Consider the following 57,204-nt stretch of genomic DNA (forward strand, 5'->3'; position numbering starts at 1 on the left):
GGCAGTACATCGAGCAGCAGCGGCGACCGCCCCGTGCTCCCGGTAGGCCGAAGTCGATGCGCTAACCCGGCCCTGAAGGACCGGGCTTGCGCGCTGCGCTCCGCGGTCAGACGGCGGCGAACTCGCCGTGCTGGCCTATCGGGGGCCCGAGCCCTCGCCGACGACGTTCGCCCCGGGAAGGGGTTCGCAACCCGGGTATGCCGCCGCCAGCGGGTCGGTGATCGTGTGCGCCGATCGGGTCCACGAGACCCGGTTCTCCACGGCCGGGATGACCGGGCGCGGGCTGCACAGCGGGGTGTGCGTTCCGATCGGCTCCGAAGCGGTGTGGGGAGTATTGACCGCGCACAGTCGTCGTTCCCGCGAATACGCCGACCGTGACCTGACCTTTCTGCGCTCGGTGACGGCGGTGCTGTCCGCGGCGATCCGCCGCATCGAGGCCGAAGCCGCGCTGGTGCACCAGAGCTTGCACGACCCGCTGACCGGGTTACCGAACCGCGCATTGGCCCGCCGCCGGCTCGACGAGGCCCTGGACGCCGCGCCGCGCGGCGGCACGCGCCTTGCGCTGTTGCTGGTCGATCTCGACGACTTCAAGGTCGTCAACGACAGCCTCGGCCATGCCGGCGGCGACGACGCGCTGATCGTTCTCGCCAGGCATCTGCGGTCGGCGGTGCGCCCGGGCGATACCGTTGCCCGCCTGGGCGGTGACGAGTTCGTGGTGGTGTGTGAGCACGTCGCGGGCGCAGCGGAAGCGCTGGCGATTGCGGCCCGGATTACCGGGAGCCTCGCCGACCTCAACCGGGCAGAATCGCTCGACTGGCCGATCAGTGCCAGTATCGGTGTTGCACTCTCCGATGCGGAGTGCACCCGCGAAGAGCTCGTCCGCCGGGCAGACTCGGCGATGTATCGGGCGAAGGCTGCGGGGGCGGGTGGTTACGCGCTCTACGACGGCACCTTCTAGGACGGCAGCAGACCCGATCGGTGCACTGCGGCCGGCGTGACATGAAGTCGCGGCTGCCGATAGGCACCCTAGGGAGGGGAAATTGTCATCTTGACGCGGATCCCGTCCCGTCGAATACTTTTTGGACAGGGCGGATCCCGTCGACACACGACGGAAAGACGCCGCGCTTCGCCCTTGTGACAGAAAGATATTCGCGTCGTCGACTGCTGGTGAAACGCATCGGCTGTCTGGTCGACCTGCATCAGAGGTGAATGCGATGAACACGTGTGTGCACGCCGGCACGAAGTCTGCCCTGCTCAGCGGGCATCGCCGCGACGCCGTCGTGGATGTCGGACGGAACTGAGGCACCCGATGGCCGATTTCGACCCAGATGCGACCCAGGCGGCGTCGGTCCGTGCAGTCGGCCACGGGATCATGGCCGAGTTGGACGCTGCCGGGTTCGCCGGTGCCGAGGAGGTCGGCCGGGGCGGGTTCGGTGTCGTGTACCGCTGCCTGCAGCGTTCGCTGGGTCGAATCGTTGCGATCAAGGTCCTGACATCGGACCTGGACCCCGAGAACCGCGAGCGCTTCCTGCGGGAGGGTTACGCGATGGGTGGGCTCTCCGGTCACCCGAACATCGTCAACATACTGCAGGTCGGCGTGACCGACGCCGGTCGCCCGTACATCGTCATGCACTATCACCCGCGCGATTCACTGGCGGTCCAGATACGCCGAGAAGGTCCGCTGCCCTGGCCGGAGGCGATCAGCATCGGGGTGAAGTTGGCGGGAGCCTTGGAGACGGCGCACCGGACCGGCACGCTGCATCGCGACATCAAACCCGCGAACATCCTTCTCACCGACTACGGCGAGCCGCAACTCACCGATTTCGGCATCGCACACATCGCCGGCGGGTACGAAACGGCCACCGGTGGATTCACCGGGTCACTGGCGTTCACCGCGCCGGAGGTGCTCAACGGTGAATCGCCGACCGCGAGATCCGACGTCTACGGACTGGGCGCGACGATCTATTCACTGATCGCGGGGAGGGCGGCGTTCGAGCGGAAGACCGGTGAGGAACTCGTTGCGCAATTCGTGAGGATCAGCAGCCAGCCGGTGCCGGACCTGCGCGCCCAAGGCATCCCGGACGGCGTGTGCGCCGTGATCGAGAGGGCGATGGCGACGAATCCCGCTGCCCGGCCGGCGACCGCCGAGGAGTTCGGACACGAACTCCAAGCCGCACAGCGACACATCGGTCTGCGCTCGGACGCAATGGCGCTGGCACCCCTGGAGACCGCGCCGACGACTGAGGCGCCCCGGCCGGAGTCAGGTACCGATGGATACCGTCGAATCCGGTACGAAGATCCGGACATCGGTCCGCGCCAGTGGGTCGAACCGACCCAGCAACTCCAGGCGGATTCTCATCCCTCGGGACCGCCGTTCTGGCCGCCGGCAGGCCCGCCGCCCTGGCCGCCGACCGGAGGTCCGGGCAGCATCGCAGAGTCCCGCAAAGGTCGGCGCGCCGTCCTGACCGCGCTCGCACTGGTCGTCGCGCTGATACTGGCGGGCGGCGGGTACCTCGTGCTCCGAGAAACCACCGGACCCGGTACCGCAGGACCGACCGCCCAGGACGCCGAGGCGACTCCTGCCGTCGACCCGACTGCGGCGTGGCGACCGGTCGAGGATGCCCGTGTTGCCCGCCAGCAGACGGCAACGACAGTCGCGGACGGGACGATCTGGGTGTTCGGAGGGTTGGACGACAACGGCGTCTCGGTTCGGCAGGAGGGCTTCGACCCTGCCATCGACACCTGGAAGGCCGGCCCCGACCTTCCGGTCCCGCTCAACCATGCGATGGCGGTCACCTTCAACGACGAACCCGTGCTGATCGGCGGCTGGAAAGCGGAAGGTCAGAACCTGACCGCGGTCGCCTCCGATCGGGTGATGGCGATGCGCGACGGTCGGTGGGTGGACCTGCCCCCGCTGAACGAGCCGAGGGCTGCTGGTGCCGCAGCCGTGGTGGGCGACAGGATCGTGGTCGCCGGGGGACAGGCGAACGGCGCACTGGTGTCGACGACCGAAGTGTTCGACGGCACGAAGTGGACGACCGTCTCGCCTGTCCCCACCCCACGGGAGCATCTGGCCGGGGTGTCGGACGGGACGTACTTCTATGCGATCGGTGGGCGGGACCTGGCGTCGGACCAGAACACCGCCGCGGTCGAACGGTTCGACCCCGTCGCGGGAACGTGGACTACGTTGCCTGCGATGCCCACTCCGCGCGGCGGGCTCGGTGCGGCGTTCATCGACGGCCGCATCGTCGCGGTCGGTGGTGAAGAACCGACCAAGGTGTTGTCGACGGTCGAGGCTTACGACTTGGTCGCGGGGACATGGTCGCAATTGCCGGCTCTGCGGACACCGCGGCACGGGATGGCGGTCGGCGCGGTCGGCAACACGGTGTATGCCGTCGGTGGCGGCATCAAACCGACACACGCCGAATCGACTGCTGTGTCCGAGGCCCTGCAGATCGCGCCACGCAAGACCCAGTGGGCGCCGGCGTGGCGTCCGCTGAGGGATGCGCCCATCGCCCGTCAACAGACGGCGACGGCCGTCGCGGACGGCACGATCTGGGTGTTCGGCGGACTCGACAATGCGGGGTCGACCCCGAAGGTCGAGGGGAACGACCCCGCCATCGACACCTGGAAGGCAGGTCCCGACCTTCCGGTTCCGCTCAACCATGCGATGGCGGTCGAATACGGGGGCGAGTTGGTGGTCCTCGGAGGCTGGGTGCCCGAAGGTCCGAATCTCACCGGCAAGACGTCGGACCGGGTGCTCGCGCTTCGGAATGGCAAGTGGGTGGACCTTGCACCGCTGAACGAGCCGCGGGCGGCTGGTGCCGCGTCTGTGGTGGGCGACAGGATCGTGGTCGCGGGGGGACAGGCGGACGGCGCACTGGTGCCGACGACCGAAGTGTTCGACGGCTCGAAGTGGACGACCGTCTCGGACATCCCCACTTCACGGGAGCATCTGGCCGGGGTGTCGGACGGGACGTACTTCTATGCCATCGGCGGGCGCGACCTGGCGTCGGACCAGAACACCGGCGCGGTCGAACGCTACGACCCCGCCGCGGGAACGTGGACTACGTTGCCTGCGATGCCCACTCCGCGCGGCGGGCTCGGTGCGGCGTTCATCGACGGCCGCATCGTCGCGGTCGGTGGTGAACAGCCGACCAAGGTGCTGTCGACGGTCGAGGCTTACGACGTCGCCTCTGGGACCTGGTCATCATTGCCGCCCATGCCCACCGGGGCGCACGGGATGTCCGTTGCGACGGTCGGCCACACCGTCTACGCCATCGGCGGTGCACTACGGCCCACGCACGCGGAGTCCACCGCGACTGCACAGGCACTGGATTTCTGGTGAGAGTGCCGGTGTCGACGGGTCGATCGTCCGGCGGTCAGTCAGGCCAAATGTCTTTTGTCCGTGTAGTTGTGCTCAGTAGAGGGGGACTAGACTTGGCGTTGGAGGGGCGAGTTTCGCAAGAGATGCGGGCCGGGTAGGAAGTGGTTCGTGATGAAGGTGACGGCGACGGCCACCCGTTGTGGCGGCTGGTGGGTGGTGGAGATTCCGGGAGTCGAGATGGCTCTCACCCAGGCGCGGCGGCTCGATCAGGTTTCTGCCATGGTGGCGGATGCCGTGCATCTGGTCGAGGATGTGCCGGCCGAGGACATCGAGGTGGTCCTCGACTACGAGATTGGGGATTCGGCGGCGCTCATGGAGGCCCGAGCGGCCCACTTGCAGGTCGAGTCCGCCGCCCACGCGCAGGAATGTGCGGCGCGGGCCTCGCGGGCCGCGGTGGCGCATCTGCGCCGATCGGGTCTCTCGGTGCGTGATATCGGTGTCATCCTCGAGCTGAGCCCGCAACGGGTCTCTCAACTCGACCGAGCCGGCGTTCGTGCCTGACACCATCACGATGTTCCTCGCCGGCGACGTGATGACCGGCAGGGGAGTCGACCAGATCCTCCCCTTTCCCGGCGACCCGGAGTTGAGGGAGCGTTGCGTCCGCGATGCCCGCGAGTACGTGGCGTTGGCGGAGAAGCGAAACGGCCCGATCCCCGGCCCCGTCGGGTTCGGGTGGCCGTGGGGTGAGGCGTTGCGCGTCCTCGACGCGGCGGAGCCCCACGCCCGGGTGATCAACCTGGAAACGACCGTCACCACCTGTGCGCGCTTCGCGTCCAAGGGAATCAACTACCGAATGCATCCGTCGAACCTGGGAGTGCTCACCGCTGCGCAGATCGACGTCTGCGTTCTGGCGAACAATCACCTTCTCGACTTCGGTGCCGATGGGCTCGTGGAGACCGTCGACGCGCTGGCCCGCAACGGCGTGCGGACCGTCGGTGCGGGGCGCACCGTGGCGCAGGCGTGGTGTCCCGTGGTCATGAAAGCCGGGACGAGTCGGCTGTTGATCTGGGCGGCAGGTATGTCGTCGAGCGGGGTTTCGCCGCACGGGGCGGCCCGTCGGGGGCGGCCTGGTGTCGCCCACCTTTCGGAACCCACCGGCGCCGAGGCGGACCGTGTGCTCGACCGGACGCGGCTGATACGGCGGGACACGGACGTGGTGGTGGTCTCTCTGCACTGGGGTTCGAACTGGGGATACGACGTGCCGGATGCGCATATCGAGTTCGCGCATCGGCTCGTCGACGGTGGCGTCGACGTGGTCTTCGGGCACTCGTCCCCATCACCCGCGGCCGGTCGAAATCTATCGTGGCCATCCGATCTTGTACGGCTGCGGCGACCTGATCAACGACTACGAGGGCATCCGGGGGCACGAACGCTACCGCGACGATCTGCGGCTGCTCTACCTGGTGACCCTCGACGCGCGCACGCACGAACTGCTCGAGCTACGAATGGTGCCGATGAGATCCCGGCGGATGCAACTGCAACGCGCGTCGACAAGTGACACCGAATGGCTGCGGCAGGTTCTCGACGGGATCAGCCGCGACTTCGGCACCCGCATCGATACGGGTGCCGACGACGTCCTCGTCGCACGGGCGGACCACGCGAACTGGTAACTGGCGGGTGTGTACGGAGCGGACGCGCTGTGCACACACCGCTGAGCGGATCCCACCAAGGTTTTGTTCGAAGGGAACTGCTCCTAGATTGGACGTATGGAGGGCACGGCACAGTCCTCGATACTGCTCGGAGACGTCCTGAATTCGAGGCGCAGGCGGACCTTCGTCGGACGCCGGGTCGAGCGCGAATTGGTTCGGGCCGGACTGGAGTCGGGCGATTCGCAGTTGTCCGTGCTGTTCCTGCACGGCCCCGGAGGGATCGGGAAGACCACGTTGCTCGACGAGTTCGCGGAGATCGCGGCGGAAACGGGCGCGTCGGTCGTCCGGCTCGACGGGCGCGATATTCCGCCGTCTCCGTCGGCTGTCCTGGCTGCGTTGGGCGAGGCCGTCGATGTGCCTGACACGGGCGTGATCGCGCGGGAGGAGGAACGACTTTGCGTCCTCATCGACACATACGAGGTTCTGGCGCCGATCGACGAGTGGGTGCGCACGCAATTGCTGCCGCGACTACCGGCAACGGCGCTCACCGTGATCGCGGCCCGGACACCGCCCAGCTCCGAATGGCGGTCCGACGCGGCGTGGTCCGAGTTGTTGCGGGTCGTGTCCCTGCGGAATCTCACCCCGCAGGAGAGCAGAGAGTTTCTCCGGGCAGTGGGGGTGCCGCCGCCGCTGCACGAACGGATCTGCCGGGCCACGCACGGCCATCCGCTGGCGCTGGCGCTGTTGGCCGACGTGGCATCCCGCGGCGGCGAGGTGGCGGCCGATCCGTTGACCCCCGACCTCATGGGGGAGCTGATGCAGCGGTTCATCGCGGTGGTGCCGAGCCCCGCGCATCGGCGGGCGCTCGAGGTGTGCGCCCTCGCCCGAGTGACTACCGAGCCACTGTTGCGTGACGCCCTCGGGCTCGAGGACACGCATGAGATGTTCGGGTGGCTGCGACAGCTGTCGTTCGTCGACGCAGGCCCGGATGGCCTGGCCCCACACGAAATGGCCCGCGAAGTCATCGACGCGGACCTGCGGTGGCGCGACCTCGACGCCTACACCGACGTCTTCCACCGCGTGTGCCGGCACATTCGCCACTCGCTTCTGTCGTGTACCGGGCGCGAACAGCAGCGCGTGATCTTCGACCTGAAGTTCGTGTTTCGCAATCTGCCCGGGATCCTGTCCCCGGTGGATTGGGAATCGTGGGGCCGGCACTATCCGGAACCCGCTTCACCGGCGGATCGCGAGACGATCGTCGAGTTCACCCGACTACACGAGGGTGCGGAGGCGGCGGCCATAGCGGCCGCCTGGTACGAATGCCAGCCCGACGGCTTCTACATCGTGCGCCGTCCCGACGGTGCGCCTCGTGGATTCTTCGGTCTCATCGATCTGAGCCTCGCGTCCGCGGACGATCTGGCATCGGATCCGGGTGCCGCGGCGGCCTGGCAGTTCGCCCGCGGGCACTCGCCTCCGCGAACGGGGGAGACCGTCACCCAGACCCGGTTCGTCGTCGACCGGGACACCTATCAGGACCCATCGCCCACGATGAACGCCATTCCGATCATCACCATGCAGCGGTACCTGTGCACACCGAGCCTGTCCTGGGATTTCCTCACACTTGCAGAGCCTGACCGGTGGAACGAGTACTTCGCGGTCGCCGACCTTCCGCGCGCCGAGGGTGCCGATTTCGAGGTGGGCGCCCGAACGTACGGGCTGTTCGCGCACGACTTCCGTCGTGTCCCGGTCGACGAGTGGCTCGAGCGGGTAACCGAAGCCGCATTGTCCGAGAGCCCTTCCGCACCTCTGCGACCGGCGCCGGACCTGCTGGTACTGTCGCAACCCGAGTTCGAGCAGGCGGTCCGGCAGGCTTTGCACGACTGGCACCGCCCCGACCTGCTCCGGCGAAACCCGTTGATGCGCACCCGGGTCGTGTGCGATCGCAGCGATGGGGAGCCGGACGTCGCCGAACTCGACAGCGTGCTCCGCGACGCGGTGGACTCGCTGGCCGACAACCCACGCGACGACAAACTGCTGCGGGCGGTCGACCGGACGTACCTGCGCCCGGCCGGAACCCAGGAGGCCGCCGCCCGGGTGCTCGGAGTGCCGTTCAGCACATATCGGCGCCACCTCACACAAGGTGTCGCGCGGATCGTCTCGTGGTTATGGGACCTGGACGTCTACGGACACCCGCAGTGAACACGAATGAGCAGTATTCGGACTGGTGATCGAGCACCGAATGCTTGCATTCTCCTCGTATCCAATCGAGGAGGCTCCCATGACAACTCAGATCGGAAACCGAGCGGTCGTGCTCGGAGCCGGCATGGCCGGCTTGCTTGCGGCCCGCGTACTGTCCGAAGCGTATTCGCAGGTGATTGTGGTCGATCACGACCACCTCCCGGGCACAGCCGAGCCGCGCCGGTGTGTTCCTCAGGGCCGCCACACCCACGTGCTGATCGAACGCGGCCAGCAAATCTTGGAGGAGCTGTTCCCGAGCTTCACCGACGACCTGGTCGGGCTGGGGGTGCCGACCCTGGACAACCTGCGCGACGTGCGGTGGTGCCTGAGTGGGCACCGATTTCCGCAGCCGGAGAGCGGAATGACCGTCGTGAGCGCCAGCCGGCCATTCTTGGAGGGCTACGTGCGTGCCCGGGTGAGCGAACTGGCCGGGGTCACCATCGTGGACCGCTGCGATGCCGCGGGCATCACCACGACGCCCGACCGCCTGCGCGTCACCGGGGTCCGTGTTCTCCGGCGGGCCGACGGCAGTACCGAGGAGATCCTCGACGCCGACCTGGTGGTGGACGCGACCGGACGGGGCTCGCGCGCCCCGATGTGGTTGGTGGATCTCGGCTTCGGACGCCCGGACGAGGAGAAGGTGCACGTCGGTCTCGGCTACGCCACCCGCATCTACCGAGCCCCGGCGCCGGGGTTGGGCGACGACCGAGGGATCGTGATCGGTCCGACACCCGATTCTCCGCGCGGGGGTGCGCTACAGCTGCTCGAGGGAAACCGTTTCCTGGTGACGTTGATGGGGATGCTCGGCGACTATCCGCCGACCGATCCGGACGGCTTCCTCGACTTTGCCTCGTCCCTGCGGATCCCCGACCTCTCCGAGGTGATCCGGGACGCCGAGCCGCTCGAGCAAGCCCGGACATTCCGGTTTCCGGCGAGCGTCCGCAGACGGTATGAACGACTGTCGCTCTTCCCTGCCGGCTTCCTCGTAACGGGGGACAGTCTGTGCAGCTTCAACCCGATCTATGCACAGGGGATGACCGTGGCAGCGCTCGAGGCACTCACGCTGCACCGTCACCTGCAGGGAGGGACCGAGCCACACGCACGCGGCTTCTTCCGCGATGTCGCGAAGGTGATCGACGTTCCATGGGACATGTCGGTCGGCGGGGACCTGGCTTTCCCGGAAGTGATGGGACACCGCAGCCCGAAGATGCGGATCGGAAACGTCTACATCCAGCGCCTGCACAAAGCCGCCGTGCACGATCCCGTGCTCGCTACTGCCTTCATCCGCGTCGCCGCCCTGATCGATCGTCCCGAGCGGCTGATGAGCCCCGGGACCCTGCTGCGGGTCCTGCGTCAGAACGTGTGGCACCCCGCCCGATCCGTGCACCCTGACGCCGCTGGCGAGCGGAATCAGGTCACCGATCAGTGTTGACGCCGACGCGAATCCAGTGCTGGATCCGCCAGATCACGTTGTACCCTGAGTCGGGGCGGCCCCGGGCCGGGGCTGGACATGATGCGTTCTGCGCATACGAGCACACGACCCGGCACTCCCGACAACACTCGATCGTCACGGCGCCGTCCGCGATAATCCACCGGCGGTGAGTCCGGTTTCGGCGCGTTCGACGTGCGTTGATCGTCTCCAACGAGAACCGACGGCCGTCACCGCCTAGAATTTCGGGTGCACAGTCCCGCAGACGCGGCCGATTCGAGCGCGGAGAGTGGCAATGCAAGTTGGAGCGCTATTCGGCAAATACCGGCTGGACCGTCCGCTGACGGTGGATGTGAGCGGCGAGGTCTGGGCGGCGTTCGACACTGTCACGTTCCGGCACGTCGTGGTGCGGGTGCTGCCGCCGGATGCTACCGAGGACGACGAATTCTGCGACCGGTTCGAACGGGAAGTAGGCATCGCGGCGCAGATCCGAAACCCGCATGTAGTCCCGATCCACGACTTCGGGCAGATCGGAAACCGACTCTTTCTCGCAACGCCGCCGACCCAGGGCACGAATCTGCGGACGATCCTCGAGTCCACCGGACCGATGGAGGTATCGCGGGCGGTCGGCGTCGTCGAGCAACTGGCGTCGGCGCTGGAGGCCGCGCGCGCGGCCGGGCTGGTCGAGCAGGAAGTGTCATCGGCGAACGTCGTCGTGCATGACGGGGGACTGATCCAGCTCACCGATGTCGGGCTCCCCACGATTTTCGGGGCCGCCTCGGGCGTCTACGGCCTGACCAGCGTGTTGTACGAGTGCCTCACCGGCGAGGTGTTCCCGACATCGGCGATCCCGACGCCGCCCGTCGGCATGGCCGCCGTGATCGCACGCGGAACGGCGGTCGACCCCGCGCGGCGCTATCGATCGGTTGGCGAACTCGCCGCCGCCGCTCGCGTCGCGGCGCCACCGCAACAGCCTGCCGCCGAGCCCAGTCCCGCGACCCCTCCGATCGACCGGAACCGCCGTCTCGTGGTCGCCGGACTTGCGTTCGCCGCGATCATCGCTGTCGCGATTGTCGGCGGCGTGATCATCGGGTCGGGAACGTCGTCACCCGACGTCGCCGTGCCGACGCCGTCGTCGGGCGCGGCCGGGCCGGCATCGCCGTCGTCGTCACCGACCGCCAAGGGGAACCCGACCGCTGCCGAGCAGGTGCCGCCGGTGCAAGCACCACCACCGACGCAAACGCCGGTCGCGGAGGCACCCGTTCCAGAGGAAGTCGTCCCGACACCCACTCCGGCACCGCAAGCACCACCGATAGTGCCGACGCCCGCACCGCCCCCGGTAGCGTCCGTTCCGCAGGTGCTGCCGTGCTACCCGGGGTACGAGCACACCCCGCCCCCGGACGGTCCGTGTCTCTCGCCCGGCTCGCCACCGGCGAATGCACCGGCCCCCGTACCGGCCCCGGCCCCTGCCCCTGCCCCTGCCCCCGCGCCTGCGCCTGCGCCGCAGGTGCTGCCGTGCTATCCCGGTTACGTGCACACCCCGCCTCCGGACGGGCCGTGCTGGGCTCCCGCGGGCCCGTGAAGTCTCAACGATTGTCGGTGGCGATCCAGGAGTCGTAGACCTCGCTGACAGCCGCGGCGATCGCTCGGCCGTGCAGCGTCCGCGCGGATCGCGGTTGTTCGATTTGGATTCCGCCGGCAGCGTCGATGGTCAGGCGGTTGACCAGGTTGGACGCGGATTCACCGCTATGCCGTTCTCCGGGTTCGGCCACGCGCACACAGACACCGCTTCCGTCGAGGGCCTTCGCGATCGCGTTCCGGACGTCCGACTTGAGCCGCGCGGGAGCGAGGCCGCCGATGAGGACTTCGTTTCCTCGGTAGCCGTGAAACGACAGCGCCCACTGGAATCGTCTCGCTGACAGGGAGCGTAGAAGCGGAAAGCTGTGCACGCTGAGATCGCCCGAGGAAATGTGCCATGCCCGATAAGCGTTACCTCCCGGTCGCCACCCTTTACACGTCCACAGGGTCGAATGGCGTGATCCGAGCGAATCGACGACCTGTTCAGCCTGCTGATCCGTTCGGGTTTCGATGGCGCCACCGTGCGGTGCCAGAACCACGAGACGGTGATGTCGCCCGTCGTCTTCGAGTCGCTCGATGAACTCGCCCTCGGTTTCGGCCTCTTCCTCGGTCATCGCGGGGGCGGTGCACCGACGGTCGAGAATCACCGTCTGTCCCGGCGCCGCGCCGAGCCGCCGACAGCCCCCCTCTGTTATCCGGATGGTGTCGATCTCTTCCACATCGGTGTCCGGGATTAGCGTGAACAGTGCGGTCGTTTCCCCGTGGCTCACGCGAGCCTGCTGACGCGGCGCCGCTCCCAGTCGAGCCAACATCCGCGGGTGAATCCCGATACGTTCGCCGGCCGATGCATTGGTGGAGCGATCGTGACGGACTGCGAGGCGCAACGGCATCGAAAACTGCTGAAACGGACGCTGTTCGAACACCTCTTCAGGTTAGGCGCGAATCCGTTGCGGGTGCGGTCGAAACGAGCAACCGCCACCGATCTCGTCGCGTGCGAATGCCGTGATTCGATGAGGCCCCTTGTCGGCAGTCCTCGCGCGGCGAAGACTCGAATCCATGAGTAATAAAGCAGTGGTCAGTCTCACCACCGGTCTCGAGGACGCCGAGAAGGTGACGGTTGCGTTTCTGGTCGCGGTCGGCGCGGCAGAGCAACAGCGCGAGACGCTGATGTTTCTCACGAAAGAAGCGGTACGGCTCGCGCTCGACGGCACGATTCAGGGCGTGGCCTGCGAAGGTTGTCCGCCGCTTCCCGATCTGGCGGCACGATTCGCGACCGCGGGCGGCATCTACATGGTGTGTCCGATCTGCTTCGAGGCCAAGCACCTGGACAAGGACGCGCTGGTATCGAATGCCGAACTTGCCGGGACAGTGCCGATGTGGAAATGGATCGGCGACGAAGGGGCGGTCACCTTCAGCTACTGACCGGCGGAGCGAGCGAGGCGCCGGGTCCAGTTACACTGCGCGCGTGAGTAATCGAGTCGATTCGATCTGGGATCACGGGGAACAGGGCCGGCAGTGACCGATCGCTACGTACTCGTCGACACCGACATCGGCGTCGACGACGCCCTTGCTCTGCTCACCGTTGCACACCACCCCGGAACCGAGATCGTCGGTGTCGGAACCGTATTCGGGAACTGCCCCGAACGGCAGGCCGCGCGGAACGCCCTCACCGTTCTGGCCGTCGCCGGCCTATGCGACGTTCCGGTGTGCATCGGACAACCACGTCCCGGCACGCCCCCTGCCACCCGCTCCCCGCACGGACTCGACGGACTCGGCGACCGCGGTTATCGGCCACCACCGGGCGTGGGTCCGGCGCCCGAGTCCGCCGTCGATCAATTGCTCCGCGTCGCCGAGGAGCGGCCCGGCGCGGTGGACCTGCTGTGCCTGGGTCAGCTCGCCAACATCGCCGCTGCCGTCACACGCGACCCACGGGTCCTGACCCGGTCCCGTTCGGTCACCATCATGGGCGGCATGGGACCCGCCTCCCGTAGAGACGTCGAGGCCGCAGCACAACCACAATTCCTCGGGAAAGGTGACACCAACGCCAACCACGATCCAGCCGCGGCCATGGTGGTCGCTGCAGCGCCTGGGAAGATTACGTGGGTGGGAATGAATGTCACCGGCCGACTCCGATTGGCCTGGGCCGATGTCGACGCTCGTTCCGCGGTGGGAAAGACTGCGACCTTCGTCCGCGACATCACCGAGGACTATCACCGGTACTGCACCAGCACATACCGCGCCGAGGACCCGATCTACACCGCGCACGATTCCGTCGCGGCCGCCGTGATGCTCGACCCCGCGGTCGTGCTGACCGCCACCGACGCCCAACCTCGGGTGCATCACGAGGACGGCCGGGCCGCCGTGTGGGGCGTCAATCCAGTACGGGGGCCGGCACATCGATTCGTGACCGACCTCGATTACCGTTCGATCGGAGCGCGGATCACCGCCACACTCGACGCAGATTCTCCCGGATCGGTCTCGACCGGCTAGCAGCGCCGATACGTCACCTGCCGGTGTTCGACACGGCGTCGACGGACCTCATACGACGGCGTCGAGCAGATGCAGTTCCTCCGCCACGATCAGATCGACCTCTTCACTGGTCAGACCGGACAACAGATGTGCCGTCAACATCGCTCTCACCTCCTCATGTGCTCCTACTTATTCGTCGAATCGGCGATCGCGATATCGACAAAACCGGGCACATTTTCGGGAGGTAAATTTCGGCGTCGACCGCAGGATCCCGAGATCGTCCGAAGTGATGTGGCAACGTCCGCCGACGCGACTACTTGCCGTCGACCGGAACTGCATCCGCACCCGGTGCGGAGGGATCGAACGGTGGCGGGTCGGCTGGATCGAATCCACCTCGCACCGTCGAGCAGGTTGCCCCCGGTTCCGGGTAGGTGTTCGGGTTCTGACGTAACGCCGTGAGGAAGTCGGAGATCCGGGGATCGGTTACGTCGTCGAGTTTCAGTTGGTGACCCCACGACTGAAGGGACACCGCCGAATCGAGACCGGGGTACGGCGACATCAGGGTGTACGGTTCGCCGTCGACCTTCGCTGCCAATGTCGAGACCTCGTCGGCGCTCAGTCGGTCCGGGTCGTAGGTCACCCACACGGCGCCGTGCTCGAGAGAGTGCACGGCGTTCTCGCTGCGGATCGCTTCGGGATAGACAATTCCCGTGCACGTAGCCCAGTACTGGTCGTGTGCACCGCCGAACGGGGGAGTCTGGTCGTACGCCACCCGTTGCGGTGCCTGCACATGGGCGGCGGGCGGATAGTCGATGGTGACGATCCCTTCGATTCCCAGTGACGGGTCCGGATTGTCCGCGCTCCGCGAGAAGTCGCGGCCGTCGTCAGTTCCGGAGGTCAGCGCGTAGGCAACGACGGCGACCGCTCCCACGACGACCACGACAGCGGCGAGCAGCAGCCAGGGGAGGCGCCGCATTCCGCCCGGTGACGGTCGAGAGTTCGGGCCTTCGCCGCGGTCGTTCGTCATAGCCGATCCTTCGTCTCACCGGGGGCCTGACCGCGCATCCCCATCTACGAAGCATGGTAGTAGACGGTGGAACAGCGCCCGGCTGGACTACGGTGCGGCGATCTACCGTCTGGCCATCGCTGCGATTCGCAGATCGCGGGTACGAGCCTGGTGCGCAATCATCAGGATCCGCGCCTTTTCGGCGTCGCCGCTCTGCACGGCGGTCAGGATCTCGCGGTGTTCCGTTTCGATCTGCTGCAGATTGGAGGAGGCCTGGGCTTCCTCCGCGTCGTAGACCCGCAACTGGGCGTCGAGTCGGTCCATCAGCTGTGCGATGGTCTGATTGTGAGCGGCGCTGCGAAGCGCGCTGTGCCACTCGTTGTGTAGCGCCAGGCTTGTCGAGGGATCGGGTGATTCGATCGCCTGCTCGAACAACCGGCTCAACCGCGCCAGGTCCAGTTCGGTGTGGCGGGTCGCGGCGGAGTAGGCGATCGCGGACTCGAGTGCGATTCGTGCCTCGCAGATCTCGAGCACCTCCTCGGGAGTTCGCTCGCGCACCCGGTACCCACGCGGCGCCTGGACCACCAGGCCCTCGTTTTCGAGTCGCTGCAACGCTTCCCGTACCGGTGTACGGGACAGTCCCAGTTCCGCACCGATGGTCGCCGGTATCAACATCGTCCCGGGCCGGTCGGCGCCGCCGGTGATCCGCTCACGCAGCTGTTTGTACGCCGATGATTCTCTCTCCACCGAGTTCCCCTGTCCGGGCACGAACGCCATGCCACGGAGCAAGCGTTACCAGAGGCGAGTAACCGAAGTAAAGGGTTTGAATCCATGTGTATACAGATGCAGACAGAGATGTGCAGTCGTTCGTAGGCTCCTCCGCGTCAGCACAAGGAGAAGCCATGAATACCCACTCAGCACGGCAAGTCCGTAGCAGAGAATCAGCACCCGTCGGATCGGACGTCGTCGGGAATGTCTGAGACGCAACTTGCCGCACCGCGCCCGACCCGGGCCGAGCCGACGGGGGAGGATCGCCGTCGGCCGCGACGCGCCGCCACGCGCCGCCGACTTCAACCGTCGGTGTTACTGCCATGGGTGGTGCCCATCCTCGTGATCCTCGGCTGGCAGTGGGCGTCCTCGACCGGGGCGATCTCGCCCTCCATCCTGCCTCCGCCCAGCAAGGTCCTGGCCACGGCAGAGCAGTTGTGGACCGCCGGAGAGCTGCAGAGACACCTCACGGTCAGCGTGCGCCGAATTCTGATCGGGTTCACCCTCGGAGCCTCGATCGGACTCGTGCTCGGCTTCGTAGTCGGGCTCTCGCGAATCGCCGAGGGACTCGTGGATCGCACCCTGCAGATGTTGCGCGCGCTCCCACACCTCGCCCTGGTCCCGCTGCTGATCGCGGCGTTCGGTATCGGTGAACTCCCGAAGGTCGTGCTCGTCACGCTGGGTGTGATCTTTCCGGTGTACCTCAACACGGTCGCGGGAATCCGCACCGTCGATCCGAAACTCGTTCAGCTCGGCGAGTCCTACGGGCTGGGTCGAGGCGCCCGAATTCGGGACATCATCGTTCCCGGAGCCATGCCGATGATTCTGACCGGCATCCGCTATGCACTCGGCGTCGCCTGGTTGACGCTGGTGATCGCCGAGACGATTGCCACCAGTGAGGGCATCGGATTCCTCGCTCAGAACGGCCGGGACATGCTGCGCAACGACCGCATCGTTCTCGCGATCCTGCTGTACGCCGTCGCCGGACTGCTCGCCGACCAGATCACCCGGCTGATCGAGGCCCGTGTCCTGCGCTGGAATCCCCACTACCAGGGAGGAAATCGCTGATGCCTGCCACCAACCTCGTCGGCCTCGATCTGGTCGGCATCGGCAACCGATACCGTGACACGACTGTTCTCCACGATATCGACCTGACCGTCGAGCCCGGTGAGTTCGTCTCGTTCCTCGGCCCCAGCGGGGTCGGCAAGTCCACGCTTCTGAGGATCGTCGCCGGGCTCGAACAACCGACGCACGGTGTCGTCGAATCCACCGGCGGCACGTCGGGCGGCACGATGTCGCGGATGATGTTCCAGGAGGACCGTCTGCTTCCATGGCGGAACGTCCTGGACAACGTGCAGCTCGGAACTCGGCACCAACGCGAACGCGCACTCGAGCTGCTGAACGACGTAGGTCTGTCGGGGCGTGAGAAAGACTGGCCGTCAGAGCTTTCCGGAGGGCAGCGTCAACGGGTGGCGCTGGCCCGGGCGTTGCTGCATCGGCCTCACGTCCTCTTGCTCGACGAGCCGTTCGGTGCCCTGGACGCGATCACCCGCGTGGCGATGCAGCAACTTCTCGAACGCGTCCTCGCCGAGCAGCCGAGGACGGTACTGCTCGTGACCCACGACGTGGAAGAGGCACTGGTGCTCTCCGACCGCGTTCTGCTCTTGACCGAACAGGGCATCACCCGCGATCTGAGGATCCCGCACGCCCGACCACGACACCGCGGAGACGCCCAACTCGCGGCCTGGAAGGAGGAGCTGCTCGACGGACTCCTCCAGGCAGACAACGCACTCTCGTATCCCTAGTCCACTTCTGTGGTTTTCTCGGAAAGGCCCTCATTCTCATGTCACCCCGCGTCACTTCACAACTCCGCGCCCTCGATCGGCGGGGATTCCTCAGGGCCGCCGGCGCCGGAGTCCTGGGCCTCTCCGCCCTCTCGCTGACCGGCTGCGCTGCGTCGGCATCCGGCGCAGCGGACGGCCCGCTGACCGAGGTGCGATACGCATTGATCGGCGACGGGAAGGCCGAGCCCGGCACGATCCTGCGCAACAACCTGGGCGGATTCGACCTCGCCAAGGATCTGGGGGTTCCCGTCCAGTGGCCGTCAGGTTTCCCGGCGTCGCTCCCGGTGATGGAGGCCGTCAAATCGGGAAGTGTCGACTTCTCCTTCGCCACCGCCACCGCGGTGATCTACGCCATCGGCGGCGGTGTGCCGATCGTTCCGCTGGTTGCCTATCCACTTCCCGCCAACGAGGTCGACATCCTGGTTCCGCAGGGATCGGACATCAAGTCGGGTGCAGATCTGCGAGGGCGCAAAGTCGCGGATCATCGCGGCACCACCGGCACGTACAGCTTGGTGAAGTATCTGGAACCGGTCGGTCTCACACTCGACGACATCGAGTACGTCAATCTTCCTGCCGCAGATGCGGAGGCCGCCTTCGCGGAGGGCAAGGTCGATGCGTGGATCAGCTGGCAGCCCACCATCGAGTTGGCCAAGCGGAAACACAATGCGGTCGCGCTTCCCGACGTGAAGACGTACGACTACGCCTTCTTCGTCGCGAGTGAGGACTTCGCATTCAACCACCCGGATGCCGCGGCCACACTGGTCCGGAACGTGCGCGATGCGCAGCGCTGGATAGACGGCAACCCGGAGGTCGCGGTCTCCGCGTTCGCCGAACTGGGTGGATTCGGGAACAGCGATCTCGAGGAGCAGGTGTATCTCGACCTGGTGAAGGCGAGACGTTTGTCCTATTCCGGTGCAGGTGAATTCGCTGCGCTCGATGCGGCGGCGATCAGCGGAACCCAGGACCTCGCGGACAACTTCCACGATCTCGGTGTGTACCCGGACCGGGTCGACGTGACAACGTGGTTGCAGGATTCGCGTTTCGACTCGATCAAGTCAGTCATCACTCAAGCGCTCGCGAAGTAGGTATCACCGCACATGTCTCCCTCTCGTATGCATCTGGCCGCCTTCGTGACCGCGGGCCCGGGTCGGCCCGGCGGCTGGCGATACCCGGCATCGGTTCCCGGCTGGCTCAGCGCCGGCTACTACCAGAACATCGCTCGCACCCTCGAGGACGCTCGTTTCGATCTCGCGTTCTTCGCGGACATCCTCTCGGTGCCCGACCGCTTCGGCGGCAGCCCGGATTCCCAGCTACGCAACGGTGCACTCGGTTCGATGCGACTCGACCCACTTCACGTGCTGTCGTCGATGGGTTCGGTCACGTCGCACCTCGGCCTCGCCGCCACGGTCTCTACCACGTACGCGCAACCGTTCACCGTCGCGCGGTCCTTCGCCACCCTGGACCACCTGACCGAGGGACGTGCGGCCTGGAATGTGGTGACCTCGTTCCAGGAGTCGGAAGCGCGAAACTTCAACCGGGACGAACAGTTCCCCCGTGAACAGCGCTACGAGCGGGCCGACGAGTTCCTCGAGGTCGCGGGAAAGCTCTGGGACAGCTGGGAGGACGACGCGCTCGTCCTCGACACCGAACAGCCGTTGTTCGCCGATCCGGATCGAGTGCACCCGATCCGTCACAAGGGTGACTGGTTCACCGTGCAGGGCCCGCTCAACGTCCCCCGGCCTCCGCAGGGCTACCCCGTGGTGATCCAGGCCGGCGCGTCCGCCAAGGGCAAGGACTTCGCGGCACGGTGGTCCGACGTGATCTTCTGCAGCCATGCGTCCCTCGAATCGGCGCAGGACTTCTACAAGGAGATCAAGGAACGGGCCGCCGCTCACGGCCGCGACCCCGAGGCTGTGAAGATCCTTCCGTCCATCGCGCCCGTCGTCGGGGCCACGACGGCGATCGCGCAGCAGACATTCGAAGAACTCTTCGATCTCGTACCGCCCCTCGGTGGACTGTCCACACTCGCGTACCACTTGGACGTGGACCTGTCGACGTTCCCACTCGACGAGCGGCTCCCCGATGTCGAGGTTCCCGGCGTCGAAGGCCATTACCAGGAGGTCAGGGAGATGACCGAGCGGGAGGGGCTGACTCTGCGCGAGCTCGGGAAGCGCTACGGCGGTCGCGTCGAAGGTGGATTCATCGGCACTGCAACAGAAGTCGCAGACGGACTGGAGGAATGGTTTGGGCAGGGGGCCTGCGACGGGTTCATGGTCCAGGCGCCGTACCAGCCGGGCGGATTCGAGGACTTCACCCGTCACGTGGTTCCCGAATTGCAGAAGCGAGGACTGTTCCGCAAGGAATACGAGGGGAGCACCCTGCGCGAGAACCTCGGGCTGCCCCGAGTGCAGAGCGGGGAGTGGGCCAACCGGGTGCGTCGAGCCGCCGGGGCCGCACTGTGAGTTCCGACTTGGCGGAAGTGTCCGGGCACACGGTATCCGGGGCGCCGGGACGATTCATCCTCGATGCCCGCGAGAACCACCTCGTCTCGGATTCGAGGTTCGGCCCGGCCGAGGCCATCCAGGCCGGCGAACTGCTCCTGGCAGCGATCGTTTCGTGCGCGATGGCGAACATTCAGTCCAACGCCGAGGCCGACGACATCCGCGTGACCCACATCGAGGTGCACGCTTCACATCGACGGGGTACGGCCGACCCGACTCGCTACGATTTCACGGACGTGCGCATCGAAGTGCACGGCGTGGACCAGCCGACGGCCGACTCACTGGCCGCGAAGTTCGCGGCGTCCTGCCCGATCTACAACACCATCAGGCGGGGAAGCGGAATCGAGTTGACCACCACAGCCCACTCCTAACGGAGCGATTCGATCGGACCGGGGTGCGCCTTACAACGCTCGCGTGGCGCAGGAGGGTCAGAGTGACGGGCGCGTGCGGGAGATCGCGGTGTCGATCACCGCGAAGAGGTCGTGCTGTGGAACCGTGTCGCCCGCGCCGGCCGTCTGGGCTGCCTCGATCAGATCATCGGTGAGACTGTCGAACAGCAGCGCCGTGCGGGGGTCGGTCCGCTGGCCGGGACTGTCGAAGGCCCGCAGCGCATCGACCGCGTCGCGGTACCGGCCGAGCCCTTCGGGCGCCGCGCTCACCTGCATCGCGTGCACGTTCATCGCGCTCAGCTCCGAACCATGCTGTTGGACAGCCGGGCTTCGTTCAATGCTCGACTGGCGGGATCGCAGCGGTACTGACCGGTAGTGGTGTGCCGGTAGCCCGGGCCGTCCTTGGCGACGGCGTGCCCGCAGTAGCGGCATTCGTGACCGGACTGCCCGATGCGGATGGTTTCGAGGGTGGGATACGTGTTGGTACTCATTGTTCTCGTTCGTCGGTGTGGTCGGTGGTGTCTGTGAAGGTGGGGTCGAACGGTTGGGGTGGGCTTCGGGGTGCCACTGCCGTCGGCGGCCGCGTCATGCGTATTCGACGAGGGGCTCGGCCGAACCGGCATGGGCGCGTTCCAGTGCCTCCCAGACGAGGCCGTAGCGCTTGAGGGTCATCTCGTCCGCGTTCGCGAGCAGGGCGTTCAGGAGGGAATGCGGGTCGTCCTGCCAGGAGTGCAGCGCGGCCGCGACGGTTCTGTTGGTGAACAGACCCGATTGGGCAAGGGCGTAACTCCACTCGTCGAACAGACCGCTGTGGATGCGTTCGACAGCGTCGTGGTCGAATCCCTCGGCGACGAAATCACGCGCGAAGGTGGCCGTGACGTAGTCACCGCAGGTAATCGGTTCTGCATTCATTGGTGCGAGCACCCTCCGTCAGTGGCGGCGTCGGACCAACGGGCGACCCCGGTTCGTGAGTATGAGACAGGTCACATCGTCGCCCACTACGTCGGGATGGCGCATCGGCCGAATCACCGGGGGGTATACCTATCTTCTGGTCCTCGCAGCCGTCGTCGGGTGGGGACACGGACCATTTGGCCTGGTCACAGGCTTTTACCTCGGAAGGAAGCTCCTATGACCGTCACCGACCTCGAGGTCCTTCCCAACCTGCGCGACCTCGGCGGGCTTCCCCTCGCCGAGGGATGCCGGACCCGTGCCAGGGTGCTCTACCGCAGCGCTCTGCCGGCGCCGGGCGACGCCCGACCCACCGCGGTCGATGAGTGGCCGGCCCGCACCGTCGTCGACCTGCGCAGTCCCCGGGAGTTCGCGACCCGGGTGCATCCGTTGCAATCGGAGAAAACCGCCGTGCACCAGATCTCGCTGCTGTCCGATGCCGAGGTCGCCGCGCCGAACCAGGGTGCCCGACTCGCCGACGTCTACCTCGGGATTCTGACCAACGCGGGGGATCGGCTCGTAGACGTCCTGCGGGTGGCGGCCACCGCCCCCGGCCCGGTGCTGCTGCACTGCGCGGCAGGCAAGGACCGCACTGGGGTCGCAGTGGCATTGCTGCTGCGCACGGCCGGAGTCGAGCCCGATGACATCGTTGCCGACTACGAATCGACCAACCAGCACATGGACGCTGTCGTTGCCCGCATTACCCGCTTCGCTCCCGAACTCGGCCAGGCGCATCCCAACGACCGCGATCTCCGGGGTGCGGTCCCCGAGGCCATCGAGGGTGTCCTGGCCCGCTGGGACACCCACCCGGGCGGCATGCACGCGTGGCTGCGGGCGCACGGTGCCACCGACGAGACGATCCGACTCTGGATCGCGCGTTTCACCGGGTGACCAGCAGAGCGCCGGTGATCTTGCTGCACCCACCCTCGCGGCCGAGCAGTGTCCTGCCCAGCAGCACCAACCCCCACGGGCCGATCACCCAGATCGGCCAGGGGTAGATCATCACGCCGGTTGCGAGCGAGACGATGCCCCAGATCGCGATGTTGAGTCCTCCGGCGGCGAGCCAGGCGAGCCACTCGATCCGCTGGTGACCCGGGATGCGACGCCGCGCGGGGCGGGCCACCGGTGCCCCGGCCCGCGCGGTGGCAACGGCCGGGGGTGCCGACGGAAGATCACCCAACACCTGATGCGCCTGCTGTTGGGTGGTCGACTGATACACCTGTGCCACCCTCTGGTCGAACTCGCCGATGGTCAGTCGCCCTGCGGTGAGGTGCCGCCCGAGTTCACCGACGATCTGCTCGCGTTCGGAATCGGATATCCGGATGTTGTCCGCGTACTGCATCGGACCCTCCTCAGCAATGACATTCCACTGTGGAATGTCGCTCCTACCATGATCGATATGCCACAGTGGAATGTCAACCCCCGACTGCGCGAAGGACCGTGCCATGCCCGAACGCCCCCTCAACGCCACTGCGGCATCGCTCCTCGGGTTCCTGCACGAGGGAACCAAAACCGGATGGGACCTGGTGGTGACCGCGCAGGAACGCATCGGCAAATTCTGGTCGATCACGACCAGCCAGGTGTATCGGGAGCTCGCCGCAATGGAACGCTCCGGGTTGATCGAGGCGGGGGAACGGGGCGCCCGCGAGCGCAAGCCCTACACGCTCACCGACGACGGTCGCCGGGCGTTCGCGGAGTGGATCGAGCGCGACCCCGGCCCGGAGAACATCCGTTATCCGATGCTGCTCACCGTCGCGTTCGGCGCGCACCTTCCGCCCGAGCGCTTGGCCGCGATGCTGGACGCGCACCGCGCAGCGCACGAAAGTCAGCTCGCCGAGTACGAGCGTGACGCCGCGGTGCACGGTTCCAACCGATTCGCGCTGGCCACGCTCGACTTCGGGATCGTGTACGAACGTGCGGTACTCGAATGGTTCGATCGCGTCGGAAACCGTCTGGGGCAGGGAAGTCGCTGACGGCCCCGCTGCTCGCCAGGTGCGGATTTCGGAGAGTCAGCCGATCACGCCGTCTTCGGCGACGACAGACGTCGGCAGGTCCACCCGTTGCGGAGTGCCGACTTCATCGCAGATCACGGTGACGAACGCCGGAAACACTATTCGCCACGAGCCGCCGACGGGAGACAACGCGCTCGCGGCGAAATCGGCCCACTCCTTTGGCAGCAACGTCACTGGTTCTTCCTGCAGCCATTGCGGCGTGGGAATCCGGCGGTTCTTCTCCTCGGCGGGGTCGACGACGAACCGCACGTCGGTGGCGGTACCGGTTCCGACGTTGCGGAGCCGGAATCGGTCGACGGGTCCGCGGATGCGCTGGACTTCGAACTCGACGTGTTGCGGGTGTGGGAATGCACGCTCTGCGGCTTCGGCGATCCGGGTCAACGCGGTGACCTGCTCGAGCGCGGCGTCCAGCGCAGTCTCGGCCTCGCGCCTGGCCTGATCGGCGAGGGTTGCCTTCCGCCACGCTGCGGCAGTGGTGGCACCGAACAGCACCGCAGCCGCCGCGCCGACCCACGATGCGGTTCTCATGCGCGGAAACTTACCCGACCGCATATCGGGGAGGCTCGCTGGTGATGTCTCCGCGAGCGGTGAGGCGCCAGGCGATGGTCAGGGGTTGACGGAGAGGAACACGTAGGCCGCCAGCAGTACCAGGTGGACGCCGCCTTGGAGGCGGGTGGCACGGCCGGGGACAACCGTCAGCATGCCCACCACCACGGTGATGGCGAGCAGCACGACCTGGGTGGGACCGAGGCCGAGCAGGAGTGGGCCGTCCAGCCAGATCGACGCGACGGCAATGGCCGGGATGGTCAATCCGATGCTGGCCATCGCCGATCCCAGGGCCAGATTCAAGCTGATCTGGATCCGGTTTCTCTGCGCCGCCCGCACCGCGGCGAGGGTTTCCGGCAGAAGCACGAGCAACGCGATGACCACACCGACGATGGATTGTGGCAATCCGGCATCCTCGACCGCGTCCTCGATCGCGGGGGACTCGACCTTCGCCAATCCCACGACTGCGCACAGCGCCAGCACCAGCAGGGCGAGGCTCATACCCGCCATCCTGCTCGTCGGGGGTGCGGCGTTCTGGCCATCGGCGTACACAGGTTCGTCGGCGATGACGGGCAGGAAGAAATGCCGATGCGGTCCGGTCTGGGTGAGGACGAACATCCCGTACAGAACCAGCGAGGCCACCGCCGCGAATATCAATTGAGCCGAGGAGAATTCAGGGCCTGGCCGGCTCGTCGTGAAGGTCGGCAGCACCAGGCTCAAGGTGGCCAGTGACGCCACCGTCGCCAGTGCCGCGCCCGTACCCTCCGCATTGAACAGCGCGAGTCCGTATCTTCGTGAGCCGACGAACAGCGACAACCCCATGATTCCGTTGACGGTGAGCATCACCGCCGCGAATACCGTGTCGCGCGCAAGCGAGGCCGTCGTCGGGCCACCCGAGATCATCAACGTCACGATCAATCCGACCTCGATGACGGTGACGGCGACAGCGAGAATCAGCGATCCGAACGGCTCGCCAACCCTGTGTGCAACCACCTCGGCGTGATGAACAGCTGCCAGCACTGCGCCAACCAGCACCACCGCCACGACGAGCACCAGAACGGTGCCGATGTCTCGGCCCCAGGTGACGCCCAACACCGCAACGGAGACCGGTGGTACCACCAGCGGCCACTCCGCAGTGACCGACCGCCACCCGAACGCCATGATTAGACCTTGCCAGCTCTATCCGCTCGGGTGGACCGCAATGCGGAACCCGCATCACCCATCCGCGGCGGTCCAGCGGTGAGTTATGTCCGGGCCGCCTGGGTTCGGGTGAGTGCAGCCTGCGTCGCAGCCTCGACTGTCATCACGATGAAATCGCGTCGGCGCGAGTCCCGGTCGCGACCACGCGGAAGTGGTGTCGAAAACAGCCGGTCTGCGGTCTGCATAGCTACCCGTCCGTCGACGAGCGTGATCACTGTGATGAGGAGTTCCTCGGCGTCGCTCTCGGAAAGTTCGGAGACCGCGTCACGTGCGCCGGCGACTATCGCCTGAGTGTGCTTATGTCGCGACGCTTCCGCCAGGTGCCTCGAGCTCGAGTCCCTCCCAGAAATTGACGCGGTCGGCGCCGGAACAGTAATTCGCGGTGCAGCCCTCGAGTGGCTCGAGCACGTGCCGCAGATTCATGTCAGAGGAGCGAGGTACCTTCTCGTTGCGACGAAAGAGGTCGCCACTCACACTCACGAATCCGAGGCATTCCGGCTCGGGTGGATACGAGGTGCATCCGCGCCTCGTATCTCGAGAGAGTGGCGACCTTTCTCGGCCCGCCACCCTCTCGCTACTCGTGATTCTCATGGTCTGCATGAGGGCATTCAGCCGTGCCGGATCAGGATCAGGCCGGCTCGGCAGCGATCCGCCCCGATTTCACCGCGGCGACCAGGGTTGCGTGATCGGCTTCGGTTTGATCGGCGTAGCCGACGGCGTACCGTCCGATCACCTCGTCCAGTTCCGTGTCGTTGGCGAAGTAGCCGGCGAGCACCCGTGGATCGAGCGAGCGGGTGTGTGCACGGGCGAGCAGGGCGCCGGCGAGCCGGCCGTAGTCGTCGAGATGGTCTTGCTCCAGACCGGTTGGATCGATGTCCCCTTTGAGGTTTCGGAACTGCCGCACGATGTACGGGAGGCCGTCGACGGTCGTCCAGCCCAGCAGAATGTCCGATTCCGCCTGCACCAACCGGGCGCCGTGCACTATCCGCTTGCCCTCGTGTTTCGGCTCGTCGACCGGTAGATACGCCGACAGTGCGGACGGCCGGGCCTGTTTCAGTTGAAGGACGAGCACCTCGTCCCCATTACCGTGCAGCAGGGCGATGTAACTGCGCAGACCCACGCTGCCGGTTCCGACGATCCGGAACGCGACGTCGGACACGGCGAATCGGGTGATCAGATTCCGGCGAGACTCGCGCAGCGAGTCGACATACAGTTCCAGACCATCGGTCACGGCATCGGCCGTTGCGTGGTCGACGTGGGTGAGGACCGGAGGATCATCGATGAATCGCCGTCGGCGGATCCCGGTCTCGTGATCTTCGAGGTGGGCGGTCCACTTCGCCGCCACCTTCTCGCTGGTATTGCGTCGCGCCTTGTGCGCGGCCTTGTCGAAGTCGTCGAGCAGAGCGTCGGCCTTTGCCCGCTCGAGCACCGACTTGTCCGGTAGTGCATTCCAGGACTGAAGAAATGGCAGTTCGGCGAGATCGCGGATGGTGCGCCGATACGATTTGACGGCGTCTTCGGCGGCCTCGATGCAGCCGTTCTCGGACACATCGCCTTCGCGTCCGGCGAGGACCAGGCTTGCGGCGAGGCGTTTGAGATCCCATTCCCACGGACCTGGGAGGGTCTCGTCGAAATCGTTGATGTCCATGACAATTTGACCGTCCGGTGTCCCGTACAGGCCGAAGTTGGCCGCATGAGCGTCACCGCACAGCTGTGCTGTCAATCCGGTAACCGGAGAGGCGGCGAGGTCGGCTGCCATCAGGCCGGCGGCGCCGCGGAAGAAGGCGAACGGGGAGGCGATCATCCGCCCGATTCGCAGCGGGATCAGATTCGCGAGCCTTCCCTCGTTGCCGGCCTCGACGAATTCGAGCACATCTGGCCGTCCTGCGCCGACCGCGGCGCTCTCGTGCGCACTGGACGGCACGGTGGCCTGCAATGCGTCGCCACGCGCGAAGACGTCGTCCGCCTCGATCTGAGTTCGCAGGTCGACGGCTCGGGCTCGATTCTTCGTCACCTCGGCGACACTATCCCAGGCCCTGTCACCGTGTACCTCGTCAGCGTTCGCTCGTGCTGCCGTATCGCCAGGACAGGGCGCCGCCTTCGCCACACGACATTGTGGCGGCCGAGTGGTTATGCTTCGGTTTCCGGTGGTCGGCAGCATCCGGCGCCGGAGACGCGTTCCGGCGGCAGGCCGTGCCGCCGGGCCTTCTTAACGGAGGAACCCATGTCCGCTGAATCCGTCGCCGCCACCCCCGAGTCCTCCGGCGGCCACATCCGATTGACGTCACACAGCGGCGGTGTCGGGGCCCTGCCGATCCACTGGGGAGCACCCTCGGCGTCCGAGCGCGGGCCTGTGGTCGGCACCACCACCAACCGCGCCCACCGCAACGTGATCGGAACGCACAGCGGTTCGTACAGCATCTACCGGGCACTGGCGGTGGCGTCGGGCGCGCTGTCGCGCCATCACAAGGCCGACCTCACCGATACCGCGCCCACGAACATCATCGGCCCGTACCCGCAGTGGAGCGAGCCCGGCAAGATCGTGAGCCTGGACCCGTGGGGTGCCACGGTGGCCGAGGTTTTCGCCGCCGAATTGGCGGCTGGTCACGACATCCGCCCCAGCATCGCCGTAACCAAGGCACACGTGATCCTGCCGGAGGTCATGGAGGCCATCCAGAAAGGTCGCCTGCACCCGGACGGCCGCTTCCTGCTGCCCAGCGGTGCTGCGCTGGTCACCAAGGCGGCGATCGAACCCGTCTGGCACCTGCCGGGTGTGGCGGAGCGCTTTCACTGCAGCGAGGCGGATCTGCGCCGCGTGCTGTTCGAGGAGACCGGCGGCATGTATCCCGAGCTCGTGACCCGCTCGGACCTCGAAGTGTTCCTGCCCCCGATCGGGGGTCAGACCGTGTACATCTTCGGCGACGCGCGCGACCTTGCCGATCCTGGGGTGGAGCTGACCGCACGCGTACACGACGAGTGCAACGGCTCGGACGTGTTCGGTTCCGACATCTGTACCTGCCGCCCGTACCTCACGCATGCGATCGAGGAGTGCATCCAGGGTGCGCAGCGCGGTGGCGTGGGCTTGGTGGCGTACTCCCGCAAGGAGGGCCGTGCGCTCGGTGAGGTGACCAAGTTCCTGGTCTACAACGCGCGCAAGCGCCAGGTGGGCGGCGACACGGCCGACCAGTACTTCGCCCGCACCGAATGCGTGGCCGGCGTGCAGGACATGCGCTTCCAGGAAATGATGCCCGACGTGCTGCACTGGCTGGGCGTCAGAAAGATCCACCGCCTGGTCTCCATGAGCAACATGAAGTACGACGCCATCACCGGCTCGGGTATCGAGGTCGGGGAGCGGGTGGACCTCCCCGCGGATCTGATCCCGGCCGACGCGCGCGTGGAGATCGACGCCAAGATGGCGGCCGGCTACTTCACGCCGGGCTTGGTGCCGGATGCTGTGGAATTGGCGAAGGTCAAGGGCCGGGAGCTGGACGGATGAGCGTGATCGGCGTCGGTCCCGTCCTGGACACGGTGCGGGCGGAGGGTGCAGCCGCGGCACTACGTACCACGTCGGCCGTGCGGGAACGCGCGCGACAGCTGCTGTTCCGTGCGCGCGAGGGCGATTCGCTCTGGTTCGGCGTCGACGACGACGCGTTGCAGACGGCCGCCGCCGAGGTCGTGGACGTCACGCGTGCCCGCTATCCAGACCTGAAGATCCCGTACCACAGCCGGTGGCGTCATTTCGAAGCCGGCGGCGTGGACCGCAAGGCCGAGCTGGATGCACGGCTGACCGCGCTGGACTCGCCCGACCGCGCCCGCGCCATGATCGACCTGGCGGTGGTCAGCGTGCTGCTCGATGCAGGAGCCGGTCCCGACTGGCAGTACCACGAGGTTGCCGGCGGGCAGCGCTTCGGCCGTTCCGAGGGCCTGGGTGTCGCGAGCTGGCACGCGTTCCTTGGCGGCCTGTTCTCCAGCGACGCGGCGCACCCGCTGCAGGTCGATGCGGCCGGACTGCGCAGTCTGGACACGGACCGGCTGGGCGAGGTGTTCCAGGCCGGCCCGTCCAATCCGTTGGTAGGTCTCGAAGGTCGCGTGCTGCTGCTGCGACGGCTGGGCGACGCGCTCGCCGCGCGGCCCGAAGTGTTCGGCCAGCACGGCCGGCCGGGTGGCCTGTTCGACCTGCTGGTCGCGCCGCAGGGTGCGGCCCCGGCGACGGTCGCGGCCCACGACATCCTGTCGGAGCTCCTGACGTCGCTGTCGGGCATCTGGCCCGCGGGCAACGCCATCGGCGCCGAGCCGTTGGGTGACTGCTGGCGTCACGACGCAGTGGCCGGTCCGGGGCTGACCCAGGGCTGGATGCCGTTTCACAAACTGTCACAGTGGCTGAGCTATTCGTTGCTGGAGCCCTTCCAGTGGGCGGGCGTTCAGGTGGTCGGGTTGGACGAGCTGACCGGCCTGCCCGAATACCGGAACGGCGGTCTGCTTCTCGACACCGGCGTGCTCCGCCTGCACGATCCGGCCTGGGCTGCGCAAACCTGGACGGCGGGCGACGAATTGGTGGTCGAGTGGCGCGCGCTGACGGTAGCGCTCCTGGACGAACTGGCCCCGCTCGTGCGCGCACGCCTGGGCGTGGATGCCGGAGAGATGCCGTTGGCCTGCGTCCTGGAGGGCGGCACCTGGGCGGCGGGCCGTGTGCTGGCACAGCGCTCGCGTGGTGGGCTGCCGCCACTGGCCGTGGTCAGTGACGGCACGGTCTTCTAGAACGAAACGAGGACGAATACATGGGCACGGTACACGTGATCGACCACCCGCTGGTGCAGCACAAGCTCACGATGATGCGCCGTAAGGACGCTTCCACCAACAGCTTTCGTCGACTCGCGAACGAGATCTCCGCGCTCATGACGTATGAGGTCCTGCGCGACATCCCGATGCAGGAGATCGATGTCGAGACACCGCTGGAGTTCACGACCGGCAAGGTCATAGACGGCAAGAAGCTGGTCTTCGTCTCCATTCTGCGCGCGGGCACCGGCATCCTGGACGGCATGTTGACAATTGTGCCGGGTGCGCGCGTCGGCCATATCGGTCTCTACCGCGATCCCAAGACCCTCGGAGCCGTGGAGTACTACTTCAAGATGCCCGGCGATCTGCAGGAGCGCGACGTGGTGGTAATCGATCCGATGCTGGCCACCGGCAACTCCGCCGTGGCGGCGGTGGAGCGGCTGAAGGAATGCGGTCCCAAATCCATCAAGTTCGTCTGCCTGCTGACCTGCCCCGAAGGCGTTGCCGCCCTGCACAAGGCGCATCCCGACGTCCCGATCTACACCGCCGCCGTCGACCGCCAACTCGACGAGCACGGGTACATTCTGCCCGGCATCGGGGACGCCGGCGACCGCCTCTTCGGCACCAAGTAGCAGACGCGGTCGTCACCGGCAGGTCACGGGGCGGTTGTTTCCGGCGCCTCGAGTTCGGTGTCCGGGGGTGTGGGGAACCGTAGCGTGAGCGCTGTCTTGATCTCGATGTGACGCAACAGGAAGGCACGCTCGTCGAGCCGTTTGCGCCGCAGCCAGCCGGTGACTTCGTCGTTGCATTTACTGGCGTTGCACGAGCCGCAGGCCGGGGCGATGTTGTCGAGTGTGTAACGCCCGCCGCGGGACAGTGCCTGCACGCAGTCGCGTTGCAGCGGCTTGTCGGTCGCGCCGCAGTACGCGCAGCCACCCCACGCCTCGGTGAGCGCACTCCACTGCTCGGCGGTGAGGTCGTGCTCGACACTCTCCATCCGACGCTTGCGTTTACGGGCGCCCCTGGCCCTGCGACTCCGGTTGACCGCCATCGCCCCAGCGTAGGACTCGGGACGGGTCGGCCGGCGACAGGGGCACGCTCTGCTCGAAGCTGAACACGTTCTCCGGGTCGTAGCTGGCCTTGACCTCGCGCAGCCGCTCGCGGTGGGAGCCGTAGTACTCGCGTTCCCAGTCCGATGCGGCGGCGTTGGGCACGTTGACGTAGGCGCCGTCGCCGTATGGGCGCAGCGCGCGCCAGAAGTCGGCCGCCCAGCCCAGTGCCGTCGAGTTCAGGGCGGGGTCGTTCCAGGCGGCGCCCGGCTCGCAGTAGAACAGCGCATCGCGGTGCGGGAACGCGGACCCGCCGGGCGGCGCATGCCGCACGGCCCCGCCGAAGCTCGAGCAGAAGAAATTGCTCGGCGGGCTGGGCGTGTTGCCCATGTAGTGGACGATCAGCTCGATCGCCTCGTCGGGGAACGGCCGGGTGACGAACTGGGAGTAGAACTTCCAGAGGGCGACGTCGTTCGGCCCCCTGTCGACCTCGCCGTACACGGTCGGCCAGGCGCCCTCCGTCACGGTCACGTCGGGATTGCCGATCGTCAGCAGCGAGCGCAGGTGGTCCTCGAGTTCTCGCCGCGAACCGCCGTACAGCAGCGCAGACAGCTCGACCGCCGTGGAATCCACCTCGAGCGCGCTGGTCAGCCGCTCGTCGGCCACCGGCGCGTCGCGCTGCCAGGCGCGAAGCACGGCGCCCAGGTCGCCGTGACCGGTCCACCTCGCAACCAGGAATGCGACGTTCGAGAGCTCGTGCAGACTCAACGTGTAGGACGTCGCAATCCCGAAATTGCCGCCGCCCCCACCGCGGCACGCCCACAGCAGGTCGGAGTTACTGTGCTCGGTGGCCTCCACGACCTTCGCCGAGCGCGCGCCGTCGGCCACCACCACCTCCGCGGCGAGCAGGTTGTCGCACGCCATGCCCATGCTGCGGGTCAGTAGTCCGAAGCCACCCCCGAGAATCACACCACCGAGACCGACGCCGCCCTCCGAGCCGGTCGGAACGACGAAGCCGCGTTGCCCGAGCGCCGCGACCGTCTCCTGCTGCGTCAGCCCCGTCCCGACCGTCGCCGTGCGCGCCGCTTCGTCGATCACGATGCTCTTCATCCGACTGACGTCGATGACCAACCCACCGTCGATCGACGACCAGCCCTCGAGGCTGTGGCGACCGCTGCGGGCACGCAGGGCGATGCCTTCCTCGCGAGCCCAGCGGACCGCGTTGACCACGTCCTGCGTGTCACAGCAGAACACGATCGCCTCGGGGTAGCGGGAATACAGGCGATTCCACCCGACCCGCGCCGCCTCGTAACCGGAATCGCCGGCACGCACCACGTCACCGGTGAGCATGGCGGTGGCGGCGCGGAGGGGCTTCACCTCTCGGTCAGTGCGAGAAGACATCGGCGTCTCCCGGCTCGGTGTCCAGTACCTCGCGTTTGAAAATCAACAGGTAGGCGAAGTACAACCCGCCCGCGAGGAGCAACCCGACCGCAATCAGGATTGAGGTCAGAGCCGTCGAGGGCGACACGATCACGAACAGCACGACAGCCGACCACACGAGCGCACCGATCGCGATCGGCAGCTCGAAGCGCCCGAGATCGAACGCGCCCTCCTTACGGTCCAGTCGCCTCCGTACCGCAAGATAGAGGACGATTATCGCGCCGTAGAGGACCGCCGAGATGACCGTCCCTACCGTGAGCAACTCCAGCAGTGCGCCACCCGGCAGCACGGCCATCAGGACGACCCCCACGACGACGATCAAGATGGTCGCCGGAATGGGGGTCTGCGTGCGCGGGTTGACCCGACGCATCAGCCGGTAAGCAGGGAAACGTGCGTCGCGCGACATCGCGAACACCATCCGCGAGCAGGTGGCCAGGGTCACCATCCCGGCGCCGAAAAATGCGAACGCGATCGCGACCAGTAGCGTCCTCTCCATCACCGGACCCAGCTGATCGCGCAGGATCGCCGCCACCGGCGTCTCACTGGCGCTCACCCTGGGGATGTCCTTGATCGCGATCGTGAGCGCGATCAGGAACACCAGTCCCAGCACTGCCGCCGCCACGACCGATCCCACGATCGCGCGCGGGACGCTGCGAAACGGATCCTTGGCTTCCTCAGCCATATTCGCCGCGGAGTCGAAGCCCACGAGCGTGGCGAGCCCCATGATCATCGCGGCCATCAACCCGCCGCCGACAGCGAAATAGTTGGGGGCTCCCTCGGTGATACCGCGGGAGGTGAGGTTGCCGACCGAGCCCTCGCCGGTGATCGCCACAGCGACGAAGAGCCCGATCGCCAGCACCACCACGATCACCAGTTCGAGCCCCACCGCGCCCGACGTGATCAGGCCGACGAGGCGGGTGGAGAACACGACGAGCACCGCCTGAACAAGTACCACTACGAGCGTGATCACCCGCGCCGTGTCCTCGTCGGGCTGCATGCCGAACAGCGGCATGAGTGCGGAGCTTGCCATCGCATTGTCGACCGTCACCACGCCGAGCGCCAGGTAGCAGAAGGTCAGCCAACCGAACAACCAGCCGACTTTCGGGTTGGCCAGCCGCGAGGCCCATTGGTAGGAGGAGCCACTGAGTGGGATGCGGGCCGCGAATTGGGCAATCACCAGCGCCACCAGGGTCTGCCCCAACGCCACGATGACCCAGAGCCAGATCCCCACCGGACCGGCGTCTCGAAGTACATCGTCGTAGGTGCCGAAGATCCCGACCGCCACCGAGATGAACGCGAACGAGACCGCGAACACCTGAAAGGAGCCCAGAGTTCGCTTCAGCTCCGGCTTGTAGCCGCAGTCTTGACATTCTTGATCGGCGATTTGCGCGCCCATCACGTTTTCTGCCGTCATCTGGGCCGCCTCACGTTCGATCGGAATGCGGAGAAGTTGAATCGCGTGAAAAAAACCGGTCACTACGAGACCCGTTCCGCGATCAGGACGAGACTGGTCTGTTTCATCGTCCTCCTCGCGGATGCGGATGTCATCGATGGTTCGTCTTTCTAAATACTCCGAAAGTGTGCACGGCACGCCTTCGCACACGTCTCGGCCGCCGAGGCCAATGGCCCCGGTGGCCGCGAGACTGTGCTGGAGATCCTGAGTGAGTCGGCGTCGAACGAATGTCACATCCAGGGCATGTCGGGATCGAGCGGGTGGGAGATCACCCCGTCGTCGGGCTCGAGGGGGTAGTTGACCTGGTGGATGGTGGCGGCCTGCTGGGAGTTCACGGAAGCGGCGGCGGGGCCGTAGAGGGTTGTGCCACCGGGCTCGACCAGGGTGGTGCCGGGCTCGACGAGGGTCACCTGCGGGGGCACGTCTTCGTCGGGGGCGTCGCAGGCGACCATGGGCCATGCGTTTGCGCAGCCGATACGGTCCCTGACCTCGACCTTGTACGGGGAGAGTCCGGATTCGGGGGAGACGACTTGCGGGAACGTCGACTGGGCGGGTGCGGCGGCGGCGGTGGCGCTCTGGGCCATGAACATTCCCAGTCCGAGGGCGGTGCCCGTTGCGGCTGCTGCGGCGATGCGTGTCTTCGTCGAGTTCATTGCGTTGCTCCTGAGTGTGGTGTGTGGATTTCCGTGTCCCTTGTGGACGAACACCAGTCTTCGCCGTTATGGGGGTCCGGCAACGCCCCCTGATGGGGTGGTGGGCCATCCATCCAGGGGTGGACGTTTGCACCCCGGGGGGTGTTCCGAAGGCGTGAAGAAACAGGTGGCTTGCCGCGGTAGCGGCGTCAGAGATAGAGGTCGACGAGGGTACTGATCACCGACCAGTGCGTGGTTCGTGCCCGCACGGTCCTCAACTCGGGGTAGACGATGCGGAAGGTGCGCGCGAGGGCGACGCTGAGTCCGCCGGTGATATCGGGGAGTCCCGATCGGGTTCCGGTTGCGAGGATGCCGTCGAGCGGCGGATAGGCGGCCAGTCGCTCGACGATCGGGTCTACCCGGAGGCTGGGGCCGAGCTCGCGGAACAATCCGATGTTCTCCTGTAAGCCTCTGGTGATCGGCAGGTCGGTGGATTCGACGACGTGCCGGTGCTGGGCCGCCGCGCTCTCCTGCGCGACGAGGAGCAGGTCGTAGAGTTTCGCGGTGACGACGTCGTCGAATCGGTGAAAGTCGTCCTTGACGACGCCGAGGGTGGCGACGTCCCGGAAGATGTCCGCGAACTGGTCGAACGTCATCAGCGTCCCGTGGTTTCCGACGTCCGCACGTTCCATGAGGTGATCATCCTCCGAGATGCGGTCACAAATCCGACGAACCGCGCGCACAGGGTGTTCGTTCCGGAATCCCGTTGCCCGGCACGACGTCCTGCGTCCGGGCGAGTGCTGCCCTTACCGGGCTGCGGACGTGAGAATCTTTCACGCGTGGTCTGCGCATGGGTTGTGCAGGACCACGAACAGCGAGTACAGCGAAAGATATGACGTCGACGAAGTGGACGCGGTGGTTGCCGTTGGCCGCCGTCGCGGCGCTCGTCGTCGTGCTCGCGGTGAGCGGGATGGTTCCCGTCTGGCCGGGTCTGCTGCACCTGGTCGCGCTGCCGCCGCTGGATCAGTTCGCGGACCTGCGACTTCTGGTGGTGCGTACCGCCTCCTGGCCTCAGTTCCTGGTGTTGCTGGCCGTGGTGTCGGCCGTGCGGGTCGTGCTGATGGCCTGGCTTCTCGGTGGGCTCGATGCGCGACGCCTCCGTTTCGCCGCGGTGTTCTACGCGACGGCGTTCGGCCCCGTCCTTCTGGCGACGCTCGGTGACGCGACCGCCTACGCGACGCTGTACTCGCGGGCGTTCTGGCCGGCGGTGGCGCTGATCGGACTGCTGGTCCTGATACTCGGCCCGGTCCCGTGGCAGGGCGGGGTCACCCTGCGCGGGGCGATGGCGCGGGCGTGGCGCCGCGGCCTGCGGATCGAGGTGATGGTGCCGTACTGCGCGGCGGTCCTCGGGCTCGGCGCTCTGGCCGACCGGGTCCCGGCCCTCACCGCACTGCTCGTGCCGGTCTCGGCTGCGGCGACGGGACTGACGGTGTGGGCGATGGACCGTGCGCCGGTCACCCGGCCCGTCGCGGCGCTTGCTGCCGTGCTCGTCGTGGTGACGGCGGCGTCGGTGATCTTTGTTCGGACACGAGGCTACGACGATCCGGAACCCGGGTCACGACAGGCCGGTTCGCTGTTCCTCCTGTCCGGAATCAATTCGCGTTCGGGGCAGGGGAGCATCCACCGGGCCGACGTGCACCGGCTGGGTTACGAATGCGATCAGGTCTACTACTTCTCCTACGCCGGCCCCGGTGACGGGCAGCCTCAGCGCGACTCGACGTGTCCGATCAGATCGGGGGCCCCGTACGAACCTGCCGACACCCAGCGCCCCGTCGAGGAACAGGTCACCTTGTTTGCCGAACAGACCGCGAACCTGCAGCGGCCGTTGACCGTTGCCGCACATTCCCATGCCGGCTGGATTGCGTGGGAAGCGGTCGCGACGGGTCGGGCGCGGGTCGATGTGCTGGTGCTGGTGGGTGTCTTTCCGGAAACCCCGCTCGGCTTTCCGCCTCCGGATGTCGACCGACGGGGCAGGGTGTTCGGCGACCTGTTGCGGTGGGCGGCGCCCGTGACCGACATCGTCTTCTTCCACTTCGACCCCGACACACCCGCGGCGCGGCAACTGCTCGGCACCGCGGGCAGCGCACAAGCCATTCTCGGCGAGCCGCTGCCCGGGGACGTGCGTGTTCTGACTATCACCTCGGCTGCCGATCTTCCACTGATGCCGCACGGCTGGCGGCTGGACGTCGAACGCAATGGCTGCCCGGTCCGCGCCGCGCACTCGTCGCTGCCCACATCGGCTGCCTTCGACGACGAGGTGATCCGGTTCCTGGGCCACCGGGATCCTCCACCATGCCCGATGTGGCGGGACTGGGGTGCGGTCGTGATGCAAGCGTTCGGGGTACCGCCGAGTGCGAGCTGACAGGCACCGGGGCGCTTCAGCTGTCCGGATCGACGACACCGAATTGTGTCGAAGCGGACGAGGCGATTTCTCGGACGCCGGAGCATGGCTCGGAGTTAAATGGAATGACGCAGGCGTAATGGATTTCTGCAGCGAGTAAGCCCAACTCAAGGTCCGCCGCCGCCCGCTCCGGTCGCGTCTCAACCGTGCGGGAGGCATAGCGTCGGGGTGCGCGATGATCGAAGCAGTGACAGGGCTCCTTGCGAGGAGAACCGAACCCGCCGATGCCCGATCCGACCCGCCCGAACACATCGATCACGACGAACGTGTCAGCGGTGTCGGGCTCGGAAGACTCCTGGCGGTGGCGGCGTTGACACCATCGCAGGCTGCGCTACTCGTCGCGGATGCGCTCCGTCAGCTCGAACTGGCGCGCGGCGAGGGGCCCTACCCACTCCGCCTCCGGAACGTGACGGTCTCCGACAGTGGACAGCTCACGATCGAGTTCGCGGGCTGTGCGTCCCGGCAAGACACGAGCGAGGAGGTGGCCGAACTTCTCCGAACCATCGCGACGAACTGTCGCGGTTCGGTACTCGCCGACCGGGTGCACGAATCGCTCGCCGAAACAACAGATCTGGATGCGTTGGTGCAACGGGTCCGTCAAGCGATCGCACCCGACGTCGACCCGGCCGAGGAGAGAAGGAAGCGCTGCCAACTTGCCGCGCTCGTCGCGGCCACCACGGGACAGCCGCGTCCTGACAGCCGGGTGGTGGAGGAGCCCACGGGCGTGCAGGACTGGCCGTATGTGGCGGCCGGATCCAGTCTCGCACCGTCAGGCTGGTTCCCGCCGGTCCGGAATCCGTGGCATCGCAAGAGGAAACGACCGTCTCGGCGGCAGGGAGTCCTCGGCCTGATCGCGATCCTGATCCTCGTCGCTGCAGCGTGGATGGCTCCACGGGTCTGGTCGGAGCTGCGCCGGGGATGGGACGCCGTCCTGAATCCCGTGAATCCCGCGGAGCAGAATCAGATTCGGCCCGTGTCGCCTCCACCGGAACCCCCGGCTGATCAGCCCGCGCCGGCGACGACCGATGTCGGCCGGGCGCCGCAGCCCGTCGACGTCGGTGCCCCCGGGAGCGCGGGCCCGATCACCCTCGTCACGGTCACGCGCGCCAACGGGGAGTGCAGGCCCGGGCAAGCGTGCGCGATCCGCGTCGACATTCGCCTCGATCCGGCAGCAGCTGTCGGCGCCGTGACCTGGAGGGTGAACGTGTACGACCTCTGTTCCGGCGAGGTGCGGACGAATGGTGACGTGACGCTGCCCGTTCAGCCCGGGGCACAACAGGTGTACGGCATCGTCCGGACAGATCTGCCGCCAGGCGCCGCGCTCGCCGTCGCGGCACTCACCAGCGCCCCGGCGACGGCCGCGTCCGAGCCGCTGCTGGTGCCCGCCGAGAACGCTCGCTGCTGAGCGCCGGGGGGAGGGGTGGGATGCACGACGGCAAGCACGACGACAAGCATGAATCCGACCCGTGGATCGTCGGTGCGGCGATCGTTCTCGTCGTGCTCGGCCTTCTGAATCTGCTCTCGACAGGCAAGACGGCAGATGCTGTTCGCCACACGCTCTTCGCCGTTGCCGGTCTCGGCATCATGTATGTGGTGTCCCGCCTGCGGATGAGTGATCTCCGGGCCTTCGGTTGGGCAGTGTTCACCACGGCGACGGTGTTGCTGGCGGTTGTGCCCCTCGCGGGGGTCGCGACCAAGGGCGCCCAGCGCTGGCTGGACTTCGGCGTATTCACCGTGCAGCCGTCCGAGCTGGCCAAGCTCGCTCTCGTTCTCGTACCCGCAAGCATGCTCGCGGGTGGGTTCACCCTGGCACGATTCCTCGCGACCTTGGCGATCGTGGGCGTGCCCGTGGCACTCGTTGCACTGCAACCCGACCTGTCGACTGCCGTCGTCCTCGTCGCGACGGCGGGATTCATGCTCATCCTCGCCCGGGTCCCGCTGCTGCCTCTGGTTCCGCTGTTCGTGCTGGGTATCGCGTCGCTTCCGCTGGCGGTGCTCTTCCTCCGCCCCTACCAGCTCGAACGGGTCCACGTGTTCCTGTCGAGCAACGCCGACCCCGCCGGCGCGGGATGGGCCGAGTTGCAAGCGAACATCGCGATCGGCAGCGGTGGCCTGTGGGGGCTGGCGCGCGACCCGATGTACGCGGTGCGGGCCGAGTATCTTCCCGAATCGGAGCACGATCTGGCGTTCGCCAGCCTGGTGTACGGGTGGGGTTTGATCGCCGGCTTGGCTGTCGTGGTGGCAACTTCCGTCATCGTGTGGCGGGCTGCACTCTCCGCGCGAACGGCGCGCACTCGCGAGGCCGCACTCGTCGCGGCCGGAATCGGCGCGTTGTTCGGCATCCACGCGCTGGTGTCGATCGGTCAGAGTCTGTCGCTGTTGCCCCACACCGGCATGCCGATTCCCCTCTTCAGCTACGGGGGCACCGCTGCCATCGTCGGATTCGTCGCCATCGGACTGGTGCTCGCGGTGCGCCGAGACGGCGTCGGGCGACCGCTGTGGGCCGCCGAGCCGCGACGGCGACGCCGCCCACGCGGAATGTCCGCGGGCACCGTGACGATGACCGCGGCACTCGTCGCGATGTCGGTGTTCGCCTGGCAGCTACAACACGACCGGGGTGCGGAATTTCGGGCGATGAGCGACCAGCAGATGATGCGGTGCATCCGCCTGCCCGCAGAGCGCGGACTGATCCTCGACCGCAACGGTGTTCCCTTGGCGGTGAACGTGGCCGAGTACGCCGTTGCGGTGGTCGCCCGGATGTTCGACGAGCACGACGACGACGCTCGGAAACGGTTGGCCGCGCTGCTCGCCCGGTCGCCCGACGAGGTCGCGGCCCTGATCGATGCCGGTGGCGAGGGCGAGTCGCAGGTGGAAGTCGGCCGAGTCGCGCCCGACCAGGCTCGGCGCATCGTGGACGCGCGACTTCCCGGTGTCCTCGTGGTGCCTACCGGCCGCAGGCAGTACCCCTACGGTGCCGTGCTCGCCTCCGTCCTCGGACACGTCGGGGTCGCCGACGCCGACGATATGGAACGCTGGCCGCATCTCGCGCTCGGGTCACGCGTCGGCAAGGCGGGACTCGAGAAGCAGTACGACGCTCTGCTCCGCGGCGGCGACGGCAAACAGTGCATGTATGTCGATCCGTCCGGACAGCCGGTGGCGACCGGCGAACGCGTGGATCCGATACGGGGCCACGATCTGCGCTTGCACCTCGACATCGGCGTGCAGAACCTGGCCACCGACGCGCTCGTGGAGGCGATGCGAACCAGCAAGGGCGACCTCGGTGCCGCCGTCGTGATGGACGCGCGGACGGGAGCCGTGCTGGCCCTCGCCAGTGTCCCGGGGGCCGACAACAACGTCTACGGACCTCCGGCCGACCTCGTCGCCCTCGCGGCGCAGAGCCAGACCCCGGGGCCGAGCCCGTTGGTCAACAACGCCACCCAGACCGCGGTCCCGCCCGGCTCCACGTTCAAGATCGTCGTCGCGGCGACGAATGCCCAATACCCGGTGCTGTCGCCGGACGCGGTGATCGACACCGGCGCCGCCTACACCTACGGCGGCCACACCTTCCGGAACTGGCAACCGATGGGCCCGCACAATCTGCTCCAGGCGATCCAGTGGTCGGACAACGTCTACTTCTACAAGCTCGGTGAACTCCTGGGTCCGGAGAAGATGGCGGACGTCGCGGATCAACTCGGCGTCGGCCGGCGTTCCGGCATAGACCTGCCGGGCGAGGCCGAAGGATTTCTCGGCACCCCGGAGAACGTCGGAAGCATCGGGGCCACCTGGTATCCCGGGTCGACGCTGTTGATGGGTATCGGACAGGGCACCGTCAGCGCGACCCCGATACAGGTGGCGCGCTGGACGTCGGGCATCGCCACCGGCGCGATGGTGACGCCCCAGCTCGCGGCGGCGTACGGGTCGGACTCGGTGCCCATACCGACAGCGGCGCCGCAGCGTCTACCCTTCGCCGACCTGCTCGGTCCAGTCCGGGCAGGGATGCGGGCGTCCGCGTCGGCAGGGACCGCCGGGCAACTCGCGGACCTGCCCGTACCGGCCGGTGCCAAGACCGGTACGGCGGAGGATCCGTCGGCGCCCGGGGAAGGACTCAACGCCTGGTTCTCCGCGGTCGCGCCTTTCGACGACCCCCAGATCCAGGTGTCGGTGCTGATCCGCGGCGGCGGCTTCGGATCGGCGACGGCGGGGCCCGTGGTGAAGAAACTCCTCGAGCACTACTTTCCGCGACCGCCCGTCGTGACGCCGATTCGGTGATCAGGCGCTGTAGGCGGCAACCACCTCAGGGTGCGCCAGACAAGCCGTAGCGCCCTCGGCGACGCAGGTGAGCGGGCGCTCGGCGGTCTTCACCGGGAACCCGAAGGACTCTTCGAGTAGCTGGGACAGCCCGCGTAGCAACGCCCCGCCACCGATGACCAGCAGCCCCTCCGACATCACGTCACCGATCGCTTGGGCGGGGAGGTCGTCCAGGCATTCCGTCAATGTCTGCACGATTCCGGTTGTCGTCGGCCGCAACGCCTCCACGATCTCTTCGGTCTCGAGTGTCACCAGGCGTGCGCGGCCGGTCACGACGTCGCGGCCCTCGACGACGAGCGACTGCCCCTCGGCGGTGTCCGGTTCACCCAGCTTGGCGCGCTCGGCGGTGAGCACGCCGACGACGATCTTGTGCTCTGCCCTCAGGTACTGGTACAGCGCGTTCGTCAATTCGTCGCCCGCGACGCGGCAACTGCGGTGAGAGAGAATGCCACCGAAACAGATGGCGGTGACTTCCGAAGTGCCGCCGCCGATATCGACGACGAGGTGTGCGCGTGGTTCCATCGGGTTGATTCCGCAACCGAGCGCACCTGCCACCGGCTCCGGTACCAACCCCACTTTCCGCAGGCCGGCCTCGTGGCCGACCTCGAGCAACGCCCGACGTTCCAACGGGGTTGCGCCCGCGGGGACCGAGATGACGGCCTTGGGCCGCAGACCGTATCGCCTGGCGGCGGAGACCCGTTTGATGACGGCCGTGACGAATGCCCGCGCCGACTCCAGGTCCACGATCACCCCGTCCCGCATCGGTCGAACCGGCGTGATTCCGATTGGAGTGCGGCCGACGAGACTTCGCGCCTCCGTGCCGATCGCGAGAGCACGGTGCGGATCCTTCGTTCGAACCAGCATGAACGACGGCTCGTTCAGTACGATGCCGTCGTCGGGAGTTCCGACGACAGTGTTGGCAGTTCCGAGATCGATACCAAGTCCACCCACGTCGGCCTCCAGAGGGATTCCAGCGAGATGATCCTGATGTTACGCAGCGGCAGCGTCGTTCGGAAGATATCGCGTGATACCAAAGATTCCCGGAAATGGTCAGGAGGGCCGGGGGTCTTCCTCGGTGCGCCGTCGTGCCCGCTCCCACGGCCAGGTCATCAGGGCCCACACGACGAGAATCAGCGTCGTCGCGGTCAGCAGGTACACCGGCCAGGGACCCAGAACGTCCAGAAGGGTCGCGGTGGCGGGCTTTCTGTTGAGGAAGCCGTAGTTGGTTCCGGCGACGCGGTTGAACGTGAAGGTCGCTGCCGCCCAGACGACCGTGACCAGGACCGTGAACCGGTAGCTGCGCCACCGGGGCCGCATCCCTCGACCCCACGTCAGATAGATGGCCGCCCAGACCACGAGCAGGTGAATCGCCCAGAACGCGAGGAACTGGTAGTGGGGGAAGTCCGGACCGGTCAGAACAGGCGAGATCAACGCCTGGGTGCTCAGCACGAGTCCCCAGTAGTACGTGAGCGCGTAGGCCCACTGCGCCCGGGACCACAGCGCACAGGCCGCCGCCACGGTCGCGAGATCGGTGAGGCGCAGCGGTACCGAACCGCCGATCGTGGGCGGAATCGAGAAATGGACCAGCGTCGCGCCGTATATCGCGGCAGTCAGCACCGCAAGGACGCGGCCCAGGCGCCGGGCCTGCGATTCGGTCTGCCTTCGTCCGAGCCAGACCAGAATCGCGGCCCCGACGGCGAACAGCGCGATCATGGCCCAGTACGACGGGCCGTACGCCGTGAATTCCCTTTGCGAAGAGAACAATCTGGATCAGCTCCGCAGTGTGGTCAGACGAAGTCGAAAACCGGTGGGAGAACGCCGACCATCAAGGCCGCCCACACGCCGAAGACGGGGAGGTAACGGGTCTGCCAGCGTTCGGTGGAGCTGAATCCGCGGCGGCCGCGGAGGAACCCGAGGACGAGATGGGCCGACCAAGTCAGGTTGACGAGGAGGACCAGGTTCATTCCGAGGGCCGCCACCTTGTTCGGGGTGAATCCGAATTCCGCGATTCGAGTGAGCATGGCGAACAGCATCAGCAGGTCGACCGCGAGGGCACTGACGACGAGGACGAATTGGAGGCGGTCGAACAGGTCGGGTGGCAGGTAGGGGTCGCGGGCGGAAATCGCGTACAACAGCAAACCGAGGACGACCACGAGGATGAGATCCATCAGGATCAACAGGTTTCGGTCGACGTCGACGACGCTGCCGGTCGTCGCGAATGCTGTGAGCAGCACCAGCAGCATGAGAGTCGTCAGTGGGGTGAACACGCGGGTGAGGACCGGGGCGATGTTCTCCACCACATTCTGTTTCGCCTCCACGAGCCATGCGGCGACGATGACCGCGCCGGCCGCGCCGAACGGCAGCACCCAGTCCTCGATGAACCACTCGACATTCAGGCCGAGCGCGTTGAACGCGCCGACCGTCAGGCCGATGAGGACGCCGCCGCCGAGGGCGAGGAGGGTCAGGTAGACGACCCACTCGCCGGTGAATCGGATGAAGTCCATCCGCCGCCGGTCCGATCGCCACTGACCCCCGGAATACGCGAGGCCGACGGCGAACCATAGCGCGATCGGTGCGTGGATCGCGGCGATCACCTCGGTGGAGCCGTTCGATGCGAACGGGAAGACGTTCAGCAGAATCGCCGCGAGAGCGAACGGCACCAGCAGTACCGCGGCGAGGCGAGGCGTCACCTGTCGCTTCCAGGCGAAGTATCCGGCGAGGAACGGAAGGACGAACAGACTGACGTTGCGCGCGAGGTCCTGCTCGTCGAGTGTCGCCACGCCGGCCTTGACCGAAAGTGCCGCGCCCACGGCGAGCCCGAGAACGACGAACAGCTCACGTGTGGGGCGAGTGCCATCGCCATCCGACGCGGCCGGCACCAGGACGAGTTGCTTCCACAGCCGATCGGAGTGCTCGCGCGCAAACTCGCGGGAGATGTCGTCGACGTTGCCCATTCGTTTGACCGCGACCAGGAATGCCTCGTCGGCCCTCAGCCCGGCGGCGGACAGATCCGAAATTTGATCGCGTAGATGGTCTTCCATCTCGTCCGTGTCGGCGGCGGATATCGCGTGACGGCGCTCGACGTAGCCCCGCCACTGACCGATCTGCGATTCCAGTTCCTTGTCGGTATCCATCACGACCATCCTTCGGCGGAGGCTGGGGGCAGCTGGACGGAGCGCCACACCTGGCTCAGCGCATCCGCGACGACGTCCCATTGGGCGCGCCGTTCCGCGAGCATCTCCCTGCCCGCAGCGGTGATCGTGTAGTGCTTGCGCCTTCGCCCGCTGTCGGAGGCTCCCCACGACGCCGACACGTATTCCAACCTTTCCAGGCGATGGAGAAGGGGGTACAACATTCCGTCGGTCCACTGAATCCGTCCGCCGGACAAGTCGTTCACTCGCTTCAAGATGGCATACCCGTAGGACTCACCTTCCGCAAGAATTCCGAGGACGAGGGGAGTGGCCGAAGCCGCCACCAGATCCTTCTCGATATGCATAGAACCCCTATCCCTAGATCTACTAGTCATCAAAGTAGCAGATCTGGCCGCAGGTCGGTGGGCGGCTGACGGACGCCGACAGCGACAACCTGGGGTTGACGCTAACCGTGCGTCAACTTAGAGTTGACGCATGGAGAATTCAGACCGTGCGACCCCACCCATCCGGCTCGACGAGCTCATCGACGCGATCAAGAAGGTGCACGCCGAAGCCCCGCTCGAGCAACTCACCGACGCGGTCCTCGCCGCGGAACATCTCGGTGAACTGGCCGACCATCTCATCGGCCACTTCGTCGACCAGGCACGCCGCTCGGGGGCCTCGTGGACCGAGATCGGCAAGAGCATGGGCGTCACCAAGCAGGCCGCCCAGAAGCGGTTCGTCCCCAAGGACCCCGGGCAGGCCTCCGACCTCGATCCGAATCAGGGATTCAGCCGCTTCACTCCGCGCGCACGACAGGTGGTGGTGGGCGCTCAGAACGAGGCCAAGGCCGCACACAATGCCGAGATCCTGCCCCAGCACCTCGTCCTCGGACTCCTGGCCGATCCCGAAGGGCTCGGCGCCCGGGCGATCGCCGCGCAGGGCGTAAAACTGGATTCGGTCCGGCACGCCGCGACCGCGACGCTGCCCCCCGCCGCCGAGGACGTGCCCGCACTCGTCCCCTTCGACGCTCAGTCGCGCAAGGCACTCGAGCTGACGTTTCGTGAGGCACTTCGTCTGGGGCACAACTACATCGGCACCGAGCACATCCTGCTGGCCCTGCTCGAGGTCGAGGACGGCGTCGGTGTGCTCACCGGACTGGGTGTCGACAAAGCTGCCGCCGAAGAGAGCATCGCCGCCGACCTCGCGGCCATCGTCGCCGCCCGCGAGAAGGAGTGACCTCGCCCTCTGCGGTGTTCAGGTGAAGGGCGTCCCGCCGGTGACGCCGAGTACTTCTCCGGTGATGTAGCTGGATTCGTTCGATGCGAGGAATACGTACGGGGGTGCCAGTTCGGCCGGCTGGCCGGGCCTGCCCAGAGGCACGTCGTCTCCGAATTGCCGATAACCGTCGGCGGGCATCGTCGCGGGGATCAACGGCGTCCAGATGGGCCCCGGTGCAACGGCATTGACTCGGATTCCCCGTTTCGCCACATCGGCCGCCAATCCCTTGGTGAAATCGATGATTCCTGCCTTCGTGGTGGCGTAGTCGAGAAGCCCGGGAGACGGATTCATGCCCTGGATCGACGAGGTGTTCACGATCGTCGATCCAGGTTCCATGACCGCGATGGACTTCTTGCACAACCAGAACAGCGCGTAGAGGTTGGTGCGCAGGACGCGGTCGAACTGCTCGGTGGTGATGTCGGCGATACCACCCGTCTGCACCATCTGAAAGGCCGCGTTGTTCACGAGAACGTCGAGACCGCCGAGTTCATGGACCGTAAGGTCCACGAGAGTCTGACAGTGGTCCTCCGACGTGATGTCGCCGGTCGCGACGACGCCTCGCCGTCCGGCCTCTTCCACCAGTCGCACAGTCTCCCGTGCATCCGAATCCTCGGCGTCCAGGCAACTGATCACGACATCGGCACCCTCGCGAGCAAACGCGATCGCCACCGCTCGTCCGATGCCCGAATCCGCTCCGGTGATCAGGGCGCGGCGACCGTCGAGGCGGCCGCTTCCGCGGTAGGACTTCTCGCCGTGATCCGGCGCGGTCACCATGTCGGAGGTCAGTCCCGGGTGCGGAAGCTCCGGTTGGTGTTCGCGATCGGGAGCGGGGTACTGCGTAGTGGGATCCTGCCGGGCGTACTGGTCGGCCATTCTCGTACCCTTCGTCACCTTCTTGTGAATCGGCAAGCAGGACTGAAATGTTCGTCGAATCAGCGAAGTTCTTTCGCCACGCTTACCCCTTCGGGAGCACCCGGAAACCGGGTGCATCCGCTACTGAAGGGTGTTCGTCGACAGGTCAGGGCAGGAGACCGGTGTGCGATAGTGCGGTGTTCGTGCGGAGGCCTTGGGCGTCTTTGCCGGGGGAGACGCCGAACAGGCGACGGTATTCGCGATTGAACTGTGAGGGGCTGTCGTAGCCGACGTGATGCCCGACGCCCGCGACATCACCGGGGTGGGCGACCAGCATCGAGCGGGCTTGTTGGAGTCGAATACGTTTCTGGAACTGCAAGGGGCTCATGGCCGTGACGGATCGAAAGTGCCGGTGAAACGCCGACGCACTCATGCTGGACAGGCGTGCGAGGTCGTCGATCCGCATCGGCTCGGCGTAGTTGTCGCGGATCCAGTGGATCGCCCGGCTGACATGCGACAGGTCGCTGTCGGCCATCCCGATCTGGCGGGTCGTGCTCCCGTGTGGGCCGGTGAGAAGCCGCCAGAGGATCTCCTGCTCGATCAGCGGGGCGAGCACAGGCGCGTCCGCGGGATGGTCGAGCAGTCGCAGCATCCGGGCCGCGGCGCCGAGTAGATCGTCGTCTGCGTCGCCGGTCTCGATCGCCGGCAGGCCGGCGGTGCCCCGGGACCACCGTTCGGTGGGGGCCTGCAGCACCAGTGCGGCGATGGCGGCCGGGCGCAGCACCAGTCCCATGGCCAACGACGGCGCGCCTTCGCTGATGTCGATGTAGTGGCCGGTGACAGGCAAGGTGGCGGTGACGACAAGACATTGCCCCGCCCGGTACTCGTAGACCCGGTCGCCGAGCAGGAGCCGCTTGCCGCCTTGGGTCATGATCACCAGCAGCGGTTCGGTCAGCGAATACTCCGGCGCCGCCGACTCGGCCGTCACTTTCGACAACAACAGCCCATCGATCGGCGTCTGCAGATCCGGCCGGGCATGCACCATGATGCTGCCGCGGATCTCGTCCAGCAGGTCGGGGGAGTTGCGCACAACTCACGAAAGCATCTGGGTAGCAGTCCGGCAACCCGATCGTGGCGACATCGAGAGGATCGTGCAACGACCGGCGGCGATCGATCTACCGCCGCCACTGCAGTTCGCGTTTCGATAGATGTGCACATTCCGATACCCAAGGAGCAGATCATGCGACTCGATCAGTACGTCACACTCGGCCGCTCGGGACTGCGGGTCAGCCCGTTCGCCCTCGGTGCGATGACCTTCGGCGAAGACGCCGGTGGCGCCGGCTGCAGCGTCGAGGAATCCGAGAAGATCCTCGCCACCTACCTCGACCTCGGCGGCAACTTCATCGACACCGCCAACTTCTACACCAACGGCCATTCGGAGAAAATCCTCGGCGATTTCTTCGCCGCCCAGCGGGGTCGCCGCGAGCGCGTGGTGCTGGCCTCGAAGTTCTTCGCGAACCTGTTTCCCGGCGACCCGAACGGCGGCGGTGCGGGCCGAGCGGCCATCATCGCCCAGCTCCACGAGACCCTCCGGCGCCTGCGCACCGACTACGTCGACGTGTACTGGCTGCACAACTGGGACCGCCACACCCCGATCGAGGAAACCCTGCGCACCCTCGACGACCTGGTCCGCGCCGGCAAGATCCGCTACATCGGGATCTCGAACAACCCGGCTTGGGTGACCGCGCAGGCCCAGACCACGGCGCTGTTGCGAGGCTGGACACCGCTGATTGCAATGCAGGTCGAGTACTCCCTGCTCGCCCGCACCGTCGAGGGTGAACTCGCGCCCCTCGCACTCGATCAGGGCATGGCGCTGGTGCCGTGGAGCCCACTGAAGAACGGATTCCTGTCCGGCAAATATCGCCGCGGCGCAGAGGTCACCGACTCCGCCCGCACCGCCTTCGTCGGCGGTCCGAGCGACGCCGAGTTCGTAGTCATCGATGCCGTCGCCGCAATCGCCGACGATCTCGCGACCACCTCGGCTGCCATCGCGCTGGCCTGGCTGCGAGCCCGATCCGGGACCGTCGTGCCCATCCTCGGCGCCCGGCGCGTCGAACACCTCACGGACAACGTCGCCGGGCTGGATGTGACCCTCAGCCCCGAACACCTCCGCACACTCGACGAGGTCTCGGCGCCGACATTGAACTACCCGGCGCCGATGCACGGCGAGCAGCGGGCGATGCTCCAGTTCGCGGGCACCACTGTGGACGGGGAATCGTCCACCGTGTATCCACCGATGCTGCAGAGCGACGTCCGGTACTGACGCCCCAACTTTCAGGTACTTTTGCCAGCGACGGGGGTCGGCGCCCAGCAGGCGGAGTTTCCGCACTTGTCTCGACAACACGGTGTCAGCGACCGTGCATCGTCACCTGCCCGTGCGACGAGGGCCGTCCGCGGAATCCAGGCGGGGATCTCCACTTCGTTCGGATCAGGGTGGGCCAGCGGGGTGTGGACGGTGACCCGGTAGACCGGGCAGATCGAGTTCTCGCGGATGCCGGCCTTCGTGATCGTCCGGCAACGGAAATCGGGGAGTATCAGTGTGATGTCGGCCGGGATGATTCCGAGTTCCGCGTCGACGCGGCGCGTTACCGCTGCCGGTAGTTTCTCGCCGGGGCAGGGGCGACCGGAACAGCTGTTGGTCCAGACTCCGGGCCACGTCGATTTCACCGTGCGCGCCTACCGACCAGGACCTGTCGCTCGAGGTCGATGACGTGTCGCTTCGGCCGCAGTGCCGACCTGGGCGCCTGCCTCGTCGAGCAGCACTACTTCGTCTTCATGCACCGTCATCGGAGCACTTTACTTCTCGAACGGCTCCGTCGCGTCCGGTCCGAATCCGGCCGGGGCGCGGTACCGGGCAGCGCCGGCCGGGAGCGAGATCGACCCCCTAGTTCGCCGGCAATATCCGCCGAACCGCGCGAATCGTGACGGGCGGGCTCGCCGGATGCCATACCTCGCGATCAGAGTAGGACCAGGCATAAGTCGGGCTACCGTCGCAAATGCAGTCGAGTAGCCCCGGCTCGTCGAGTTCGTCGGCTGACCATTCGTATAATTGCTGCAGCCGCGGCCCGATCAGGCCGTAATCCAGCATCTCACCGATGTTGTGCTCCGCGGCGACGTATGCCGCGACGTCGTCCCCGAGGGGATATCGGTCCGGGAGGACCCGTGAAAGGGACAGGAAGATCCCGGTCATCGAGAGACGAGGATCTCCCAGAAGGGGGCCGGCGGGCGCGAGCCGCCCGAGCGCCAGACGCGGCGCCGCGACCAAGGCATGGGCATAGAGAACGCGGAGCAGTACGACGTTGAGGAAGAATCGCTCTGGACGGCTCTCGGTGCAGGCAAGGTCGCGATGGTCCAGATAGGCGGAGGCGATGCTCGCATTGTGGGCCCGATACCACGTGCGTGCGGTCGGATCGGCAACGAACAGCATCCACAGATCGACCGTGTGCGAGGACGGCGTCCCTCCCATTCCGCCGCTCCGGGCGACAGCCTCGCAGCCGTCCCGCAGAAGCCGCTCGTTGACCGCTCGCCACCACGGACTGCCGGGCGGCATCGCACTGAGCGGCGCCAGCACGCCGCGGCCGAGCTGCCAGCGCATGAACGACAAAGCCGCCCGGCGGAACGGCAAGTGCCGGGGTGCGTTGCCGATCGGACCGTGATAGGTCCGGGCGATCAGCTCGTGACGGGCTGCAGGATCGTCACGCACGGCGTGGACCTGACTCAGTGCCCAGTCTGCGGCGGAAAGTCGAGAACTCACGCCCCTATTGTCGGACCCACCGGCCCGAGGAGGAAGTGTGCGATTTCGGTTTCGGCCGACTTGCCGGTTGGCAGCTGATCAGTCGCCGACACAGGGAGCTGTCTCGCGCCGCGTGCCACGCGGACACAGAATGGCAATCCCACCCGGCGGATGCCACCGATGAATATCGTGGGTGCAACAGTGAAGAAGCCCTATGACTGCCTCGATTACGAATGCAGAAGAGCTTTAGCACAGTTCCGTCCTGGAATCAGGGGTCGGCCGGTGGGGGAGTAGCGTAGTGGACGTCGAGGGTTACTCGAATATGCGCGGTCATGCCATGTCGTCCTCGGCGCCCACACCGGCCCGCAGTTGAAGGGCCGAGAACTGGAGCGCCGCCATGGCGTCGAACCCGACTGATGTGTCAAATTTCCTCGCGTCCGAGTCAGCGAGCCCCGCGCCGGCGCTGGAATCGGCGGCGTCGTGCACGGCATGCCCACACAGCGTGGATTCCCACGATGCGCTCGGGATTCGGTTCTGTGCCGTGACCTCGGAGCGAAGCCTCGATCGAAAGTGCATCTGCGCCGCTGAACAGGTGAGTGGACAGCACTACTCCCGGTACTGAAGCGAATGTTCACTCACGGGCGTCCGTTAGATTCGCCGACGGCCTCGCATGACGGCACTATTGTTGTGCCACGTCGTACGTTCGAGTCGAAAGGACGCCCATGGGTGGTGTGCCGTTCCGGTCCCCGTCGACGGGACGCAATGTTCGCGCCGTGTTGTTCGATACCTTTGGCACCGTTGTCGACTGGCGCACCGGTATCGCCGCCGCTGTCGCGGACTTCGCGGCGCGCCATCAGCTCGAGGTGGACGCAGTTGCATTCGCGGACCGGTGGCGCGCCCGTTACCAGCCGTCCATGGACGCCGTCCTTTCCGGTACCCGCGAGTTCGTGACTCTCGATATCTTGCATCGCGAGAACCTTGACTTTTCGCTCCGCGAATCGGGCATCGACCCCGCGAATCACGATGACGGAGAGCTCGACGAGCTCGCGCGGGCCTGGCATGTGCTCACCCCCTGGCCCGACAGCGTGCCGGGTCTTACGGCACTCAAGACCGACTACATCGTCGGCCCGCTCTCGAACGGCAATACCTCACTACTGCTCGACATGGCCAAGAACGCCGGAATCCCGTGGGACGTGATCATCGGCTCCGACATCAACCGAAAATACAAACCTGATCCCCAGGCGTACCTGCGAACAGCACAGTTTCTAGGCCTTCACCCGGGCGAAGTCATGCTCGCCGCCGCACACAACGACGACCTCGACGCCGCTCACGCCACAGGACTGGCCACAGCATTCATTCTCCGGCCCGTCGAACACGGACCTCACCAGACCGATGATCTCGCGCCAACGGGCAGCTGGGATATTTCAGCGACCGACATCATTCATCTCGCAGCGATGCTCCGTGCGGGATCCACAGGGTGATTCGGCATGATCCGAAAATTCCAGTCGTCAGCCACCGACTGTGGCCTGACGAGGCGGCTGGGGTGGAATTGCTTGCCTTGAAATCCGAGCGCCATCACGGTGTACCCGTCGAGTGCCGCGTAGCCGGGTAGAACTTCGTCGTCGACCCAGTTCGGGTTGTCGCGGTCCGTGACTTCGGACAGGACGACGGCGTCTTCCGACGCGAGAGCCGGCGGAAGTGCGAGCTTGTTCGTCGCACTCCGATGGTTCGAATGTCATTGTCTCGACCCCAACAAACCCGCCGTGGTGGGAGCATTAGGGCTAGTGCGGCTGGAATTGGGCCCCGCTGATCCTGATCTTCGCAGTCAAGGGCGGGGCCGACGCTATGCACACCGAACAGCTGTGAGATCTGGATCCGATCGAAGGAGTGTCAGGAAGATGACAACCATGCGGTCTGTCGTTGCCGACACGTTAGGCGAACCATCCGAGGTTCTGCACCTGCAGACCCGCCCGATTCCGGCGCCCGGTCCCGGCGAGGTCCGGATCCGGGTGGCAGCTGTACCTGTCCATGCCAGCGATCTGCATACCATCCGCGGCAGATACGGATTCATCCCGGAGTTCCCCACCGTGCCCGGAATCGAATCCGTCGGTGTGATCGACGAACTCGGTAGCGGCGCAGACGGTCTGACCGTCGGGCAACGTGTCATCACGATCGGAGTCAAGGGCACGTGGCAGGAGTATGTCGTTGCCGATGCCGAGCGGATCTTGCCTGTTCCCGTCGGCATGAGCAATTCCACGGCCGCCCAGATTCTCGCCAATCCGCTCACCGCCGTGATCTTGACCGGTGATGAACTCGATGTTCGACCGGGTGAATGGCTCCTGCAGACGGCGGCCGGTTCAACCGTGGGCCAGTCGGTCATCCAACTCGGAGCGCACGTCGGCTTCAAGACCCTCAACGTGGTCCGCCGTCGATCTGCTGTCGAGGACATCCTCGCATTGGGGGGCACCGCGGTGATCTGCACGGAGGATGAGGACCTGCGCGAACGGATTGCCGGCATAGCCGGCCACGACGGCGTGTCCAAGGCGATCGACTGTGTCAGCGGTCAGGTCGGTGCGGACGTGTCGCGTGCGCTGGCACCGCACGGTGAGCTGGTCGTCTACGGTGCGCTGTCCACGCACCGCCAAACCGATGCCGACAAACTCACCATCCCCATCTCCGCGCGCTCACTGATCTACGAAACCAAGACCGTTCGGGGGTTCTGGCTGTTCCGCTGGTTCACCGAGACCCCGAAGGATCGGATGGCCGCAGCGATCGACCGGACACTTCAGCTCGCCGACAGCGGAGCGCTGCGCGTGCCCGAGGGCCAGTCGATCCCCGTCGAAAAGTTCAGCGAAGCCGTGTATTTGGCCGAAGCTCCCGCACACGGGGGCAAACCGCTGCTGGTATTCGAACCGTAGAAGGCAGATATTTCCGACAAACCCGCGCCGACGGCCGAAGAGAAGATCGCCGATGCCGTCCGTGCCGACCTTGCCTCTGCTGGACCGCGCCGGTCCCGAACGACGTACGACTCGATGCGCAGCGCCTTGCCGTGCGAGCCTGTGACGTCCAAGCCGTTGCGGGTAGGACCGCGCCCTCAATGCGCTCGTTGGTGATTCGTGCCGGGGCGTTGGACGTCGGGATGAAGTCGAACTTGGGCACCTTGCCACTCGCGAACTCGATACCGGCGCGCCAGGACGTGATGCCGGCGATTTCGACATCGTTCGGATTCGCGAGGAGCAGGAACCGCGCGGCCTGAGTGCTGCCGTAGCCGTGTTCGGCGATGGGCCTAGTCGTCCAGCCCCAGGCCGCTGCTCGGCGCGTCAAGTTTGATGCTGAGGACCATCTGTTCTCGGTTGTCGAGTAGATCGATCTGAGCACCCGGGGGCGCGTCCTCCCGTCGCGGCGAGGAAGTGTTGGCCCCGGCAGGCAGCCATATCAACGTCAGGTCCGGTCGCGTGTCCCACTTCGTGTCAGGTAGTCCTTGACGTTCCGGTCAACGCCTGTCAGGCTATCCCTGACATATGGGAGGTTGGCATGGAACTTGTCGAACGCGCCGTCAGTGCGGATATCGACGCCGCTGCGCGCGCGGTGATAACGGCGGCGGCCGCCGAGGCAAGCCGTCACGCCGACGAAATCATCGGCACCGGGCCGCTTCCTGGCACGGCGGAATGGGACGCCGAGCAGGGCACGGACATTCCCGACCAGCGCACCCTGGCCTGGCATCTACTGAGTCTTCGCATACAGCTCGCCGCCGGGCTGGACGGCATCGAAACCGTTCTAGGCCTGCGCTTTCAGGGAGCGACGTGGGCAACCATCGGCAAGGCCGCCGGGATGACCCGTCAGTCCGCGCACGAGCGATGGGGTTCCCGCACCTCCGCCCTGCTCGACCCGAAGGGGACCGGCCTTCCCAAGACCGTTGCTGACGACGATCCGAGCTGAATTGGGCGGCGATTGACGATGGCCTACGGACTCGATCGACTTCGTCACCGTCGACGAAGCCCCAACTGAATGGCGTCGCTCGCCGGACGACCCATGGGCGCCCATCTGAGCGCGAGGAGGCCTTTCCGTGGGGGGAGGGCCGGGTCCGTCAGTCCCGGTACTCCGGGGCCGGCGGTCCGGGTGCCGGGCCGAGCGACGACAGCCACCGATCGTAGAGGGCAGTCCAGGTTCCGTCTGTGCGCAGCCGTTCCAATGTGCCGTTGACGAACCGGACGAGGTCGTCGTTTCCGGGAGCGAGGGCGATGCCGTACTGGGCGGAATCGGTTTCGGGACCGACGATTTCGAGATTCGGATCCTGGGCGACGAGGCCGGCGAGGACCGCGGCGCCTGCGACCGCGTCGACCTGCCGCTGCTGGATGGCCATGAGGCAGTCGTCCCAGTCGGGTACTGCGAGGATCGTGGCTTTGGGGGCGATACGCGACAGCGCCGCCACCGACGCCGGGTCGTGGTGGGTGCAGACTCGTCGCCGGGCAAGGTCGGCCGGACCGGAGATACCCGACCCGTCCCGGACCACGAGCCGGCGGGACGCCTCGAGATACACCGTGGAGAACGCCAAGTCCTGGGGACCGTCACAGGGGAGGGCCACCGGACGCACGACCATGTCCGCGTCGCCGTGGGCGAGCATCTCGGCGCCGTCATCGTTTCCGAGCGGCCGGAACTCGACCTTGGCGGGATCGCCGAGCAGATCACGTGCGACCTCCCGCGCGAGGTCGACACCGAATCCGGTGAGGGTGCCGGTGGTCGGGTCACGGAAACTGAACAGGTTGGTGTTCTGGTCGACCGCGACGACTACCGTGCCGCGGGCACGGATATCGCCGAGAGTGCCGCCGAGGCTCGGAGTCCCCGGACGGAGGCTGGCCTGTGCTGCACATGCCGACGGCTCCGTGGCCGGTGGCGGCGCTTCGGATGGTGCGATGAGCTGGGCGCCTGCCGACAGGGGGAACTCCGTGAAATCCCCGGAGAATCTCGGGGTGGGTGCATCGGGGGCGCCGCAGCCGGCAAGCAGGACAGCTCCGAACGCGAGGCTGCCGAGCAGCCGGGCGGAGCGCGGTCGCCGTTGCGGGTGTCGTCGCACCATCAGTGGTACTCACTCACTCTGGGCTCGATCCCCGCGACGACGGCGAGCGCTGCGGAAACGGCGAGCACGATGCCGCCCACGGCGAGCGCCACCATCGTGCGGTACGACTCCCGCATCGCGTCGAGTTCCTCGGTGCGCAGAGCGGTGATCGCGTCTTCGAGCGATTCGTCGAGGGCCCGGAACTGGGCCGTCGATGCCGTCGATCCCGGACCGACGGCGACGTCCGCCGCACCCTGGTAGTCGCCGTCTGCGAGCTTCTGCTGCAGATCCCGGTGCGCGCTCAGCCATCCGTCGAACGCGGCGGACGCATCGTCGATCGTCGGTGCGACGACGGTGTTCCGCGACGCGTCCGAATTCAGAATCGCGGTCAGTGCGTCCGTGTGCCGGGCGTAGTCGCTCCCCGCCGGATCGAAACCCGGCCGGAGCAGTCCGAGCGTCTCGTCGGCGCGGGCCTGCTGGGCGAGGATCCTCGCCTTCGTGACCGCCGCGAGGGGTTCGGCGCCGTCGATCCGTGCGCGTTCGCTCGCCGACGTCGACAACAGCCCGGCGACCACGATCCATACGACGAGAGCAGCCAGCAGGACCGTCGCGCACGCGAGGCCGGGATTGACCCGGCGGCGGCTTCGATGCGCCACGTACGCGTGCGCGACGGCGAGCACGACGACCCCGGCAGACGCGACCACTATGGCGGTGGCGGGCAGTCGGGCAGTGTGGGACTGCGTGTCGGCGACGGCGCGGGCCTGGTCGTTGTAGAGGCGTTCGGCCAAGGGCAGGATGGTGTCCTGCATCAGAGCTGAAGCGGTTCCGAGATACGCCACCCCGACCGGATTTCCCGCAGAGTCGTTGGACCGTGCCGTCGCCACCAGGTCCGTGTACACGGCGACGTGCCGCGACATCTCGGTGAGCAGTCGCAGCGATTCCACGTCGCCGGAGGTGACGCCGTACGACGCGGTGACGAGTGCATTCGACGCGTCGCCGATCGCCTGGTTGTACCGGTCGCGCACCGCCAGCGGCTCGATGGCACCCGCGATGAACGACGACGTCGCTGCCGCATCGGCGATCGACAACGAGCTGAACAGATTCTGCGCGTCGTCCGCCAGCGGTTCGGTGTGGGCGCGAAGGGTTTCCATGCGCTGTTGCCGCGCGGCGACGACGGCAGACGTCACGAGACCGGCCGTCAGCGCCACCGCGACGAGGACGGCGGCGAGGAGGGACAGGCGTCCGGGCGTCGACGCGAGGAATTCGCGCCAGGGGCGACGGCGGACCTCGGGTTCGACGAGCAGGGATTCGTTCAGAAGATGCTCGTCGGCCGGCGAAGTATCACGATCTCCGCTGGATACGGCGCCGTGGTCCTGGTGGAACACCCTCTCCTCCTCATCCCTGCACTCAGTGTGCGCCGATCACGGTCGGAAAACACCGAAAGCATCGACGCACACGAGTAGCGGGCCTCGCCCGTGGGTACCTCCAGACTGGGCACGATCAGGCTGGAGGTCCTCGGCTCATGAAGGCAGGCTCATGAAGACAAGGGTGCGAGCGCTCTGCGTCGCGGCCTCGGTCGCAGCGGTAGTGCTCGGGGCCTGCGCGGCCCCCGCGCCGCGGGGCGACGACGCAGCGGAGAAGGTCTTCTTTCTCTTGCCGAACACGACGACCACCCGATTCGTGGAGCGAGACGAACCCTTGTTCACCGACTTCCTCGAGCTGTTCGCGCCGGAGGCGACGGTCACCGTCCGCAACGCCGAGGGCGATCCCGCACGTCAGCAGAGCCAGGTCGAGTCGGCGATCGCGGAGGGTGCGTCCGTGCTCGTGCTGATCTCCACGGACGCGAGATTCTCGGGTGGAGCCTTGACCGCTGCCGCCGAGGCAAACGTTCCCGTGGTGCTCTACGACCACGACGCGGTCGGTGGACCGGCGGACGTTCAGGTGATCTTCGATCCACTCGAGGTCGGCAGACGGCAGGGGAGCCGCGCCGCGGATCTGATCGCCGCGATGCCCGGCGACGGTGTGAAGATCGCCCGGGTGGAGGGAAACCTCGGCGAATACGGAACCC

53 protein-coding genes and 1 pseudogene (1 of these 54 only partly in view) are annotated in these 57,204 nt (G+C 66.7%); 29 read left to right on the forward strand and 25 right to left on the reverse strand.

From position 1 onward, the window contains the following. The first annotated feature begins 127 nt into the window (after positions 1–127). From ACFVJ3_RS37395 to ACFVJ3_RS37425, 7 genes and pseudogenes are all read left to right on the forward strand, one after another. Positions 128–958, forward strand: coding sequence for a diguanylate cyclase domain-containing protein (locus ACFVJ3_RS37395; protein WP_378456851.1), 831 nt, complete (start codon positions 128–130; stop codon positions 956–958). Positions 959–1,309: 351 nt separating this feature from the next. Continuing rightward, entirely contained in the window at positions 1,310–4,348 is a 3,039-nt protein-coding gene (locus ACFVJ3_RS37400; protein ID WP_378456852.1) for a kelch repeat-containing protein, read from the forward strand. A 150-nt stretch (positions 4,349–4,498) separates the two neighbouring features. Further along, positions 4,499–4,888, forward strand: coding sequence for a hypothetical protein (locus ACFVJ3_RS37405; RefSeq protein WP_378456911.1), 390 nt, complete (start codon positions 4,499–4,501; stop codon positions 4,886–4,888). Between the two features lie 10 nt (positions 4,889–4,898). Further along, positions 4,899–5,997: pseudogene (locus ACFVJ3_RS37410) on the forward strand (CapA family protein). 96 nt (positions 5,998–6,093) lie between these two features. Further along, a complete protein-coding gene (locus ACFVJ3_RS37415) occupies positions 6,094–8,175 on the forward strand; it encodes an AAA family ATPase (protein ID WP_378456853.1) in 2,082 nt (693 codons plus the stop codon). Between the two features lie 79 nt (positions 8,176–8,254). Further along, a complete protein-coding gene (locus ACFVJ3_RS37420) occupies positions 8,255–9,646 on the forward strand; it encodes an NAD(P)/FAD-dependent oxidoreductase (RefSeq protein WP_378456854.1) in 1,392 nt (463 codons plus the stop codon). A gap of 292 nt (positions 9,647–9,938) precedes the next feature. Continuing rightward, on the forward strand, positions 9,939–11,225 hold the full coding sequence (locus tag ACFVJ3_RS37425) for a protein kinase (RefSeq protein WP_378456855.1): 1,287 nt from the start codon (positions 9,939–9,941) through the stop codon (positions 11,223–11,225). A gap of 4 nt (positions 11,226–11,229) precedes the next feature. Here the strand turns inward: ACFVJ3_RS37425 and ACFVJ3_RS37430 are convergent, their stop codons facing one another. Continuing rightward, positions 11,230–12,111 (reverse strand): poly-gamma-glutamate hydrolase family protein, encoded by an 882-nt coding sequence (locus tag ACFVJ3_RS37430; protein ID WP_378456912.1) that lies wholly within the window; start codon positions 12,109–12,111, stop codon positions 11,230–11,232. A 166-nt stretch (positions 12,112–12,277) separates the two neighbouring features. Here ACFVJ3_RS37430 and ACFVJ3_RS37435 point away from each other — a divergent pair, with 166 nt between their 5' ends. Further along, positions 12,278–12,643 carry a peroxiredoxin gene (locus tag ACFVJ3_RS37435; protein WP_011593566.1) on the forward strand — a complete coding sequence of 122 codons (366 nt, stop codon included), beginning with the start codon at positions 12,278–12,280 and terminating at the stop codon, positions 12,641–12,643. Positions 12,644–12,736: 93 nt separating this feature from the next. Further along, positions 12,737–13,711, forward strand: a complete 975-nt coding sequence (locus ACFVJ3_RS37440; protein WP_378456856.1) for a nucleoside hydrolase — start codon at positions 12,737–12,739, stop codon at positions 13,709–13,711. Positions 13,712–14,003: 292 nt separating this feature from the next. Here ACFVJ3_RS37440 and ACFVJ3_RS37445 read toward each other — a convergent pair whose 3' ends face one another. Continuing rightward, positions 14,004–14,717 carry a DUF3105 domain-containing protein gene (locus ACFVJ3_RS37445; protein ID WP_378456857.1) on the reverse strand — a complete coding sequence of 238 codons (714 nt, stop codon included), beginning with the start codon at positions 14,715–14,717 and terminating at the stop codon, positions 14,004–14,006. Positions 14,718–14,819: 102 nt separating this feature from the next. Beyond that, entirely contained in the window at positions 14,820–15,443 is a 624-nt protein-coding gene (locus ACFVJ3_RS37450) for a GntR family transcriptional regulator (RefSeq protein WP_378456858.1), read from the reverse strand. A gap of 348 nt (positions 15,444–15,791) precedes the next feature. On the opposite strand from ACFVJ3_RS37450, the gene ACFVJ3_RS37455 reads away from it, so the two are divergent. From ACFVJ3_RS37455 to ACFVJ3_RS37475, 5 genes are read left to right on the forward strand one after another with little or no spacing between them, the layout of a single operon-like run. Continuing rightward, positions 15,792–16,532, forward strand: coding sequence for an ABC transporter permease subunit (locus tag ACFVJ3_RS37455; RefSeq protein ID WP_378456859.1), 741 nt, complete (start codon positions 15,792–15,794; stop codon positions 16,530–16,532). Continuing rightward, a complete protein-coding gene (locus ACFVJ3_RS37460; RefSeq protein ID WP_378456860.1) occupies positions 16,532–17,269 on the forward strand; it encodes an ABC transporter ATP-binding protein in 738 nt (245 codons plus the stop codon). Before ACFVJ3_RS37455 ends, ACFVJ3_RS37460 begins: the two co-directional genes overlap by 1 nt. 38 nt (positions 17,270–17,307) lie before the next feature. Next, positions 17,308–18,393 (forward strand): NrtA/SsuA/CpmA family ABC transporter substrate-binding protein, encoded by a 1,086-nt coding sequence (locus tag ACFVJ3_RS37465; RefSeq protein ID WP_378456861.1) that lies wholly within the window; start codon positions 17,308–17,310, stop codon positions 18,391–18,393. A gap of 12 nt (positions 18,394–18,405) precedes the next feature. After that, entirely contained in the window at positions 18,406–19,770 is a 1,365-nt protein-coding gene (locus tag ACFVJ3_RS37470; RefSeq protein ID WP_378456862.1) for an LLM class flavin-dependent oxidoreductase, read from the forward strand. After that, positions 19,767–20,180: an OsmC family protein gene (locus ACFVJ3_RS37475; protein ID WP_378456863.1), complete on the forward strand. Its 414-nt coding sequence runs from the start codon at positions 19,767–19,769 to the stop codon at positions 20,178–20,180. The genes ACFVJ3_RS37470 and ACFVJ3_RS37475 overlap by 4 nt, the downstream gene beginning before the upstream one ends. Before the next feature lie 57 nt (positions 20,181–20,237). Here the strand turns inward: ACFVJ3_RS37475 and ACFVJ3_RS37480 are convergent, their stop codons facing one another. From ACFVJ3_RS37480 to ACFVJ3_RS37490, 3 genes are all read right to left on the reverse strand, one after another. Further along, positions 20,238–20,489, reverse strand: a complete 252-nt coding sequence (locus tag ACFVJ3_RS37480; protein ID WP_378456864.1) for a hypothetical protein — start codon at positions 20,487–20,489, stop codon at positions 20,238–20,240. A gap of 5 nt (positions 20,490–20,494) precedes the next feature. Continuing rightward, the gene (locus ACFVJ3_RS37485) at positions 20,495–20,689 is read right to left on the reverse strand and encodes a hypothetical protein (RefSeq protein ID WP_378456865.1); all 195 of its coding nucleotides are present in this window, start codon (positions 20,687–20,689) and stop codon (positions 20,495–20,497) included. Positions 20,690–20,783: 94 nt separating this feature from the next. Then, positions 20,784–21,110, reverse strand: coding sequence for a hypothetical protein (locus ACFVJ3_RS37490; protein WP_378456866.1), 327 nt, complete (start codon positions 21,108–21,110; stop codon positions 20,784–20,786). 216 nt (positions 21,111–21,326) lie between these two features. On the opposite strand from ACFVJ3_RS37490, the gene ACFVJ3_RS37495 reads away from it, so the two are divergent. After that, a complete protein-coding gene (locus tag ACFVJ3_RS37495) occupies positions 21,327–22,037 on the forward strand; it encodes a tyrosine-protein phosphatase (protein WP_378456867.1) in 711 nt (236 codons plus the stop codon). Here the strand turns inward: ACFVJ3_RS37495 and ACFVJ3_RS37500 are convergent. Then, positions 22,027–22,488 carry a DUF1707 domain-containing protein gene (locus ACFVJ3_RS37500; protein WP_378456868.1) on the reverse strand — a complete coding sequence of 154 codons (462 nt, stop codon included), beginning with the start codon at positions 22,486–22,488 and terminating at the stop codon, positions 22,027–22,029. The genes ACFVJ3_RS37495 and ACFVJ3_RS37500 overlap by 11 nt on opposite strands. Before the next feature lie 103 nt (positions 22,489–22,591). On the opposite strand from ACFVJ3_RS37500, the gene ACFVJ3_RS37505 reads away from it, so the two are divergent. Then, on the forward strand, positions 22,592–23,119 hold the full coding sequence (locus ACFVJ3_RS37505) for a PadR family transcriptional regulator (protein WP_378456869.1): 528 nt from the start codon (positions 22,592–22,594) through the stop codon (positions 23,117–23,119). A gap of 36 nt (positions 23,120–23,155) precedes the next feature. On the opposite strand, the gene ACFVJ3_RS37510 is transcribed toward ACFVJ3_RS37505, so the two are convergent. The 3 genes from ACFVJ3_RS37510 to ACFVJ3_RS37520 all read right to left on the reverse strand — a co-directional run bounded on the left by ACFVJ3_RS37510 (position 23,156) and on the right by ACFVJ3_RS37520 (position 26,918). Beyond that, entirely contained in the window at positions 23,156–23,686 is a 531-nt protein-coding gene (locus ACFVJ3_RS37510; RefSeq protein WP_378456870.1) for a hypothetical protein, read from the reverse strand. A gap of 78 nt (positions 23,687–23,764) precedes the next feature. Then, entirely contained in the window at positions 23,765–24,865 is a 1,101-nt protein-coding gene (locus ACFVJ3_RS37515) for a calcium:proton antiporter (protein ID WP_378456871.1), read from the reverse strand. Positions 24,866–25,532: 667 nt separating this feature from the next. Continuing rightward, entirely contained in the window at positions 25,533–26,918 is a 1,386-nt protein-coding gene (locus ACFVJ3_RS37520; protein WP_378456872.1) for a DUF2252 domain-containing protein, read from the reverse strand. 210 nt (positions 26,919–27,128) lie between these two features. On the opposite strand from ACFVJ3_RS37520, the gene ACFVJ3_RS37525 reads away from it, so the two are divergent. From ACFVJ3_RS37525 to upp, 3 genes are read left to right on the forward strand one after another with little or no spacing between them, the layout of a single operon-like run. Continuing rightward, positions 27,129–28,400, forward strand: coding sequence for a GTP cyclohydrolase II (locus tag ACFVJ3_RS37525; RefSeq protein WP_378456873.1), 1,272 nt, complete (start codon positions 27,129–27,131; stop codon positions 28,398–28,400). Beyond that, positions 28,397–29,662, forward strand: coding sequence for a URC4/urg3 family protein (locus ACFVJ3_RS37530; RefSeq protein ID WP_378456874.1), 1,266 nt, complete (start codon positions 28,397–28,399; stop codon positions 29,660–29,662). Before ACFVJ3_RS37525 ends, ACFVJ3_RS37530 begins: the two co-directional genes overlap by 4 nt. Positions 29,663–29,682: 20 nt before the next feature. Continuing rightward, complete coding sequence (gene upp, locus ACFVJ3_RS37535) at positions 29,683–30,312, forward strand: uracil phosphoribosyltransferase (RefSeq protein WP_005246597.1); 630 nt, start codon at positions 29,683–29,685, stop codon at positions 30,310–30,312. Between the two features lie 23 nt (positions 30,313–30,335). On the opposite strand, the gene ACFVJ3_RS37540 is transcribed toward upp, so the two are convergent. The 5 genes from ACFVJ3_RS37540 to ACFVJ3_RS37560 all read right to left on the reverse strand — a co-directional run bounded on the left by ACFVJ3_RS37540 (position 30,336) and on the right by ACFVJ3_RS37560 (position 34,946). Next, a complete protein-coding gene (locus ACFVJ3_RS37540; protein WP_378456913.1) occupies positions 30,336–30,677 on the reverse strand; it encodes an HNH endonuclease in 342 nt (113 codons plus the stop codon). Between the two features lie 13 nt (positions 30,678–30,690). After that, positions 30,691–32,130, reverse strand: coding sequence for an FAD-binding oxidoreductase (locus tag ACFVJ3_RS37545; RefSeq protein WP_378456875.1), 1,440 nt, complete (start codon positions 32,128–32,130; stop codon positions 30,691–30,693). Continuing rightward, positions 32,114–33,583, reverse strand: coding sequence for an APC family permease (locus ACFVJ3_RS37550; RefSeq protein WP_378456914.1), 1,470 nt, complete (start codon positions 33,581–33,583; stop codon positions 32,114–32,116). Before ACFVJ3_RS37550 ends, ACFVJ3_RS37545 begins: the two co-directional genes overlap by 17 nt. A 269-nt stretch (positions 33,584–33,852) precedes the next feature. Next, complete coding sequence (locus ACFVJ3_RS37555) at positions 33,853–34,275, reverse strand: hypothetical protein (RefSeq protein ID WP_378456876.1); 423 nt, start codon at positions 34,273–34,275, stop codon at positions 33,853–33,855. 188 nt (positions 34,276–34,463) lie between these two features. Then, the gene (locus ACFVJ3_RS37560) at positions 34,464–34,946 is read right to left on the reverse strand and encodes a DUF1931 family protein (protein WP_378456877.1); all 483 of its coding nucleotides are present in this window, start codon (positions 34,944–34,946) and stop codon (positions 34,464–34,466) included. Between the two features lie 200 nt (positions 34,947–35,146). Between ACFVJ3_RS37560 and ACFVJ3_RS37565 the strand changes: the two genes are divergently transcribed. The 3 genes from ACFVJ3_RS37565 (at position 35,147) to ACFVJ3_RS37575 (ending at position 40,984) form a co-directional block, all read left to right on the forward strand. Continuing rightward, complete coding sequence (locus tag ACFVJ3_RS37565) at positions 35,147–36,676, forward strand: hypothetical protein (protein ID WP_378456878.1); 1,530 nt, start codon at positions 35,147–35,149, stop codon at positions 36,674–36,676. A 214-nt stretch (positions 36,677–36,890) separates the two neighbouring features. Continuing rightward, entirely contained in the window at positions 36,891–38,120 is a 1,230-nt protein-coding gene (locus ACFVJ3_RS37570) for a hypothetical protein (protein WP_378456879.1), read from the forward strand. 20 nt (positions 38,121–38,140) lie between these two features. Further along, positions 38,141–40,984, forward strand: a complete 2,844-nt coding sequence (locus tag ACFVJ3_RS37575) for an FtsW/RodA/SpoVE family cell cycle protein (RefSeq protein WP_378456880.1) — start codon at positions 38,141–38,143, stop codon at positions 40,982–40,984. Here ACFVJ3_RS37575 and ACFVJ3_RS37580 read toward each other — a convergent pair whose 3' ends face one another. The 4 genes from ACFVJ3_RS37580 to ACFVJ3_RS37595 all read right to left on the reverse strand — a co-directional run bounded on the left by ACFVJ3_RS37580 (position 40,985) and on the right by ACFVJ3_RS37595 (position 44,519). Next, on the reverse strand, positions 40,985–41,974 hold the full coding sequence (locus ACFVJ3_RS37580; RefSeq protein ID WP_378456881.1) for a rod shape-determining protein: 990 nt from the start codon (positions 41,972–41,974) through the stop codon (positions 40,985–40,987). 99 nt (positions 41,975–42,073) lie between these two features. Continuing rightward, positions 42,074–42,787 (reverse strand): TIGR02206 family membrane protein, encoded by a 714-nt coding sequence (locus ACFVJ3_RS37585; RefSeq protein WP_378456882.1) that lies wholly within the window; start codon positions 42,785–42,787, stop codon positions 42,074–42,076. A gap of 23 nt (positions 42,788–42,810) precedes the next feature. After that, a complete protein-coding gene (locus ACFVJ3_RS37590; RefSeq protein WP_378456883.1) occupies positions 42,811–44,157 on the reverse strand; it encodes a permease prefix domain 1-containing protein in 1,347 nt (448 codons plus the stop codon). Beyond that, a complete protein-coding gene (locus tag ACFVJ3_RS37595; RefSeq protein WP_005246523.1) occupies positions 44,157–44,519 on the reverse strand; it encodes a PadR family transcriptional regulator in 363 nt (120 codons plus the stop codon). Before ACFVJ3_RS37595 ends, ACFVJ3_RS37590 begins: the two co-directional genes overlap by 1 nt. 130 nt (positions 44,520–44,649) lie before the next feature. Here ACFVJ3_RS37595 and ACFVJ3_RS37600 point away from each other — a divergent pair, with 130 nt between their 5' ends. Then, positions 44,650–45,393 carry a Clp protease N-terminal domain-containing protein gene (locus ACFVJ3_RS37600; protein WP_378456884.1) on the forward strand — a complete coding sequence of 248 codons (744 nt, stop codon included), beginning with the start codon at positions 44,650–44,652 and terminating at the stop codon, positions 45,391–45,393. Between the two features lie 18 nt (positions 45,394–45,411). Here ACFVJ3_RS37600 and ACFVJ3_RS37605 read toward each other — a convergent pair whose 3' ends face one another. Further along, positions 45,412–46,308, reverse strand: a complete 897-nt coding sequence (locus tag ACFVJ3_RS37605) for an SDR family oxidoreductase (RefSeq protein ID WP_378456885.1) — start codon at positions 46,306–46,308, stop codon at positions 45,412–45,414. A 145-nt stretch (positions 46,309–46,453) separates the two neighbouring features. Further along, the gene (locus ACFVJ3_RS37610) at positions 46,454–47,377 is read right to left on the reverse strand and encodes an AraC family transcriptional regulator N-terminal domain-containing protein (protein ID WP_378456886.1); all 924 of its coding nucleotides are present in this window, start codon (positions 47,375–47,377) and stop codon (positions 46,454–46,456) included. A 150-nt stretch (positions 47,378–47,527) separates the two neighbouring features. Between ACFVJ3_RS37610 and ACFVJ3_RS37615 the strand changes: the two genes are divergently transcribed. Next, the gene (locus tag ACFVJ3_RS37615; protein ID WP_378456887.1) at positions 47,528–48,610 is read left to right on the forward strand and encodes an aldo/keto reductase; all 1,083 of its coding nucleotides are present in this window, start codon (positions 47,528–47,530) and stop codon (positions 48,608–48,610) included. Positions 48,611–48,621: 11 nt separating this feature from the next. Here ACFVJ3_RS37615 and ACFVJ3_RS37620 read toward each other — a convergent pair whose 3' ends face one another. Together ACFVJ3_RS37620 and ACFVJ3_RS37625 are read right to left on the reverse strand one after the other, a co-directional pair. Continuing rightward, positions 48,622–49,014, reverse strand: a complete 393-nt coding sequence (locus ACFVJ3_RS37620) for an NUDIX domain-containing protein (RefSeq protein ID WP_378456888.1) — start codon at positions 49,012–49,014, stop codon at positions 48,622–48,624. A gap of 217 nt (positions 49,015–49,231) precedes the next feature. Beyond that, entirely contained in the window at positions 49,232–50,101 is an 870-nt protein-coding gene (locus ACFVJ3_RS37625) for a hypothetical protein (RefSeq protein WP_378456889.1), read from the reverse strand. A gap of 376 nt (positions 50,102–50,477) precedes the next feature. Between ACFVJ3_RS37625 and ACFVJ3_RS37630 the strand changes: the two genes are divergently transcribed. From ACFVJ3_RS37630 to ACFVJ3_RS37645, 4 genes are all read left to right on the forward strand, one after another. After that, complete coding sequence (locus tag ACFVJ3_RS37630) at positions 50,478–50,702, forward strand: RGCVC family protein (RefSeq protein WP_378456890.1); 225 nt, start codon at positions 50,478–50,480, stop codon at positions 50,700–50,702. Between the two features lie 100 nt (positions 50,703–50,802). Beyond that, on the forward strand, positions 50,803–51,561 hold the full coding sequence (locus ACFVJ3_RS37635) for a haloacid dehalogenase type II (protein WP_378456891.1): 759 nt from the start codon (positions 50,803–50,805) through the stop codon (positions 51,559–51,561). Between the two features lie 417 nt (positions 51,562–51,978). Further along, positions 51,979–52,998 carry a zinc-dependent alcohol dehydrogenase family protein gene (locus ACFVJ3_RS37640; RefSeq protein ID WP_378456892.1) on the forward strand — a complete coding sequence of 340 codons (1,020 nt, stop codon included), beginning with the start codon at positions 51,979–51,981 and terminating at the stop codon, positions 52,996–52,998. A 616-nt stretch (positions 52,999–53,614) separates the two neighbouring features. After that, complete coding sequence (locus ACFVJ3_RS37645; RefSeq protein WP_378456893.1) at positions 53,615–54,019, forward strand: hypothetical protein; 405 nt, start codon at positions 53,615–53,617, stop codon at positions 54,017–54,019. 148 nt (positions 54,020–54,167) lie between these two features. Here ACFVJ3_RS37645 and ACFVJ3_RS37650 read toward each other — a convergent pair whose 3' ends face one another. Both ACFVJ3_RS37650 and ACFVJ3_RS37655 read right to left on the reverse strand, forming a co-directional pair. Beyond that, positions 54,168–55,157, reverse strand: coding sequence for a glutamate ABC transporter substrate-binding protein (locus tag ACFVJ3_RS37650; protein ID WP_378456894.1), 990 nt, complete (start codon positions 55,155–55,157; stop codon positions 54,168–54,170). Beyond that, a complete protein-coding gene (locus ACFVJ3_RS37655; protein ID WP_378456895.1) occupies positions 55,157–56,521 on the reverse strand; it encodes a hypothetical protein in 1,365 nt (454 codons plus the stop codon). Before ACFVJ3_RS37655 ends, ACFVJ3_RS37650 begins: the two co-directional genes overlap by 1 nt. Positions 56,522–56,672: 151 nt before the next feature. Here ACFVJ3_RS37655 and ACFVJ3_RS37660 point away from each other — a divergent pair, with 151 nt between their 5' ends. Continuing rightward, positions 56,673–57,204: the 5' end (the start) of a substrate-binding domain-containing protein gene (locus tag ACFVJ3_RS37660; protein WP_378456896.1), read on the forward strand. It continues 560 nt past the right edge of the window; only the first 532 of its 1,092 coding nucleotides appear in the window; its start codon is at positions 56,673–56,675; its stop codon lies beyond the right edge, outside the window.

It is taken from the genome of Rhodococcus sp. NPDC127593 (assembly GCF_042671975.1).
Classification (GTDB): Bacteria; Actinomycetota; Actinomycetes; order Mycobacteriales; family Mycobacteriaceae; genus Rhodococcus_F.

Coding starts and splice junctions, on each gene's coding strand:
- ACFVJ3_RS37400 (WP_378456852.1), top strand. CDS start 1,310: ATGGCCGATTTCGACCCAGATGCGACCCAGGCGGCGTCGGTCCGTGCA.
- ACFVJ3_RS37405 (WP_378456911.1), top strand. CDS start 4,499: ATGAAGGTGACGGCGACGGCCACCCGTTGTGGCGGCTGGTGGGTGGTG.
- ACFVJ3_RS37415 (WP_378456853.1), top strand. CDS start 6,094: ATGGAGGGCACGGCACAGTCCTCGATACTGCTCGGAGACGTCCTGAAT.
- ACFVJ3_RS37420 (WP_378456854.1), top strand. CDS start 8,255: ATGACAACTCAGATCGGAAACCGAGCGGTCGTGCTCGGAGCCGGCATG.
- ACFVJ3_RS37425 (WP_378456855.1), top strand. CDS start 9,939: ATGCAAGTTGGAGCGCTATTCGGCAAATACCGGCTGGACCGTCCGCTG.
- ACFVJ3_RS37430 (WP_378456912.1), bottom strand. CDS start 12,111: ATGCCGTTGCGCCTCGCAGTCCGTCACGATCGCTCCACCAATGCATCG.
- ACFVJ3_RS37435 (WP_011593566.1), top strand. CDS start 12,278: ATGAGTAATAAAGCAGTGGTCAGTCTCACCACCGGTCTCGAGGACGCC.
- ACFVJ3_RS37445 (WP_378456857.1), bottom strand. CDS start 14,717: ATGACGAACGACCGCGGCGAAGGCCCGAACTCTCGACCGTCACCGGGC.
- ACFVJ3_RS37460 (WP_378456860.1), top strand. CDS start 16,532: ATGCCTGCCACCAACCTCGTCGGCCTCGATCTGGTCGGCATCGGCAAC.
- ACFVJ3_RS37465 (WP_378456861.1), top strand. CDS start 17,308: ATGTCACCCCGCGTCACTTCACAACTCCGCGCCCTCGATCGGCGGGGA.
- ACFVJ3_RS37470 (WP_378456862.1), top strand. CDS start 18,406: ATGTCTCCCTCTCGTATGCATCTGGCCGCCTTCGTGACCGCGGGCCCG.
- ACFVJ3_RS37480 (WP_378456864.1), bottom strand. CDS start 20,489: ATGAACGTGCACGCGATGCAGGTGAGCGCGGCGCCCGAAGGGCTCGGC.
- ACFVJ3_RS37485 (WP_378456865.1), bottom strand. CDS start 20,689: ATGAGTACCAACACGTATCCCACCCTCGAAACCATCCGCATCGGGCAG.
- ACFVJ3_RS37490 (WP_378456866.1), bottom strand. CDS start 21,110: ATGAATGCAGAACCGATTACCTGCGGTGACTACGTCACGGCCACCTTC.
- ACFVJ3_RS37495 (WP_378456867.1), top strand. CDS start 21,327: ATGACCGTCACCGACCTCGAGGTCCTTCCCAACCTGCGCGACCTCGGC.
- ACFVJ3_RS37500 (WP_378456868.1), bottom strand. CDS start 22,488: ATGCAGTACGCGGACAACATCCGGATATCCGATTCCGAACGCGAGCAG.
- ACFVJ3_RS37505 (WP_378456869.1), top strand. CDS start 22,592: ATGCCCGAACGCCCCCTCAACGCCACTGCGGCATCGCTCCTCGGGTTC.
- ACFVJ3_RS37510 (WP_378456870.1), bottom strand. CDS start 23,686: ATGAGAACCGCATCGTGGGTCGGCGCGGCGGCTGCGGTGCTGTTCGGT.
- ACFVJ3_RS37515 (WP_378456871.1), bottom strand. CDS start 24,865: ATGGCGTTCGGGTGGCGGTCGGTCACTGCGGAGTGGCCGCTGGTGGTA.
- ACFVJ3_RS37525 (WP_378456873.1), top strand. CDS start 27,129: ATGTCCGCTGAATCCGTCGCCGCCACCCCCGAGTCCTCCGGCGGCCAC.
- ACFVJ3_RS37530 (WP_378456874.1), top strand. CDS start 28,397: ATGAGCGTGATCGGCGTCGGTCCCGTCCTGGACACGGTGCGGGCGGAG.
- upp (WP_005246597.1), top strand. CDS start 29,683: ATGGGCACGGTACACGTGATCGACCACCCGCTGGTGCAGCACAAGCTC.
- ACFVJ3_RS37540 (WP_378456913.1), bottom strand. CDS start 30,677: ATGGAGAGTGTCGAGCACGACCTCACCGCCGAGCAGTGGAGTGCGCTC.
- ACFVJ3_RS37545 (WP_378456875.1), bottom strand. CDS start 32,130: ATGTCTTCTCGCACTGACCGAGAGGTGAAGCCCCTCCGCGCCGCCACC.
- ACFVJ3_RS37550 (WP_378456914.1), bottom strand. CDS start 33,583: ATGACGGCAGAAAACGTGATGGGCGCGCAAATCGCCGATCAAGAATGT.
- ACFVJ3_RS37555 (WP_378456876.1), bottom strand. CDS start 34,275: ATGAACTCGACGAAGACACGCATCGCCGCAGCAGCCGCAACGGGCACC.
- ACFVJ3_RS37560 (WP_378456877.1), bottom strand. CDS start 34,946: ATGGAACGTGCGGACGTCGGAAACCACGGGACGCTGATGACGTTCGAC.
- ACFVJ3_RS37565 (WP_378456878.1), top strand. CDS start 35,147: ATGACGTCGACGAAGTGGACGCGGTGGTTGCCGTTGGCCGCCGTCGCG.
- ACFVJ3_RS37570 (WP_378456879.1), top strand. CDS start 36,891: ATGATCGAAGCAGTGACAGGGCTCCTTGCGAGGAGAACCGAACCCGCC.
- ACFVJ3_RS37575 (WP_378456880.1), top strand. CDS start 38,141: ATGCACGACGGCAAGCACGACGACAAGCATGAATCCGACCCGTGGATC.
- ACFVJ3_RS37590 (WP_378456883.1), bottom strand. CDS start 44,157: ATGGATACCGACAAGGAACTGGAATCGCAGATCGGTCAGTGGCGGGGC.
- ACFVJ3_RS37595 (WP_005246523.1), bottom strand. CDS start 44,519: ATGCATATCGAGAAGGATCTGGTGGCGGCTTCGGCCACTCCCCTCGTC.
- ACFVJ3_RS37600 (WP_378456884.1), top strand. CDS start 44,650: ATGGAGAATTCAGACCGTGCGACCCCACCCATCCGGCTCGACGAGCTC.
- ACFVJ3_RS37605 (WP_378456885.1), bottom strand. CDS start 46,308: ATGGCCGACCAGTACGCCCGGCAGGATCCCACTACGCAGTACCCCGCT.
- ACFVJ3_RS37615 (WP_378456887.1), top strand. CDS start 47,528: ATGCGACTCGATCAGTACGTCACACTCGGCCGCTCGGGACTGCGGGTC.
- ACFVJ3_RS37630 (WP_378456890.1), top strand. CDS start 50,478: ATGGCGTCGAACCCGACTGATGTGTCAAATTTCCTCGCGTCCGAGTCA.
- ACFVJ3_RS37635 (WP_378456891.1), top strand. CDS start 50,803: ATGGGTGGTGTGCCGTTCCGGTCCCCGTCGACGGGACGCAATGTTCGC.
- ACFVJ3_RS37640 (WP_378456892.1), top strand. CDS start 51,979: ATGACAACCATGCGGTCTGTCGTTGCCGACACGTTAGGCGAACCATCC.
- ACFVJ3_RS37645 (WP_378456893.1), top strand. CDS start 53,615: ATGGAACTTGTCGAACGCGCCGTCAGTGCGGATATCGACGCCGCTGCG.
- ACFVJ3_RS37650 (WP_378456894.1), bottom strand. CDS start 55,157: ATGGTGCGACGACACCCGCAACGGCGACCGCGCTCCGCCCGGCTGCTC.